This window comes from Larkinella soli, assembly GCF_003703975.1.
Classification (GTDB): Bacteria; Bacteroidota; Bacteroidia; order Cytophagales; family Spirosomataceae; genus Larkinella; species Larkinella soli.
In genome coordinates, this window is the sequence record NZ_QTJY01000014.1 from 57,013 (window position 1) to 113,950 (window position 56,938).

General features: G+C 58.4%; 51 protein-coding genes and 1 riboswitch (1 of these 52 cut by a window edge). Of the genes, 26 read left to right on the forward strand and 25 right to left on the reverse strand.

Going from position 1 to position 56,938, the window contains the following annotated elements:
- From DX909_RS21895 to DX909_RS21930, 8 genes are all read right to left on the reverse strand, one after another.
- Positions 1-194, reverse strand: partial view of a RagB/SusD family nutrient uptake outer membrane protein gene (locus tag DX909_RS21895; RefSeq protein ID WP_128547364.1) — the 5' portion only. It extends 1,378 nt beyond the left edge of the window; the window shows 194 of its 1,572 coding nt (coding positions 1-194); the start codon lies at positions 192-194; the stop codon falls past the left edge of the window.
- A gap of 19 nt (positions 195-213) precedes the next feature.
- A complete protein-coding gene (locus DX909_RS21900; RefSeq protein WP_229311148.1) occupies positions 214-3,411 on the reverse strand; it encodes a SusC/RagA family TonB-linked outer membrane protein in 3,198 nt (1,065 codons plus the stop codon).
- A 114-nt stretch (positions 3,412-3,525) separates the two neighbouring features.
- Complete coding sequence (locus tag DX909_RS21905) at positions 3,526-5,298, reverse strand: tetratricopeptide repeat-containing sensor histidine kinase (RefSeq protein ID WP_128547366.1); 1,773 nt, start codon at positions 5,296-5,298, stop codon at positions 3,526-3,528.
- A gap of 12 nt (positions 5,299-5,310) precedes the next feature.
- Entirely contained in the window at positions 5,311-5,958 is a 648-nt protein-coding gene (locus DX909_RS21910; RefSeq protein ID WP_128547367.1) for a response regulator transcription factor, read from the reverse strand.
- A gap of 276 nt (positions 5,959-6,234) precedes the next feature.
- A complete protein-coding gene (locus DX909_RS21915) occupies positions 6,235-6,918 on the reverse strand; it encodes an MCP four helix bundle domain-containing protein (RefSeq protein ID WP_128547368.1) in 684 nt (227 codons plus the stop codon).
- A 100-nt stretch (positions 6,919-7,018) separates the two neighbouring features.
- Positions 7,019-8,104, reverse strand: a complete 1,086-nt coding sequence (locus DX909_RS21920) for an alkaline phosphatase family protein (RefSeq protein ID WP_128547369.1) — start codon at positions 8,102-8,104, stop codon at positions 7,019-7,021.
- A 33-nt stretch (positions 8,105-8,137) separates the two neighbouring features.
- The gene (locus DX909_RS21925) at positions 8,138-9,286 is read right to left on the reverse strand and encodes a TIGR03364 family FAD-dependent oxidoreductase (protein WP_128547370.1); all 1,149 of its coding nucleotides are present in this window, start codon (positions 9,284-9,286) and stop codon (positions 8,138-8,140) included.
- 76 nt (positions 9,287-9,362) lie between these two features.
- The gene (locus tag DX909_RS21930; protein WP_128547371.1) at positions 9,363-9,950 is read right to left on the reverse strand and encodes a helix-turn-helix domain-containing protein; all 588 of its coding nucleotides are present in this window, start codon (positions 9,948-9,950) and stop codon (positions 9,363-9,365) included.
- Between the two features lie 340 nt (positions 9,951-10,290).
- On the opposite strand from DX909_RS21930, the gene DX909_RS21935 reads away from it, so the two are divergent.
- The 8 genes from DX909_RS21935 (at position 10,291) to DX909_RS21970 (ending at position 18,006) form a co-directional block, all read left to right on the forward strand.
- A complete protein-coding gene (locus tag DX909_RS21935) occupies positions 10,291-11,052 on the forward strand; it encodes an HAD family hydrolase (protein WP_128547372.1) in 762 nt (253 codons plus the stop codon).
- Between the two features lie 115 nt (positions 11,053-11,167).
- A complete protein-coding gene (locus DX909_RS21940; RefSeq protein WP_128547373.1) occupies positions 11,168-11,389 on the forward strand; it encodes a hypothetical protein in 222 nt (73 codons plus the stop codon).
- Positions 11,390-11,579: 190 nt separating this feature from the next.
- Positions 11,580-11,798: a hypothetical protein gene (locus tag DX909_RS21945; protein WP_128547374.1), complete on the forward strand. Its 219-nt coding sequence runs from the start codon at positions 11,580-11,582 to the stop codon at positions 11,796-11,798.
- 155 nt (positions 11,799-11,953) lie between these two features.
- Positions 11,954-12,056: riboswitch (SAM riboswitch) on the reverse strand.
- A gap of 171 nt (positions 12,057-12,227) precedes the next feature.
- Positions 12,228-13,382, forward strand: coding sequence for a methionine aminotransferase (locus DX909_RS21950; RefSeq protein WP_128547375.1), 1,155 nt, complete (start codon positions 12,228-12,230; stop codon positions 13,380-13,382).
- Positions 13,383-13,386: 4 nt separating this feature from the next.
- Positions 13,387-13,929 (forward strand): carboxymuconolactone decarboxylase family protein, encoded by a 543-nt coding sequence (locus DX909_RS21955; RefSeq protein WP_128547376.1) that lies wholly within the window; start codon positions 13,387-13,389, stop codon positions 13,927-13,929.
- Positions 13,930-13,981: 52 nt separating this feature from the next.
- Positions 13,982-14,788: a mycofactocin-coupled SDR family oxidoreductase gene (locus DX909_RS21960; protein WP_128547377.1), complete on the forward strand. Its 807-nt coding sequence runs from the start codon at positions 13,982-13,984 to the stop codon at positions 14,786-14,788.
- Positions 14,789-14,806: 18 nt separating this feature from the next.
- On the forward strand, positions 14,807-16,261 hold the full coding sequence (locus DX909_RS21965; protein ID WP_128547378.1) for an amino acid permease: 1,455 nt from the start codon (positions 14,807-14,809) through the stop codon (positions 16,259-16,261).
- A gap of 47 nt (positions 16,262-16,308) precedes the next feature.
- A complete protein-coding gene (locus DX909_RS21970) occupies positions 16,309-18,006 on the forward strand; it encodes a M28 family metallopeptidase (protein ID WP_128547379.1) in 1,698 nt (565 codons plus the stop codon).
- Between the two features lie 62 nt (positions 18,007-18,068).
- Here DX909_RS21970 and DX909_RS21975 read toward each other — a convergent pair whose 3' ends face one another.
- Genes DX909_RS21975 through DX909_RS21985 form a run of 3 tightly spaced genes read right to left on the reverse strand, consistent with a single transcriptional unit; the run spans position 18,069 to position 20,032 of the window.
- Positions 18,069-18,617: a YceI family protein gene (locus tag DX909_RS21975; protein ID WP_128547380.1), complete on the reverse strand. Its 549-nt coding sequence runs from the start codon at positions 18,615-18,617 to the stop codon at positions 18,069-18,071.
- The gene (locus DX909_RS21980) at positions 18,614-19,528 is read right to left on the reverse strand and encodes a DUF5777 family beta-barrel protein (RefSeq protein ID WP_128547381.1); all 915 of its coding nucleotides are present in this window, start codon (positions 19,526-19,528) and stop codon (positions 18,614-18,616) included. The genes DX909_RS21975 and DX909_RS21980 overlap by 4 nt, the downstream gene beginning before the upstream one ends.
- Positions 19,529-19,576: 48 nt before the next feature.
- A complete protein-coding gene (locus tag DX909_RS21985; RefSeq protein WP_206513033.1) occupies positions 19,577-20,032 on the reverse strand; it encodes a QcrA and Rieske domain-containing protein in 456 nt (151 codons plus the stop codon).
- 480 nt (positions 20,033-20,512) lie between these two features.
- On the opposite strand from DX909_RS21985, the gene DX909_RS21990 reads away from it, so the two are divergent.
- From DX909_RS21990 to DX909_RS22015, 6 genes are all read left to right on the forward strand, one after another.
- Positions 20,513-23,644, forward strand: a complete 3,132-nt coding sequence (locus DX909_RS21990) for a sensor histidine kinase (RefSeq protein WP_164851366.1) — start codon at positions 20,513-20,515, stop codon at positions 23,642-23,644.
- 26 nt (positions 23,645-23,670) lie between these two features.
- A complete protein-coding gene (locus DX909_RS21995) occupies positions 23,671-24,480 on the forward strand; it encodes a LytR/AlgR family response regulator transcription factor (RefSeq protein WP_164851367.1) in 810 nt (269 codons plus the stop codon).
- Between the two features lie 40 nt (positions 24,481-24,520).
- Entirely contained in the window at positions 24,521-24,931 is a 411-nt protein-coding gene (locus tag DX909_RS22000) for a nuclear transport factor 2 family protein (RefSeq protein WP_164851368.1), read from the forward strand.
- Positions 24,932-25,045: 114 nt separating this feature from the next.
- Positions 25,046-25,597, forward strand: a complete 552-nt coding sequence (locus DX909_RS22005; RefSeq protein WP_128547385.1) for a GNAT family N-acetyltransferase — start codon at positions 25,046-25,048, stop codon at positions 25,595-25,597.
- Positions 25,587-26,543: a hypothetical protein gene (locus tag DX909_RS22010; RefSeq protein WP_128547386.1), complete on the forward strand. Its 957-nt coding sequence runs from the start codon at positions 25,587-25,589 to the stop codon at positions 26,541-26,543. Before DX909_RS22005 ends, DX909_RS22010 begins: the two co-directional genes overlap by 11 nt.
- Entirely contained in the window at positions 26,540-27,346 is an 807-nt protein-coding gene (locus DX909_RS22015) for a helix-turn-helix domain-containing protein (RefSeq protein ID WP_128547387.1), read from the forward strand. Before DX909_RS22010 ends, DX909_RS22015 begins: the two co-directional genes overlap by 4 nt.
- A 6-nt stretch (positions 27,347-27,352) precedes the next feature.
- Here the strand turns inward: DX909_RS22015 and DX909_RS22020 are convergent, their stop codons facing one another.
- The gene (locus DX909_RS22020; protein WP_128547388.1) at positions 27,353-28,810 is read right to left on the reverse strand and encodes a TonB-dependent receptor; all 1,458 of its coding nucleotides are present in this window, start codon (positions 28,808-28,810) and stop codon (positions 27,353-27,355) included.
- A gap of 75 nt (positions 28,811-28,885) precedes the next feature.
- On the opposite strand from DX909_RS22020, the gene DX909_RS22025 reads away from it, so the two are divergent.
- Positions 28,886-29,269: a gamma-glutamylcyclotransferase family protein gene (locus DX909_RS22025; protein ID WP_128547389.1), complete on the forward strand. Its 384-nt coding sequence runs from the start codon at positions 28,886-28,888 to the stop codon at positions 29,267-29,269.
- 58 nt (positions 29,270-29,327) lie between these two features.
- Here the strand turns inward: DX909_RS22025 and DX909_RS22030 are convergent, their stop codons facing one another.
- Both DX909_RS22030 and DX909_RS22035 read right to left on the reverse strand, forming a co-directional pair.
- Complete coding sequence (locus DX909_RS22030) at positions 29,328-30,776, reverse strand: S41 family peptidase (protein ID WP_128547390.1); 1,449 nt, start codon at positions 30,774-30,776, stop codon at positions 29,328-29,330.
- Positions 30,777-31,065: 289 nt separating this feature from the next.
- Entirely contained in the window at positions 31,066-31,734 is a 669-nt protein-coding gene (locus DX909_RS22035) for a hypothetical protein (protein WP_128547391.1), read from the reverse strand.
- Positions 31,735-31,906: 172 nt separating this feature from the next.
- On the opposite strand from DX909_RS22035, the gene DX909_RS22040 reads away from it, so the two are divergent.
- The 3 genes from DX909_RS22040 (at position 31,907) to ybeY (ending at position 35,761) form a co-directional block, all read left to right on the forward strand.
- Complete coding sequence (locus tag DX909_RS22040) at positions 31,907-32,944, forward strand: beta propeller repeat protein (protein WP_128547392.1); 1,038 nt, start codon at positions 31,907-31,909, stop codon at positions 32,942-32,944.
- 98 nt (positions 32,945-33,042) lie between these two features.
- The gene (locus DX909_RS22045) at positions 33,043-35,301 is read left to right on the forward strand and encodes an ATP-dependent helicase (protein WP_128547393.1); all 2,259 of its coding nucleotides are present in this window, start codon (positions 33,043-33,045) and stop codon (positions 35,299-35,301) included.
- A gap of 40 nt (positions 35,302-35,341) precedes the next feature.
- Positions 35,342-35,761, forward strand: coding sequence for an rRNA maturation RNase YbeY (ybeY, locus tag DX909_RS22050; RefSeq protein WP_128547394.1), 420 nt, complete (start codon positions 35,342-35,344; stop codon positions 35,759-35,761).
- Here the strand turns inward: ybeY and DX909_RS22055 are convergent.
- Positions 35,758-36,042, reverse strand: coding sequence for a DUF2442 domain-containing protein (locus DX909_RS22055; RefSeq protein ID WP_128547395.1), 285 nt, complete (start codon positions 36,040-36,042; stop codon positions 35,758-35,760). The two genes, ybeY and DX909_RS22055, sit on opposite strands and share 4 nt — an antisense overlap.
- Before the next feature lie 176 nt (positions 36,043-36,218).
- On the opposite strand from DX909_RS22055, the gene DX909_RS22060 reads away from it, so the two are divergent.
- Positions 36,219-37,703: a DUF4301 family protein gene (locus tag DX909_RS22060; protein ID WP_128547396.1), complete on the forward strand. Its 1,485-nt coding sequence runs from the start codon at positions 36,219-36,221 to the stop codon at positions 37,701-37,703.
- A gap of 29 nt (positions 37,704-37,732) precedes the next feature.
- On the opposite strand, the gene DX909_RS22065 is transcribed toward DX909_RS22060, so the two are convergent.
- Complete coding sequence (locus DX909_RS22065; RefSeq protein ID WP_128547397.1) at positions 37,733-38,197, reverse strand: RrF2 family transcriptional regulator; 465 nt, start codon at positions 38,195-38,197, stop codon at positions 37,733-37,735.
- Positions 38,198-38,283: 86 nt separating this feature from the next.
- Between DX909_RS22065 and DX909_RS22070 the strand changes: the two genes are divergently transcribed.
- Positions 38,284-38,466 carry a hypothetical protein gene (locus DX909_RS22070; protein WP_128547398.1) on the forward strand — a complete coding sequence of 61 codons (183 nt, stop codon included), beginning with the start codon at positions 38,284-38,286 and terminating at the stop codon, positions 38,464-38,466.
- A 232-nt stretch (positions 38,467-38,698) separates the two neighbouring features.
- On the opposite strand, the gene DX909_RS22075 is transcribed toward DX909_RS22070, so the two are convergent.
- The 4 genes from DX909_RS22075 to crcB form a co-directional block, all read right to left on the reverse strand.
- Positions 38,699-40,375 carry an IPT/TIG domain-containing protein gene (locus tag DX909_RS22075; protein WP_128547399.1) on the reverse strand — a complete coding sequence of 559 codons (1,677 nt, stop codon included), beginning with the start codon at positions 40,373-40,375 and terminating at the stop codon, positions 38,699-38,701.
- Between the two features lie 39 nt (positions 40,376-40,414).
- On the reverse strand, positions 40,415-43,303 hold the full coding sequence (locus tag DX909_RS22080) for a TonB-dependent receptor (RefSeq protein ID WP_128547400.1): 2,889 nt from the start codon (positions 43,301-43,303) through the stop codon (positions 40,415-40,417).
- Between the two features lie 213 nt (positions 43,304-43,516).
- The gene (locus DX909_RS22085) at positions 43,517-45,001 is read right to left on the reverse strand and encodes a M14 family metallopeptidase (protein WP_310589871.1); all 1,485 of its coding nucleotides are present in this window, start codon (positions 44,999-45,001) and stop codon (positions 43,517-43,519) included.
- A gap of 37 nt (positions 45,002-45,038) precedes the next feature.
- Complete coding sequence (gene crcB / locus DX909_RS22090; RefSeq protein WP_229311149.1) at positions 45,039-45,416, reverse strand: fluoride efflux transporter CrcB; 378 nt, start codon at positions 45,414-45,416, stop codon at positions 45,039-45,041.
- Positions 45,417-45,476: 60 nt separating this feature from the next.
- Here crcB and DX909_RS22095 point away from each other — a divergent pair, with 60 nt between their 5' ends.
- Entirely contained in the window at positions 45,477-46,805 is a 1,329-nt protein-coding gene (locus DX909_RS22095; RefSeq protein ID WP_128547401.1) for an APC family permease, read from the forward strand.
- 11 nt (positions 46,806-46,816) lie between these two features.
- Here DX909_RS22095 and DX909_RS22100 read toward each other — a convergent pair whose 3' ends face one another.
- Both DX909_RS22100 and msrB read right to left on the reverse strand, forming a co-directional pair.
- The gene (locus DX909_RS22100) at positions 46,817-48,091 is read right to left on the reverse strand and encodes a D-alanyl-D-alanine carboxypeptidase/D-alanyl-D-alanine-endopeptidase (protein WP_128547402.1); all 1,275 of its coding nucleotides are present in this window, start codon (positions 48,089-48,091) and stop codon (positions 46,817-46,819) included.
- A gap of 41 nt (positions 48,092-48,132) precedes the next feature.
- Positions 48,133-48,528 carry a peptide-methionine (R)-S-oxide reductase MsrB gene (msrB, locus tag DX909_RS22105; protein WP_128547403.1) on the reverse strand — a complete coding sequence of 132 codons (396 nt, stop codon included), beginning with the start codon at positions 48,526-48,528 and terminating at the stop codon, positions 48,133-48,135.
- Between the two features lie 91 nt (positions 48,529-48,619).
- Between msrB and DX909_RS22110 the strand changes: the two genes are divergently transcribed.
- Both DX909_RS22110 and DX909_RS22115 read left to right on the forward strand, forming a co-directional pair.
- Positions 48,620-50,539, forward strand: coding sequence for a RecQ family ATP-dependent DNA helicase (locus tag DX909_RS22110; protein WP_128547404.1), 1,920 nt, complete (start codon positions 48,620-48,622; stop codon positions 50,537-50,539).
- An 8-nt stretch (positions 50,540-50,547) separates the two neighbouring features.
- Complete coding sequence (locus tag DX909_RS22115; protein WP_128547405.1) at positions 50,548-51,942, forward strand: DUF5723 family protein; 1,395 nt, start codon at positions 50,548-50,550, stop codon at positions 51,940-51,942.
- Positions 51,943-51,976: 34 nt separating this feature from the next.
- Here DX909_RS22115 and tpiA read toward each other — a convergent pair whose 3' ends face one another.
- Positions 51,977-52,741: a triose-phosphate isomerase gene (gene tpiA / locus DX909_RS22120; protein WP_128547406.1), complete on the reverse strand. Its 765-nt coding sequence runs from the start codon at positions 52,739-52,741 to the stop codon at positions 51,977-51,979.
- 173 nt (positions 52,742-52,914) lie between these two features.
- Here tpiA and DX909_RS22125 point away from each other — a divergent pair, with 173 nt between their 5' ends.
- Positions 52,915-54,168, forward strand: a complete 1,254-nt coding sequence (locus DX909_RS22125; protein WP_128547407.1) for an aspartyl protease family protein — start codon at positions 52,915-52,917, stop codon at positions 54,166-54,168.
- A 112-nt stretch (positions 54,169-54,280) separates the two neighbouring features.
- Here DX909_RS22125 and rpmB read toward each other — a convergent pair whose 3' ends face one another.
- On the reverse strand, positions 54,281-54,520 hold the full coding sequence (gene rpmB / locus DX909_RS22130; protein WP_128547408.1) for a 50S ribosomal protein L28: 240 nt from the start codon (positions 54,518-54,520) through the stop codon (positions 54,281-54,283).
- A 119-nt stretch (positions 54,521-54,639) separates the two neighbouring features.
- Positions 54,640-54,813, reverse strand: a complete 174-nt coding sequence (locus DX909_RS29620; RefSeq protein WP_164851369.1) for a C1orf53 family protein — start codon at positions 54,811-54,813, stop codon at positions 54,640-54,642.
- A gap of 128 nt (positions 54,814-54,941) precedes the next feature.
- Between DX909_RS29620 and rocD the strand changes: the two genes are divergently transcribed.
- Both rocD and DX909_RS22140 read left to right on the forward strand, forming a co-directional pair.
- Positions 54,942-56,189, forward strand: a complete 1,248-nt coding sequence (gene rocD / locus DX909_RS22135; RefSeq protein WP_128547409.1) for an ornithine--oxo-acid transaminase — start codon at positions 54,942-54,944, stop codon at positions 56,187-56,189.
- A 152-nt stretch (positions 56,190-56,341) separates the two neighbouring features.
- Positions 56,342-56,902, forward strand: coding sequence for an RNA polymerase sigma factor (locus DX909_RS22140; protein WP_128547410.1), 561 nt, complete (start codon positions 56,342-56,344; stop codon positions 56,900-56,902).
- Positions 56,903-56,938: the final 36 nt, after the last annotated feature.

Genomic DNA, 56,938 nt, shown 5'->3' on the forward strand with positions numbered 1-56,938 from the left:
GCCCGGCTTTCGTAGTTCCGCCAGGGAAGGCCGCTATAGAGCGTGCTGGTGGCCGCCCGGACCTCCTCCGCGTTGTTGTAATAGTTACCGGTTGTGGTACCCGACAAAGACGGCCGGTCGATGAATTCCTCCTTGCAGGAGGTCAGCGCCAGGGCCGGCAGCAGCAGGGCCGCATAAATGAATTTCTTATTCATGGTCTTTTCTTTCAGGAATTTAGAACTGAAGATTGGCACCGACGGTAAAGGTCCGCGGGTTCGGGTAGTGGCCCATATCGACGTTCATCAGCTTGATGCTGTTGTTGAAGGCGCCGATTTCGGGGTCATAGCCCGAGTACTTCGTGAAGGTTTTCAGGTTCTGAATCGACCCGTAGACCCGCAGGTTACCCGCTCTGATCTTGCCCAGGATGGCCTTCGGCAGGCGGTAGCCCAGCGTGATGTTCTGCACGCGCCAGTACGACGCATCCTCCACATACCGGTCCGACATGGCGGTGTTGTTTTTGTTGGTGGTCGTGAAGCGCGGCAGGCTGCCGTCCGGGTTCGTATCCGAGTACCGGTCGACGACCGTCTTCATCTGGTTCGACCAGGCGTTGTTCAGCCCTTCGAGCTGCCAGCGCAGGAAGTTGAACGCCTTGGCGCCCTGGCTTCCCTGAAAGAACAGCGAGAAGTCGAAATCCCGGTAGTTCAGCGTGTTGGTCAGACCCCAGGTGAATTTCGGGAGCGGGCTGCCGATGAAGGTCATATCCTGCGCGTCCACCTTCCCGTCGTTGTTGATGTCCCGGAACCGGATGTCGCCCAGCCAGGTTTCGTTCTGATTCACCTTGTAGCCGAACTGCGGCACGCCGGCGGCCAGTTCTTCCTGCGAGCGGTAAAGCCCGTCGGTCACCAGCCCCCAGAACGAACCGACCGGTTTGCCGGGGGTCGTGTGAGTGACCAGGTAGTTGTTGTAATACACCTTGCCGTCGAGAGCCGATGCCGCGCTGGCCGCCTTGTCGTAGGTGTTTTTGAAGTGCGTGAACACGAGGTTGGTCTTCCAGGTCAGGTCGCCCTTCCGGATGTTGGTCGACGTGATGCCGATGTCCACCCCGGTATTGGTCATCTGGCCGGCGTTGCCGAGGGGCGCTTTCAGGTCGTCCCACTGGTCGCCCACCCCGATCAGGTTCGGGCCGGTCAGGAAGATGATCATGTCGGACGTCACTTTCTTATACACGTCGATCGTCGCGTCGATGCGGCCGTTCAGGAAGCCGACGTCGATCCCGGCGTTGGTCGTCTTCACCGACTCCCACTTCAGGTTCGGGTTCGGAATCCCGTTGATCATGTTGGACGAGCCGAAACCGACCGGGCCGGAGAAGAACTGCACCGCCCCCACATAGGCCGGGTTGGGCGCTCCGCCCGGGAAGTTCTGGTTCCCGACGGCCCCGTAACCGACGCGCACTTTCAGGTAGTTCATCACGTTCGTGATGGCCTTGTCTTTCAGGAACTTCTCGTTGGTGGCCGTCCAGCCGAGCGACACGCCCGGGAAGTAGCCCCAGCGGTTGTTCGGGCCGAAGTTCGACGAACCGTCGGCGCGGAAGCTGGCCGATACCGAATACCGCTCGTCGTAGGTATAGTTGGCCCGCGCAAACCAGGATTCCATTGCCCAGTGGCCTTTGCCGCCACTCAGTCCCCAGGTCGTCTGGTCGGAGCTGCCGGTGTTCAGGTCGAAGATGTTGGCCTGAAGGTCCACTTTCGTTCCCGACATCGACTGGTAGTAGGACGACTGCGCCTGGTGACCCGCCGTCAGCTGAATCCCGTGCTTGTTGACCCACTTGTTGTAGTTCAGGTAGTTCGTAATCGAGTAGTAGTAACTGTCGGAACGCGAGTCGATCAGTTTGCTCCGGAACGACGTACCACCGACGTTCCCGGCTTTCTGAAAGGCCACGTTGTTGTCCTGGCCCAGCGAGTAGGACAGTTCGTTCCGCAGCGTCAGCCCCTTCAGGAATTCGAGTTCCAGGTAGGCGTTCCCGAAGACGTTGTTCGACGTCTTGGTGTTGCCCCGGTACTGGCTGTTCCCGACGAGGTTGGAGTTGCTGTACTGCACCCCGCCGACGGTTTGTCCACCGCCCCAGGAGCCGTCCAGGTTTTTCACCGGCACGAGCGGACTCGTCACGGCGCCCCACCAGATGGTTCCTTCGGCCGCATCGGCCAGCGAAACGTTCTGGATGCTGCGGGATACGTTGGCGCTCAGACCGACCTTGGCCCAGCTTTTCAGCTGGTTGTCGAGGCTGAAGCGGGTCGAATACCGTTTGAAGTCCGACCCCAGCAGGATCCCGGTGTTGTCGAAGTAGTTGAGCGAAAAATAATAGGTGGTTTTCTCCCGCCCGCCCGAGAAGCTCAGCTGGTGGTTCTGAATTTTACCGTGCCGGAACATGGCTTCCTGCCAGTCGGTACCGGTACCCAGAATCGACGGGTCTTTGAACTCCGGAGCCACCGGGTTGCCGATGAGCGGAAGCACCTCGTTCTGATACTGCGCAAATTCCCGCAGGTTCATCAGGTCGAGCCGTTTGGCCACTTCCGACACGCCGAAATACGTTTCGTAGTTGATTTTTCCTTCGCCCTGTTTGCCTTTCTTGGTCGTGATCAGGATGACCCCGTTGGCCGCCTGCGAGCCGTAGATGGCCTGCGCCGAAGCGTCTTTCAGCACGTCGATGCTCTCGATGTCGTTCGGGTTCAGCATTGCCATGACGCTGTTGCCGGTCTGCCCGTCGCCACCGCCCAGGCCCGCATAACCGGAGCTGGAGGAGGTGTTACCGCCAACAAACGGCACGCCGTCGATCACGAACAGCGGGTCGTTGCTGTTGATGGAGGTCACTCCGCGCACTTTCACCGAGACGCCACCGCCCGGCTGACCACCGTTGCTGGTGACCGTCACCCCGGCCGCCTTTCCCTGAAGCAGCTGGTCGACCCCGGCCACCGGAATATCTTTCAGTTCGGAGGCCTTCAGGGTCGTGATGGAAGAAGTTACGTCCGAGCGTTTCGCCGTCCCGTACCCGATCACGACGACTTCATCCAGCGACTGGTCGCCGGTCTGGAGCGTGATGTTCAGGGTGGTCCGGGTGCCGACTTCAACTTCCTGGGTTTTCATCCCGATGAACGATACCACGAGTACGCTGGTACCCGCCGGCATATTGATCGTAAACCGCCCTTCGGCGTCGGTGGTCGTGCCGGTCTGCGTGCCCTTCACCGACACCGTCGCACCGGGCAGGCCGCTTCCCTTTTCATCGGACACTACCCCTCTGACCACTCCTTTCGGAGCAGGCTGCGTTACTGCACCGACCGAAGGTTGTTTTATGGTTGCCAGCGCAGGCCCGGTGGTTTCCGGCCCTGATCTGCCAATCGTTTTGTCCTGAGCGAGGAGGGTTGTCCAGCAGCTCATGACAAAGAGCCCTGTTAGGACTTTCTTGATCATAATTAGAGGTTGAGTTAAATAATAGATCAGGTAGATTATGTTCTTTCTTTCCGGCTTTTCGGCTTTCCTCAAGCCGGGATTTTATGCAACAAACGATGTGGGTTTCATTAATTTCTGCGTGGGCAGGGAGATCATGACGGACGTGCCTTTTCCCGGTTCGCTCTGCCACATCACCTGCCCGCCGAGGTAGTCGATGCGGGTTTTGATGTTGGCGATGCCGTTGCCGTGGTCCGGGTGTTCGGAGAAGTCGCCCCCCCGGCCGTCGTCGTCGACGCTGATCAGGGTGGTTTCGTCGTTATTCATGATCTGGATGGTAATCGTGTCGGCCTGCGCGTGTTTGAGGGCGTTGTTCAGCAACTCCTGAATGACGCGGTACACCATTACCGAGGCTTCGTCCTGCAGCGCCGGCAGCTCGCCGTAATGCTCCAGCACCAGTTCGGTCTGGTTCACCAGGTTCAGCTTCTGCACCAGGTCTTCCAGGGCCGGAATCAGTCCGAAGTGCGACAGGGCATAAGGGCGCAGGTCGTTGGAAATCAGGCGCGTCTCCGTACAGGCTTCATCCAGAAACTGGTTCAGCGGCTCCTTCACCGACAGGGGCAGCTGCTCCTGATGCGCTTCAACGAACAGTTTGATGCGCGACAGCTGGATGCCCAGGCCGTCATGGAGGTCGCGGGCGATGCGGCTGCGTTCGCCCTCCTGCCCTTCGATCATCGCCTGCAGCGATTTCATTTCGAGCTGGCGGATCTGCTGCTGGGCAATTACCGACTGCTGGTGGGCGATCAGTTTCTGCTGCCGCCGGAGATAGACGAGCGTCACGACCCCCAGCACGCTGAGAATCAGCCCGCCGACCAGCGCCGAGTTCAGGATCTGCTGATGACGGCCCTGCTCCTCGGCCAGCTGCTTCTCCACGGCCAGGGTTTTGATCTGGCTGTCGAGTTCCTGAAGCCGGATGCTCTTCGTCTGCTCCGAATCGTAAAACCGGTTGGCGAAGTCGAGCGTCCTGAGGGAGGTCAGGTAGGCGTTTTTGTAATCGCCCATGCGGAAGTAGCTGTCGGCGGAGTGTTTGGACAACTCCCGCAGCATGGCGACGTTGTTTTCCGATTCGGCCAGCCGGTAGCTTTTCCGGTAGGCTTCGAGGGCTTCCTTCGAATGATTTTTGAACTGCTCGGCAATGCCGAGGTAAAAATGGTTGAGGCTGATGAGCCAGTTGACTTTCAGCCCTTCGGCCAGCGCCAGACTCCGCCGGGCGAAGTACTGGGCCGAATCCGGCTGTTTGCTGCGGGCGTAGGTGTTTGCCAGCAGGTTGAGGGCATAGGCCTGAAAATAGCTTTCCTTATACTGGACGCTCAGCCGTTCGATGGTCCGCAGCTCGGTAAAGAGACTTTTAGGCAGCGGTTCCTTTTTCTGGGCGATGTTGGCCAGCCCGAGCCGACATTCGATCACCTTCGGCATGTTGCGCGTCCGCTCGAAGTAAGCCAGAGCCTTATTCAGGTATTTTCCGGCATACGGCAGCATGAACGAATCGTGCGTGTAATAGTCACCGATGGCGATGTAGGCGGAAAAATACCCGAGCGAGTCACCCGCCAGGGTATACGATTTCAGGCCGTTGAAAAAAGAATCGAGCGTATACTTATTGTATCCGTAACGCTGATGATAGAGCCAGCCCAGCCGCTCGTAGGCCTGCGCCAGAGCCCCGTAGTTCTTCTCCTGCGTCAGGTGCTGGATACGGGTTTTCAGGCTGTCGATCGCCGGGTCGGCGGGTCGGGCCTGAACACCCGGGAAAAGAACGGCCAGCCCGAGGAGCAAAACCACTCCCAGGTTCCTGATTTCCGGAAAAGAAAGGCAAGGCTTCATGGATACGTTATATCAATCGATGACGCGCATTTCCATCGCGGTTTTGACGAGCAGGGCGGTATTCGGCACCCCAAATTTCATCAGCAGGCTGCTCCGGTGAAATTCGACCGCCTTCACACTGACGAACAGCTGCGTGGCCATCTGCTGCGTCGTCATTCCCTGAGCGATGAGGGCCAGCACTTCGGTTTCCCGGGGCGTCAGGTTGGGTTTCAGGCCCGCTCCATTCACCGGCTTCCGCGTACGCGGCTCGTCATGCAGCAGAATGTTGGTGATCACCTCGTTGAAATACGGCTTTTCGCCGTGTACGGTCCGGATGGCCTGCAACAGCTCCGTCTTGGTCGTATTTTTCAATAAAAATCCCCTGGCCCCTTTCTTCACCACCCGCTTGATCAGACTGGCGTCGTCGTGCATCGTCAGCGCCACTACCCTCGTTGCCGGATAATGGCGGGTGATGTATTCACAAAGACTCAGACCGTCCTGAATCTGAGGAAACGAAATGTCGAGCAGCACCACGTCGATCGGCATCCGGCCCAGACACTCGACCACCGACGTGACCGTATAACACCGCTCGGCCACTTCCATTTCTGACGATCCTGATATCAGCGACTCAATCCCCTCGACAAACACATTATGGTCGTCGGCTATCAATACCCGGATCATTTCGTTGGGTGCGTTCCTTAAATTGAATATTGTTTAGCAAAATTAGGACTAATCAGGTTGGAGATGAAATAGTGAAAACCCGACTCCGGAATAATTTAGGGTATACCCTAACCCGTCCGTCCACTGCCCAGGACCCCTCGAATCTTCCCGCTCCGTATTAAAATGTCAACATTAATCCATGAAAATCCATTCCCGGAAATTGTCCGGCAATAAAATATTTTCAGCCCATGAAAAAAGGGGCCGGCGGCCCCTTTTTTCATCTCAAGCACGTGAAGATCAGTTGAAGTGATACGGCCGATTGTCCTGGTTGATCATTTTGGAATTATGAATCAAGCCCATCACAATAGCCCCGATCACGACGGCCACGGAGATCTGCAACAGGGAAATCAGGTTGAAAACCGACGACTCGCTGCGGCTCTCCCGAACCAGTTCGCTGCCGACGACCGACTGAATGCGGGTCAGGTCGTTCAGCCGCCCGATGGCCAGCCGGAACACGTCGGCGCTCTCCGCATCGAACAGGCGGTTGCCCGCCCCGGGGTCGCCGGCATCGCTGAGACGGAGAATGTCCTGCTCAAGCGTCGCATAGGCCCGCGTCCAGACCTTGAACTCCCGCAGACTCCGGGACTCCTCGGCCACCAGAAACGTTTTCTCAAACGCCCGGACCAGCGAGTCGATGCGCTGGTCGTGCAGCCGAAGCTGCCTTCTGACGTCCGCCGACGAGCTTCCCTGACCGGCCAGCAGGTGCTTTTCGAGCAGGAGCCGCTTGTCGTAGAGGTTTTCGCTGAGGTAGACGATGCCGGTGGCCGGCACCAGCCGGTCGCTGTAGATGGAGGAAAAAGATTTATCGATATCGCGTATGTTGCTTCGGGAAATAATCGTGCTGAGAATGATCAGCAGCATGATCCCGGTTAACAGCAGGGACGCTATCAGCTTCTGCTGGATGATGAATGACCATTTCATGGGTGTCGCTATTTATGACGGCCCGAATCGCCGGACCCGTTATGTATTTAATATAACGAAAATATCATAAATAAACTACATTCCGTCCCTCAGAACCTTTCTACCGGCTGGTTTTTAATACCGCCGTCACGGCCGGCCCGACGGGGTGTTCGCATTTGAAGTCGAACCCGAGCAGCTTCGCCATCGTAGCCGCCACCTGGTTCTGATAAAGCACAGGGCCGCCCGACTGCTCTCCGGTGGGTGCCACCCCGGCTCCGAAAGCCGCCAGCCACATCTGGTACGAATCGGGGGTTTTGGTGCCGTGGTCCTTCCAGCGGGCCTTGGGCGTGTGACCCCGGCCGTGGTCGGTGGTGACGAGAATCGCCGTCTTCCCGGCATATTCGGGCATCGACTGGATCAGCTTCCAGAGATCGGCCATCCATGTATCGATCATCCGGAGCTGGCGCAGGTGATCGTGGTATCGGCCGGCGTGGGCCAGGTCGTCGGGTTCGTCGTAGGATAGAAACAGCACTTTCGGTTTTTGCCGCTTCAGGTAAGAACGCGCGGAGAAATAGGTCAGGTAGTCGCTCCGGACGCCGTTGCCGAACTCGTTGGGAACCAGAGAAGTCATGTCGCTCAGAAGCGAGTCGACGGCCGAAACCGGGTGCGTCGGTTCGTTGGCCGAGCTGGCCGGAATGCCGGTTTTCTCCTCGTTGACGGCCGCTTCGATCACATCCCAGGACGAAAACACCGCCACTTTGCCCCGGTAGGCCGGCTGGTTGTTCAGGAACTCCAGCACCGTGGTGTTCGGGTTGTCCTTCTTATCGTTGGAGTTGATGCGCTCGTCGGCATAGCCGGACAGGATTTCGTTGTAACCCGGGTAGCTGAACCAGAACGGGTTCGAGACGTTGACGCGGCTGCCGCGCTGCCGGTTGCCGTAGAGCTGGCCCTCTTTAGCCGTCATGTTCCACAGAAACGGCAGGAGCAGCTGCCGCCGGGCCTCGGGCGTGGGCGCCCAGAACTGTTTGCGGGCCGCGGCCGTGTCGCGCGAGAAGACCGGATCGAACAGCAGCGTCGAATCCGCCCCGTTGAATACCTCCTGCCAGCGAACCCCGTCGAGGGTGATCAGAATCAGGTTCTGCGCGGGCTGCTGCGCTAGGGTCGGGAGGGACAAAAGCATCCCCGACAGCCAGAAAATGAGTTTCATAGCGTAAAAAAAGTGAAGGATGAAAGGTGGTATTTATCCAAACAGGGTGGCGATGACCTCTTCCGCGTAACCGCAGCTTCCGGTCATTCCTTTCCCGCCGATGGCCGTACGGATGTGAATGCTGTTCCCGATGTCGTGTTCATAAACGTCGTGGTCGCCGTGCTGGGGATAGAAACCCGACCAGGTTTCGGACAACGCCCGGACGTCGAACGTCACGATGCGCTGGGCTTCCCGGAGCATCAGTTCGTTCAGGTGCGCATTGGTGTGATACCCCAGCGACTCGACCTCGTCCACCGACGCATATTCGTGCGAATCGCCGATGATGACCGAGCCGTCGACGGCTTTCTTGAACAGGATATGAATGCCCCAGCGCTTCAGTTCCTCCAGAGGTTCCGGCGTCCGGATCCGGCCGTAGGAGGGGCACTGAGTAAAAGACTCATACCGGCGGATGGTCAGACCCGTCAGGATGTTACCTTCCAGCGGCAGGTCGGGCAGGGCCACGGTCCGCATCATCTGGAGTTTGGACGTGATGATCCCGCTGGTGCGGAACACGTTCGGAAACAGCAGCCGGAACTCCCCGCCCCCGCAGACGATCACCTTCCCGGCCTGCCAGGTTTCGCCGGCGGTGCTTCGGACGGTCACATGGCTTTCCGAAGGATCACAACCCACCACGGCGGTCCGGAACTGAAGCGTCAGATTCGGAAACCGCCCGGCCATGTACTGATGCAGCCGGTGAATGAACTGATTCGGTTCGGCGCTCAGCTCCTGCGGAAAAAACAGAGCCTCCCGGGCGTACGACCGCCGGATCACCGGATAACGTTCGAGCAGCCGGTCGGCCGTCAGCAGTTCGGATGCGTACGATTCGGCGTCGAAACGGGCCTTGACCTCGTGCAGCAGCGTCTGTTCGTCCTCGTCCGAAGCGATGTAGACCGAGCCGTTCCGCCGGAGCGAGAGGTCGAATTCCTGCTGAATCTGTCCATAGATCTCCAGCCCCCGCCGACCGTAGGCAAACCAGCGGCCGCTCATCCCCGACGGAACGATCTGACCGAAATTGCGGACCGTCGCCTGGTGCGGCTGCGCATCTTTCTCCAGCAGCAGCACCTTCAGTCCCCGAACGGCGGCATGGTAAGCGTGGAACGTCCCGACGATACCGCCACCGACCACAATCAGATCGTACGTCATGTTCAAGTTGAAAATTAACCCAAAATTAGCCGCCGGATGTTTAATTAATAATAAACACCGTTAAGTATTTATTAACTTACCGATTGGCGGTTTCGCGAAAAAAATAAACGATCAGCATCAGGGCGGGTTCAGTGCCCGGATTACGGGGTTTATGCGGCAGTACGGCGTCGAAGAAAATGGAGTCGCCGGTTTCCAGCAGGAAGGTCTCCGTTCCGATGGTATATTCAACCCGGCCGGTGATGACGTATTTGAATTCGAAGGCGTCGGTCCGGATCAGCCGGGGCCGGTCGGCGCCCGGCTGCAGCTCCAGCAGCACGAAATCGACCGGATGGCCGGCAATGCCCTTTGCCAGCACGCGCTGGTAGCGGAACCCCTTCGTCGGCTCCTTTTCAAAATCCTTGTAGTCGGCCCGCCTGCGGACGATCACCTTCGGGTCGGCGGCCATGTCCCCGATGTCCCTGAAAAATTCGTTGATGTCCATATCCAGAGACTGGATGAGGCAGATCAGCACCAGCAGGGAAGGAATCGTGCGGTTGTTTTCGATCTGGGAAATCAGACTTTTGCTGACATCGGCCCGTCGGGCCAGTTCATCGAGGGTAACTTTTTTACTTTTCCGAATTTCACGCAATCGCTGACTGATCTGCATTGCGATTTCTTCCTGCATTATCATTCGATCGGTACTTTTTAAGGTCGGTTGGTCCAATTCGTTCAAGCGGATTTCCAAAGGTCATCAGTCCGGCGGCAAATATCAACATATCAGCCATCAAATCCCGACCCCGCTTCCGATGAGCGGATAGATCCCTTTCGGTTCGTTCAGCCGGTCCTTTTCCCTACCTTTCGCTTTTTATAACGTTCGGGGGCAGCCGGAACCGGATGTAAAGCCTGTGTTAGCGTGTGCCGGACGCTTTTCGCAAAAATTTTATTTCAGTATTAGTTAATAAAAGTTCAGCACAGTTTAATTTTGTAGTCAGTTTATGCAATCTGAATAAGCAGGACAGAGCATTATGTCGTTGATTCAACTGGTGATTTTCGATATGGCCGGCACCACCGTGCGTGACCGGAAGGAGGTAGAAGGCTGTTTTGCTGAAGCCGCCCGGCAAACCGGCCTGATCGTTTCCGGCGAACGCATTACCGCCGTCCAGGGCTGGGCCAAGCGGTTTGTTTTCGAAACACTCTGGACCGAGCAGCTCGGTGCCGGTGACCCGTCGATCCCGGAGCGGGTCGATCATTCCTACGCGGTATTCCGTGACATTCTGGAGAATCACTATCGGACCCAGTCCGTCGAACCCACCGAAGGCTGCCTCGACACCTTCCGCCTGCTCCGCGAGCAGGGCATCGCCATCGCCCTGACGACCGGCTTTTACCGCAAAGTCACGAACATCATCCTGGAACGCCTGGGCTGGAACGCCGGGCTGGACGACCAGTACCGGGGCACGCCCGAGAGCCTGATTCAGTTGTCGGTCGCCAGCGACGAGGTGGCGCAGGGCCGACCGGCCCCGGACCTGATTTTCAGAGTCATGGAAACGCTGGGCATTTCGGACCCGCAGGCCGTGGTCAACCTCGGCGATACGCCCTCCGATCTGGAATCGGGCCGCCGGGCAGGCGTCCGGCTGAGCCTCGGCATCACGAACGGCACCCATACCGCCGACCAGTTGCGGCCATACGACAGCGACGGCCTGATCGGCTCGCTGCGGGAATTGCCGGCTTTTCTGGCGGAACGGAATCTGATCCTGCCGGAAAATCGGACGCAGGCAATTTCGAACTAACTCTCATTCAGCCGCTTTCGCAGTTCACCGTTCATTTTTCGATAACTACCGGGTTTCCCTCTCCTGCTGCCGGTTCGCGCTGGCTTTCCGGCCGTGAAGCGTCTACCTTCCGGACATGAAAGCCATAACGGTACTCAACTGGTCGCTCATCGGGCTTTACGCCGTTCTGCTGACGTACGGGTGGCTGACGCTGGACCGGTCCGGGACGGATGCCGCCGGAAAGGGCATGGCGGTCGCTTACCTGCTGGCGGTTTTGACCGCCCCGCTCGGCATCGGTCTGTTTCAGGGGGTTTCGGGTATCTTCTCCCTCCGGCAAAGCCGAAGAAGGCCGGCTTGACGGTACGTTTTACTTCCCCGATGCACCCCGGCAGGAAGCCGCAGCCGCCATTCTGGCGGGCGATACGGCCCGGCTTGAAAAACGGCTGCTGCCCCTTCGGCCCCGGCTCAACGAAAGCGGCAACGAACCCATCACCCTGCTCGATTTTGCCGCCCTACAGGCCGTCCGGACCGGAAACAAGGCTCCGGCCATGGCGTGTCTGGCGCTTCTGGTGGAGGCCGGGGCCACCCTGAAAACGGCCGACACGCTTCACACGGATACGCACGCGCTCATCGCCCGGGAGTGTTCGGCCCCGCTGCCGGAACTCATCGACCGCCGGGCCGAACAGTTTGCCGCCGAAGGCGATACCCCCGCCGGATTTCCGTCCCTGAAAATTTTTTTGCGGAAACAGCCACCGCAAAACCCCTGAAAAACAGAAAACCAACCGGCTTCAGCACAGTTGGTTTTCCCTCCGGTGAACAGGATGATTAGCGAGCCGGCCGGCAGACCACAACGGGTACGAGATGCCAGTCCTGATCGGGATCGCAGCGCTGATAAGATGCTTTGTTGATCATGGTTGTTGTTAATTTATAGGTCCTAAAATAGTTTTAGGCCGGTTAGCACTAACACCTTGCGGTAAGTTGCTAAGGGTTCACAGAGCCGGTCTCTCCCCCTTTCGGTATAAATCACAACTACTCACAGAAGAGAAGTAATTGAGATAACGATGCAAAAATGAAGCACGAAATTCTTATTTCCAAATTTAATCTATATTATTTATAGAATAAATATTTTATTACCCCATTTGACCGACGTATCGGCTTAAGGAATAATTTAGTCGGCAGTTTTTAACCGGATCTGAATGCAACGATTGCCCACCATCGGCTCGAAACTACCGGCCGTCGGTACCACCATCTTCACGGTCATGTCGCGGCTGGCCGCCGAGCACGACGCGATCAACCTTTCACAGGGCTTTCCCGGCTTCGACTGTTCACCCCGGCTTCAGGAACAGGTAGTGAAATACCTGCGGGGCGGCTATAACCAGTATGCGCCGATGCCGGGCGTTCCGGCCCTGCGGGAAGTGCTGGGCCGGAAAACCGCCGACCTCTACGGCGTCGCCTACGACCCTGATACCGGGATCACGATCACCTCCGGCGCCACCGAGGCCCTGTTTGCGGCCATCACGGCGGTAGTCCGGCCGGGCGATGAGGTCATCCTGTTCGAACCGGCCTACGACAGCTATGCCCCGGCCGTCGAACTGAACGGCGGGGTGCCGGTCTACGTCACCCTGACCCCGCCGGAGTATGCCGTCGACTGGGCGCAGGTGGCCGGCCGGATCACCGACAAAACCCGGCTGATGGTCGTCAATACCCCGCATAACCCCACCGGGCGCGTCTGGACGCAGGACGACCTCGACCGGCTGGCCGCCCTCGTCCGCGACCGCGACATCATGCTGGTGGCCGACGAGGTCTACGAACACATTACCTTCGACGGTCGCCCGCACATCTCCCTGATGACGCACCCTACTCTGCGGGAGAGAACCTTCGTCTGCGGCTCCTTCGGCAAGACCTTTCACATTACGGGCTGGAAAGTGGGCTACTGCCTCGCTCCCCCGGAGCTGACGGTCGAGTTCCGCAAAGTTCACCAGTTCCTGACGTTCAGCACCATCACCCCGGTGCAGCACGCCCTGGCCGACTACCTCCGCGAACCGGAACATTACTTATCGCTGCCGGCCTTCTATGAACGGAAGCGGAATTTGTTTCTGGAAAGTATCGGGGCCTCGCGGTTTCGGTTCGCGCCGACGCAGGGGACGTTTTTTCAGAACGTTTCCTACGCCGATATCACCGACGGGTCCGACTACGAACTGGCGATCCGGCTGACGAAGGAAATCGGCGTGGCTTCCATCCCGGTTTCGGTATTTTACCACGGGCAGAACGACTACCGCATCCTGCGTTTCTGCTTCGCTAAAGACGACGACATCCTGAAACGGGCCGGTGAGCGGCTCAGCAAACTATAATTCTATGCCACGCATTCAGCCCCTCCGCCGGGACCAGGCTCCGCCCGAGGTTCAGGCCGCCTACGACCGGCACGTTGCCGACTATCCGGGCAGCCGCATCACCAACATGAAAGCCACGCTGGGCCGCTCGCTGCCGGCGTTCCTGATCTATATGCAGTGGTATCCGCTGTATGAGGAGGTGAAAACCATCGTCGGCCGACGCCCGGCCTATCTCTTCGCCCACGCCATCTCACTCGGGTCGAACTGCCCGCTCTGCACGACCTTCTTCCGGCGCATCATCATCGACAACGGCGAGAAGCCCGAAGACCTTCAGGTGACGGAACCCGAACAGCTCCTGCTCGATTTCGGAAGCCACATGGCCCTGAACCGGGGCGAGGTGCCCGACGGCCTGTTCGAACGCATCCGGAAGGATTACACCGACGAGCAGATCGTGGTGCTGGTGGCCTTCGCCGGCCAGATGATCGCCACCAATATCTTCAACAATGCCCTCGAAGTAGAAATCGACGAGTATCTGCAGCCGTATCTGGCGAAGGAGATGGAGAGTTAAAGGGTTGGGGTGTTTGGGAGTTGGAGAGTTGAGGAATTTAATCTGATTGGTTATGACGAACGATCTGAAAAACAAGGTGGCTTTCATTACGGGGGCAGCTCACGGACAGGGGCGGGCGGTGGCGCTGGCTCTGGCCGGGGAGGGAGTGCATATCGTCGCCTTCGATATTGCCAAACCGCTCTCCTACCCAGGCTATACCCTCGGCTCGGAAACGGAACTGGATTCGCTCCGCCGGGAATGCGAAGCGCGAAACGTCCGCTGCCTGACGGCCCAGGGCGACGTTCGCCGGGACGAGGACATCCGCCGGGCGGTCGAAGCGGCCACGGCGGAGTTCGGCACCATCGACATTTTGTTCAACAATGCCGGCATCTGCGCCTACGGCCTCGTCCATGAACTGCCGGAGGAGGAATGGGACGCCATGCTCGACATCAACCTGAAAGGGGCCTGGCTGGTGGCCCGGCGCATCATTCCGCTCATGATGGCGCAGCAATCGGGCGTCATCATCAACAATTCCTCCATTGCGGGGCTGCGCGGCATGAACCGGCTCAGCCACTATGCCGCGTCGAAATGGGGGCTGGTCGGCCTGACCAAGTCCTGGGCCATCGAACTGGCGCCTTATAACATCCGGGTCAATTCCATCCATCCCACCGGCGTCAACACCCCGATGAACGACGGACTGGCGGCCCTCGAAGGCGCTACCCCACAGGAAATTGCCGAACGCTCGGCCGGGAATCTGCTGCCGGTGCCCTGGGTGGAGCCGGAAGACGTCTCGGCCATGGTCCTGTTTCTGGCGTCCGACAAGGCCCGCTATGTGACAGGGTCGCAGTTCGTGCTGGATGCCGGCCTGCTGACCCGCTAAGTTTTATCATTCATCGACATGCTGAAAAAATCACTCGACCAGCTCCGGCAGGAAGCCGCCGAAAGCGGTACGAATACGCTTAAACGAAGCCTGACCGGCATCAACCTCATCGCCATCGGCATCGGCGTCATCATCGGCGCCGGGCTGTTCTCCCTCACCGGCATTGCGGCCGCCAACCACGCCGGACCGGCCGTGACGCTCTCGTTCGTGGTGGCCGCGGTCGGCTGTGCGTTCAGCGCCCTCTGCTACGCCGAATTTGCCTCGATGGTGCCGGTGGCGGGCAGCGCCTACACCTACGCCTATACTACCCTCGGCGAGTTGTTTGCCTGGATCATCGGCTGGGACCTCGTGCTGGAGTATTCGGTGGGGGCGGCTACGGTCGCCATCAGCTGGTCGCAGTACCTGATGCGGTTTCTGGACAACTACGGCATCCACCTGCCGGCGGCTTGGGTGCATTCTCCTTTTGAAACCGTTACGGCCGCCGACGGCACGGTGGTGTCGGGCATCATCAACCTGCCGGCGGTGCTGATCGTGGTGCTGATAACGGGCGTCATCATCCGGGGTACACAAGGCTCCGCCCTGTTCAACGGCATCGTGGTGGCGCTGAAAATTGCGGTGGTGCTGGTGTTCATCGCCCTCGGCTGGAACTACATCAATCCCGACAATTACCACCCGTACATCCCGCCCAATACCGGCGTTTTCGGGGAATTCGGCCTGAGCGGGATTCTGCGGGGGGCCGGGGTGGTGTTTTTCGTCTTCATCGGCTTCGACATCGTGGCGACGATGGCTCAGGAAGCCCGCGACCCGCAGCGCAATATGCCCATCGGCATCATTGGATCGCTGATCATCTGTACGGTTCTGTTCGTGCTGTTCGGCTACGTTCTGACCGGCCTTGCCAACTACACCGAATTTCGCAACAGCGCGGCCCCGGTCGCCATCGCCATCGAAAAAACGCCTTACCGCTGGCTGGGGCAGGCCATTCTGCTCGCCATCCTGATCGGCTATACCTCCGTCATTCTGGTCGATCTGCTGGGACAGTCGCGTGTGTTTTTCTCGATGAGCCGCGACGGGCTGCTGCCCCGGGTGTTCTCCGACGTTCACCCCCGCTTCCGGACGCCCTACAAATCCAACATTCTCCTCTGCGTGTTCATCAGCCTGTTTGCCGGGCTGGTGCCGATCCGGGTGGTCGGCGAAATGACGAGCATCGGGACGCTGCTGGCCTTCATCATGGTGTGCCTCGGCGTCATGATCCTCCGCAAACAGCAGCCCGACGCCCCGCGCGCTTTCCGGACGCCCTGGGTGCCGGTCGTGCCGATCCTGGGCATCCTGACCTGCCTCGTCATGATGGTGTCCCTGCCCGGCGACACCTGGCTTCGGCTGGTGATCTGGCTGGCCCTGGGCCTCGTCATCTACTTCACCTACGGAAAAAAACGGAGCAAATTGCGGAATCAGGCCCCAGTTACCGATCGTTAGGGTTATCTTTACTATTTGACTGAACCTATCCTAATTCAGACTGACCCATGAAGAGACTTCATTCGACGAACCCCATAAAACGATTAGGCCTCCTGCTGCTGGCCGGTTGTGCGGTTTCCATGGCCCAGGCCCAGCCCCCTTCGGTCATCCCGGCCGAAGCGCAGAAAGCGACCAAAGCGGTCCGGCCGGAAGCCATCCGCGAACACATGCGCATCCTGGCGGCCGACTCGATGGCCGGGCGCCGGCCCGGCACCAAAGGCTTCGATATGGCGGCCGCCTACGTGCAGAAGCAGTTTCAGGCCCTCGGTTTCAAGCCCGCCGGTGAGAAGAACACCTATCGTCAGGACGTGCCCCTGCGCCGGTGGACGGTCAACGAAGCCGGCAGCTCCATGACCATCTCCCTGAACGGCCGCGAGCAGAACCTGGTTTTCGGTAAGAACTACCTGCTGAACCCCAACTTCAACCAGGCCGTCAGCGAGGTATCGGCGCCGGTGGTGTTTGTCGGCTACGGCGTCACGGCCCCTGAACTCAACTACGACGATTACAAGGGCATCGACGTCAAAGGCAAGATCGTGGCCTATTTCAACGGCGCCCCGGCCACTTTTCCGTCCAACCAGCGGGCTTATTACACTTCGGCCAAACAGGAGAATGCGGCCGCGCACGGCGCCGTGGGCGTAATCTCCTTCAGCCTGCCCAACGACCTCCGGATGCGGCTCGAAGCCTCGGCTCCGCGCGTCCGCCAGGGCACCTACCGCTGGGTCGACAAACAGGGCAAACCGCAGCGCACCTACCCCGAACTGCGCGGCACCGCCCTGCTCGGCGACTCGACGGCCCGTGCCCTGTTCACCGGTGCCGCCCGTCCGTTCGACGAGGCCATAGCAAACGCCAACAAATCCATCCCGCAGGCCTTTCCGCTGGCGGCTTCGGTGCGGATGAGAACCCGGACCGACGCCGGTGGCAACGTTCCTGCCTACAACCTCGTGGGCCTGCTGCCCGGCAGCGACCCGGTCCTGAAAAACGAATACATCGTCTATGTGTCGCACCTCGACCACCTCGGCATCGGCCGGCCGGTCAAGGGCGATTCGATCTTCAACGGGGCGCACGACAATGCCTCGGGTGTCGCCATCAACCTGGAAGCCGCCCGGCTGTTTACGCTCCTGCCCAAAGCGCCCAAACGCTCGATCCTGTTCGTGGCGCTGACCGGCGAGGAAATGGGCCTGCTGGGTTCCGACTACTTCGCCAGCAACCCGACGGTGCCGAAGGAGAAGATCGTCGCCAACCTCTGCCTCGACATGCCGTTCTTCTTCCACCCGCTCCTCGACATCGTGCCTTACGGCGCCGAGCATTCGAGCCTCGGCACGCAGGTGAAACAGGCCGCCGATTTCCTGAACGTGCAGATCGCCAAAGACCCCATGCCCGAGCAGACGGTATTCATGCGCAGCGACCACTTCAGCTTCGTACGGCAGGGCATTCCGGCGCTGTTCATCAAGAGCGGCACCCAGACCGGCGACCCGAACGTGAACGGCCTGAAACTCAACCTCGACTGGCGGGCGTCCATCTACCACACCCCGCTGGACGGCATGGACCAGCCGTTCAACTTCGACGCGGCCGCCCGGCACGTACAGCTTCAGTTTCTGATCGGTTACCTCACCGCCCAGGACCCGGCCCGGCCGGTCTGGAACGAAGGTGACTTCTTCGGCGGTAAGTTCGGCCGGGTGACGACGCCGGGACAGCAGGGGCGGTAAAATGAAAAGAAGCAGGGATCCTGCCCCGCTTCTTTTACAAACCCTACCCTCTTAATCTGTACTCAACTTTTTCGGTTGAATTCCACCTTGTTGGTCACCTTGATCTGTTCGGCGATCTTGACGATCATCAGGGTCGGAATCTGAATATGGTGGGCCGCCGGCTGTACCGTGAAATCGGTGGTCAGCAGGATGCGGCTGGCTTCGATGGTGAGCGTTCCGGTCAGCGTCCGGGGCTGTTTGACGCCGTGGATGTCCAGCGTCCCTTTCGCCGTGACCGGATACGTCCCCGGTTTGCTCCAGTCGATCTTTTCGTTGATCGTTCCCTGAAAGCTGGCCGTCGGGAATTTCTCCGACTCGATGTAGTTCTCGTTGAAATGCTCCTGCATCAGTTTGTTGGGAAACTGGAACTCGGCCATTTCCATCCGGACGGCGACCTGGTTGTTGGCCGGATTCAGGACGGCTTTCACTTTCGTGTTGTTGGCGACTATGTTCTCCAGCGGGGTTTCCGAGAAGAAGCTCGTCTGGGCTGAAGTGGAGGAGAGCAGTTGCGCCGACGCGGAGGTCAGGCCGAGCAGGCCGATGGCCGCAAGGGTGAAAAGAATGGATTTCATGGCTGTGTGGATTGTTTTTTGAAACTGAATGTGCGCGTGACGCTGAACCCGAAGTGGATGTCGCCCTTCTCCCAGCGACCGCCCAGAATACCGCCGGTCTGCGTCAGAAACTGCTTTTCGATCATCCCGAACGAGTTCGTGAAAATGAGCTGGAACACGTGGCCGCCGGTTTCGATATCCAGCCCCAGCGAGAGCGGGTTGAACGTCTCCCGGTCGGCTCCGCCGTTTTTTTCGGGCGTGACGGCGTAGTACTCGGCATTGACGGAAAGCCGCTTGGTCAGCTTGAACCGCCCGCCGACTCCGAGGGCCCCGCGCGTTTCATTACTGACTTTCGATCCCGTGCCGGCTTCGGTGGATGAAACCGGCTGAAGCACCGTCGGCGCAACCTGAAGCGACAGCCGTTCGCTGAATTTGCGGGCAATCAGCAGTTGGCCGGTGTAGAACGTCCGGTCCTGAAAGTCCCGGAAGCGGGCGCCCTGGTTGGGTGTGCGGGTGTCGATGGCGACCGAGCCGAACGCCGTCAGCGTGAACGGAAACCGGCGGGCACCCTGCGTTTGCTGCAACACCTTGTATTTCAGGTACGCATCGACATTTTTTTCGATGGAACTCCGGCCGACGCCGATCATGAACCGGTCGCTGATGCCGTAATCCAGCCCGAGCCGGACCGTGGCATAATCCAGACCGAATAGTTCTTCGGCGCCCTTGTTGATGCGGTCGAAGCGGTGGGAGATGCGGAAATCGAGGTGGTGGGCCTTGACGGTTTCTACCGACTGCCCGTTGAGCAGCCGCGTGGACTTGAAGGTGGCCGACACCGGGCGCGTCGTGGCGGGGCCGTCCAGCTTCGACAGGAGGTCGTCCTGCGCAAACACCGGCCCGCCGATTAACAGGGTCAGAAAAAGTACGGATTTCATGGCGTGGAAGATGGGGCGACCGCTGCGGACGACCGCCGGGTGGTGGAATTACTCGGTCACTTTCAGCGTGTTGGTAGCCGCGTCGAAGCTGGTTTTAAACTTTTTCAGCGGAGAACCGGCGGGGCCGTTGATTACGCTGCCGTCGATCTTAAAGTTGGAACCGTGGTTCGGGCAGTGCAGGCGGTTACCGGCCGCATCGAACTGAACCGTGGTTCCCTGGTGCGTACAGGCCTGTGCTACGGCAATGAATTCACCGTCTTTCGTCCGGGCGATGATGACGCCGTCCTTGTAGAGAAAACCGCCGTTCTGCTTCAGGGCGCCGTTGGCCGCATCGTTCAGGTTCAGCGAGAGATTGGTTTTGCCGCCCGAACCGGTGCCCGGGGTACTGGGGGCGGGGGTGTCGTCACCGCCTGAGGAGCAGGCCGTCATGCAGTGGGTCAATACGATGGCGCCGACGCCGATGCCTACCCGGGAAAGAAACTCCTGTCGATTCATTGTCTTCATTGTCATTACTGGTTAAAAAGAGGAAGCGGAAACGTTGATGTGGATCGGATGAAAAAAGCTGGTGTCCGATTGACGATTCAAAACTAACCGGCGAAACTGCCCGCGGCCCGGTGGAAGAAGCGCGGACCTCCCAAACGCTGATCTCAGACCACCAAATCCTGAAATGATCGCTTGAATTTTTCGAGGCCCCGCCAAAGCACTGATTCCTCTAAACTGATGATTATCAACCCTCGCCCCAGCTTCTCTTATTTCCGGAATTGCATTTTACGTAAAGAGAGATTGAAATTATCGAAGGCCGGTGTCGGCCGGTTCGCAGGATAGGAAGATCATTATTCCGTGTGATTTCAGACGCTGAAAAGAGCATTTAAGACACTGGAACGGGGCTTTGGTGTCTTCGGCCGGCAACGGAAGGAGATCTGCGGCTTTTTTTGCTAACTTACACTTTATCAAGCCCCAACTATGCCGTTTCCGCCTTCTGTCATGATGAGCTTACGAATCTGGGTGACCGTGATCGGGTGCCTTCTGCTCTGCGGGATGGTCCGACCCGGCGCGGCCCAGCGGTTTGCGCATCAGCATTACGGCATCGGGGAGGGGCTCGACAACGTGCGCGTGTATTACCTCTTGTCCGACGCCAAAGGCCGGATCTGGGTCGGTACGGACTGGGGGCTGGATTATTTCGATCCGGAACGCCAGCTGATCAACCAGCGCCAGCGCCCCAGCCTGCCCCAGGGCTTCATTAACGACCTCGCCACCGGCCCCGACGGCTCGGTCTGGGTCGCCAGCAACGAACTCTACCAGGTCAGAATCGGCGCAGGAACGACGATGCGGGTCGATACGCATTTCGTGGGCTACAGCCCGCACTTCAACCGGGTCGGCACGTCGTTCCTGACCGTCGATCACCGAAATCAGGTCTGGACGACGGGCCTGCCCGGACACCCCTATACCGAAAAAGGCATCTGTTACCTGGAAAAGGGGCAGCTGCGGGACGCCACGCCCCGGCTTTTTCCGAAAGCATTTCCGGGTGTCGTCGATCTGAAAGCCGATCGGCGCAATCGCCGGGTGCTGGTCGTAACGAAAGACGGGCGCTTGTGGGAAATCCCGGCCGATGCGAAACCGGTTGGGCCGGCCCGGCCGGTTCCGCTGACCGGAAAGGTGAAACGTCTGCTCGAATCGCCGGACGGGCGGCTGTACGGCCTGACCGACGAAGCGCTCTACTGCCTGGCCGGCCGGACTGCCGAAAAGCGGTTTTCCCTGCCGGCTTCCGTTCTGAATGCCAAAGTCTTTGCGATCAGCGCGCGGGAGGAGGTTGCTTTTTGTGACCCGGCCGGTTACCTGTGCTGGTTCGACGGCCTGCGCCTGACCAACTCGCGGGTGCCGACGGCGCCCGTGCGTTCCCTGCTCTTCGACCGTTCGGGCAACCTCTGGGCCGGAACCACCGACGGCATCAATCAGGTGATCCGGACCGGCTGGCGGTATTTCGACCATATGGAAGGCTGGCAGCAGGAAACCATCTCGGCCACCGAGGACCGCAACGGCGTGTTATGGTTTGCCTCCCGGGGTCACGGCCTTTCCCGGCTGGTCGGCGACCGGCTGATTCCGGACAGCACCTACCTGAAAACCCTGCCGACCAGGGATTTTATAGCCGCCACCCACCGGGATGCCTCCGGTAATCTGATCTTTTCCTCCGTGGGCGGAGAGGGCCTGCTGTGGTACGACGGGAAAGAATACCGGGTCCTGCCGGAAAGCAAACAGGGGACCAACATCCGGGGCTTTTACGACGACGTTGCCGGTAACCGGTATCTGTTCGCGACGAGTAAAAAGCTGCTGATCTACGACCGCCGGACGCTGGCCCTGAAACAGATTACCCCTTTGCCGACGACCGGCTACTACGCTATCGAAAAAGACCGGCAGGGCCGTTTCTGGATGGGCGGCCAGGGCAGCACCGTTATCTGGGACGGCCACTCCGCCCGCTACGATACACTGCCGCATCACCAGGGTACCCTGCCGGTCTGGATGACCTTCCAGATGTTCCGGGACCCGCGCGGTAACCTCTGGCTGGCGACCGACCGGGGGCTCTGGTTATACGACTACAAACGGTTTCGGCGCGTCGCGCCCGACCACCTGCAGCGGATCGTGTATTTCTGCCGCCCCATCGGGCGGGATTACCTGCTGCTGGGCACCATCGAGGGGTTGTATGTGCTGGACCTCAACCGCTTCTACCGGACCGGTCAGGAATGGCTGGCCTGGTTCGACCAGAAGAACGGTTTCGGGGGTCAGTGCATTCCGAACGGAGCGTTCCGCGACAGCCGCAGCCGCTGGTGGCTGCCGACGCACGACCGGATCATGGTGATTCCGGAAAAGCAGCTCATCGGCCTGCTGAAACCGGTGGCGACCGGCATCGAATCCGTCGGCGACCTGCGCACGGGCCGGCGGTTTCAGGCCACCCCTTCCGAACTGCGCCTGAGCCCCGACCAGAACGACCTCGAAATCCGGCTGCGCGAACCCGACCCCCGTAGTCTGGTAGCCAATACCACCTACACCTACCGGCTTGAACGGCTCGACGCCCCCCAGTCTACCGCCGAATGGTCGGCCCCGGTCCGAACCAACACCATCGCCCTGCGCAACCTGTCGGACGGCAATTACCGGCTCACGGTGCGGCCCCTGCGGGCTACCGGGCTGTGGGATACCCGGCCGATGGTGCAGTTGTTCCGGATCACTGCGCCCTGGTGGGCGACCTGGTGGTTCCGGATGCTGGCCCTGCTGGCGGTGTCGGGCAGTATTTTTTACCTCCGGCTGCGGCAGGTACGCAACCAGGCCCGTCGGCGGCAGGAGGTGCTGGAAGCCCGGCAGCGCGTGACCGAACTGGAACTGGAAACCGCCAACCGCCGGAATCAGGAAGCGCAGATGCACCAGGCCCTGGCCGAAGCCAGCCGGGAGCGGGCGCTGCTGGAGGTGCGGGCCATCACGAACCAGATCGACCCGCATTTCGTCTCCAACTTCCTGACCGCCATGCAGGCCGTGCTGTATGATCAGGATGCGAAAACGGTGACCCAGTATCTGGCCAAATTCGGCACCATTTTCCGGCATAAGCTCCTGAGCCGCAGTAAAGTGTTCTGGACGCTCAGCGAAGAACTCGACTTTGTCCGGAACTACCTCGACCTGGAAAAGCTCCGGTTCCGGAGCCGCATCGAGTTTCTGGTGGAGGTGGATCCGACGGTTCCGACGGATACCAGCCTGCCCAAGATGCTCATTCAGGGGTACGTCTCCAATGCCATCAAACACGGTCTGGAGAATAAGCCGGGGGGCGGCACCGTGAAGGTGAAGGTCGGGCGGCAGACCGACTACCTCCACATTCAGGTGGAAGACGACGGGGTCGGGATGGAAAAAGCCAAACAATACCGCCGTCGCTCGACCGGCCGGGGCCTAACGATCAACCAGGCCCTGTTCGACCAGCTGAACCAGTACAATACGCTTAAAAGTTACCAGCATTTTACCGATCTGACCGAGACCGACAGCGGCAGAAGCGGGGTCCGGGCGGAAGCCTTTCTGCCCCTCTACCCGAAACTGCCGCCGGAAGAAATTCCCACCGAAAACGAAGTACCACAAGTGTAATGATGAGTTTACAAAACGAGAATCCGATGCATTCCATTATCGCCAGGGCCGTCATCATCGACGACGAATATTTAGTCCGGCATACCCTCCGCAAAATGCTCGCGGAGATTCCTGAGATCAAGGTCGTGGGGGAAGCCGAAAACGTGCCGGAGGGCCTCGATCTGCTGGCCGCCCAGCGCCCCGACCTGATTTTTCTGGACATCAAGATGCCCATTCTCAGCGGCTTCGACCTGCTTGACGAGCTAACCCGGCAGGAGCAGTTCTACGGGGTAATCTTCGTCTCGGGCTACCCGGACGAGGCCCTGGCGGCCGTGCAGCGGGCGGCTGCCCACCTGCATACCGACTTCATCGTCAAGCCCATCGACCCGGAGGTGCTGGAAGAAAAAGTGGGGCTGTTCTATCAGAAATGGAAAGCCGGTCAGGAGCAGGAAGCCGAATTTCAGGCCCAGCTGGAAGCCGCCATGAGCCAGAACGAAGCCGACCGGCTGAGCGGTCCGGCCAGCCTGATCTTCCAGAATTCGCTGGTGTTTTACCGCATCGAGATCGCAGACATCATGTACTGCGAGTCGGCCAACCGGCAGATCAATATTTACTGTTCGTACCAGGAATACCTCAACGTACCGAACATTTCGCTGGATGCGCTGGAACGCCTGCTCCCGGCAGGGCAGTTCGTGCGGGTCGGCAAAAGCCATATCCTGAACAAGTATACGATCAGCAGCATCGAGAAAGGCCCCCGGCCCAAATGCAAGCTGATCAAGAACGGCAAACTGCGGGAGTTTCAGCTCTATGCCAGCAACGTCGAAAAGGTCGAGCAGAGCTTCAGCCCGAGCCTCTGAACGGTCCGAAAATGAAGTACTTACCAAACCATATCCATTCATGATCGATCAGTTAAGCCCGCTGACGGCGAAAGCCCTGCGGTTTTACGAGTTGGTAGAGCAGTTCTCCGGCGATGCCGGCGCTTATGCCGAAATCTTTCACCCCGACATCGAGTTGACGGAATACCCCAATGCCATCTCGCCCGTCACCCGGGTCCGGACGGCCGAAGACCGCGCCAAAGGCATTCAGGCCGGGCGCGGAATGCTGGCCTGGCACCGCTTCGACATTCAGAAAGTGACCGAAACCGCCGACACCGTGGTGCTGGAATCCGTCTGGACCGGGGAAATGGCCATCGACGCCGGGCCGCTGAAGAAAGGCCAGCGGATGACAGCCCACGTCTGCTGCGTCATCGAGTTCAAAGACGGCCTGATCTTTCGCACCCGCAACTACGACTGCTACGACCCGTTCTGATCGGAGCATCCCATCCACCCCCGCGCCGGCGCGGGGGTGGATATTTTTCGGCGGACGAAAATTTTGTAAGATTTTTACACCCGCTTTCCGCTCATTTCCAGCCATTTTTGCAGCATGAAAGCGACCCCCGATTCCGTCACGACCGTCCTGCTGCGGGATCTCAGGCCGACCGACGCGCCCCGGCTGGCCTTCCTGGCGAACAACCACAGCCTCTGGCGGCAGCTCCGCGACGGCCTGCCCCACCCCTACACCGAAGCCGATGCGGAGTGGTTCATCGGCGAAGTCGGGCAGAACCGGATGGGGGTGGTTCGCGGTATTATCGCCGACGGTGAACTGGCCGGGGTGGTCGGATTGATCCCACAGGGGGATGTCCACCGGCTTTCGGCCGAAATCGGCTACTGGCTGGGTGAGCCGTACTGGGGCGGGGGCGTCATGACCCGGGCCGTCGGCGAGATGGTTCGGTACGGGTTCGAGACAATGAACCTGGTGCGGATCTATGCCGGCATCTTCTCTTCCAACCCGGCTTCGATGCGGGTGCTTGAAAAAAACGGATTTCTGCTCGAAGGAATCGGCCGGATGGCCGTCGTCAAGGAGGGTCGCCTGCTGGACGAATACCGCTATGCCCTTACCTGTCACACCGGCAACCATCCGCCCTATGAGCCCTGAGGTTATCGAAAAAATCCTGAAAAAAACCGGGCAGCCGGACCTGATCGGGCTGCTGACCGAGTCGCTGAGCGCGTCGGAGCTGAACTCCCTGCTGCTGGAGGTGTTCAACCGGTCGGTGAGCCGGTATTCGGCCCCGGAGTTGCTGCGCAATTACCAGTTGAACCGGTTCGTCAAACCGGTCGATCTGGATTTCATGCGATTCCGGGAGTTGGAGACGGCGGTGCTGAACGTGTTTGCGGCTTTCCGGTTTCAGCCTCAGGAGCTGTCGCCGGTGTCGGCGCTTGGGTCCTGTTCGGTGGTGGCTCCCGCCGATCAGAAAAAGATCCTGTCGGCCCTGCGCGGCACGGAAGTGCTGGCCGACGCCACCAACGCCCTGGCCCTGCATATTGCCGACCTGAAACAAACCGGCCGCTGGAAACCGGGGGACCCCTCGGAACAACTCCGGCTGAGCGCCGTTCACCGGCACGTCCGAACGCCGATGGTGGTCCATGCCGGCCATACGCCCCACTTCAAGATCGGCTGCCTCGTGTCGGCGGGCCGCGACACGGGCGATTTCCGGTTCGAGATGCAGAGCGTGGCCGAACACCTGTCGGTATTGACCGCCGTCTTCCGCGATACGCTGAAAGCCGAAAACCTGCGGTTTAAATTCATGACCCGGGGTGGTTATGACGATCCGGTGCGGCTGCTGGAACGGGTCCGCGATCACATTTGTTCCCAGCGCAGCGACGTACCGATCACGCTGGATACCGAACCCGCCACCAGCAATACCTATTACAAAGGACTGCAATACAAGGCGCTGATCACGGTGCGGGGGCAGGAAATCGAGATCGGGGACGGCGGCTTCGTCGACTGGACGCAGCAGTTCCTCCAGAACCGGAAGGAGCGTCTGATGACGTCCGGCATCGGCGTCGAGTGGTTCTACCGATTAATGAATCAAACGACATGAAAAGCCAGGTCATATACGAGGACGAAGCCACCCGGTATCTGAAAATCGCGTACCCGACCGCCCCGCTGCGGCCATACGTGGAGTATTTCTTTGAAGTACTTCAGCCGGCGACGCTCTCTAACCCGCTGTATCTGACCGGGCTTCCGAGCCTGAACGGCCTGCTCTGCGTCGTCCTGAACGACCGGCACTGGCTGTCGTTCCATTCGTCGGCGCCGACGGTCCAGTCGCTGAAGGGATCCCGGTTTCTGGGACCGATCTCCCATCTGTTTACTTCCATCTACCCGGAAGGAACCCACCAGTTTCTGGTCAAGTTCAAACCGGGAATGATGGGCCGGTTCTTCGGCTTTCCGGACCGGGAGCTGGAAAACGGCCAGGTAGACCTAAGCTACCTGGCCCCGGGCGAACCTATCGACGACCTCCTGCGCGAACTGCCGGATTTTCAAAGCCGTGTGAATCGGATAGAGTTCGTTCTGCTGGATAAACTCCCCAACCTGAAGTCGGATTACCGCTTCGAACTGGTGCAGCGGGCGCTGCACTATTTCCAAAGCGCTCCCGGTCATGCCGGCGTGTCGGACGTATCGCGGCAATTGCCGGTGACGTATCCGTCGCTCTACCGGTATTTCACAGAGGAACTGGGCTACTCGCCCAAATACTGCCAGCGGCTGATCCGGTTCAAGAAAGCCTACCGGCTCTATAAACTCCACGGCAGCATCTACCCCTTCGAGGAAGCGGGCTACACCGACTTCTCCCATTTTGTCAGGGAAACCCGGCTGCTGACGACCAAAGTGCCTTCCGAATTATAAGTTACCTCAGAGCCCGGCCTGCCGGACCTGCTCGGCCACGGGCGTGTACTGCACTTCGCAGGGATACCCAAAAAGGCAGTTGTCCTTGATGATCCGGGCGACGCCTTCGGGCACCATGGCTTCCCAGCCTTCCTGACCGGCTTTCACCAATTCGAGCACCCGGTCGGTCGAGATGTGGAGGTTAGCCTCGTTGTAGTCCGTGATGTCCTCGATCTTATCGTTCTGTTTCAGGTACTGGTACAGCGGCTCCAGGTTCGGGGCGAGCTGAAAACACTGGCAGTTGTAAATCGAGCCGTCGGGGCGCAGGGTCGGGTAGACGAACAGTTTCACCTTCCGGCTGAACAGCGTCGCGAACGATTCCAGAATTCCGCCGGTCAGCGTCTGGTAGTGGCTTTCCTCGAAAATGTATTCCAGGTTCGGAATGCCGAGGATCAGGCCCATTTTGAGTCTGGTCAGCCGGGAGAGATAGGCCACTAAGCGGTAATATTCGAGAAAGCTGGAGATCATCACCGTCTGTCCGAGCGAACAGAGAATGTCCACCCGGTCCAGAAAGTCCTTCTCGTCGATGCCGTGGTCACCGCTGGCGACCAGGTTGTGCAGCGTCAGTTCGGCGATGGTTACGACGCGGGCCGGGTCGATGTCGGGTTCCTCCAGAAACTGTTTCTGGCCGTTGCCGAGCATATCCATGTGGACGTTCGTGACGGGCCGCAGCCGCCCGCGCAGCAGCAGGATGTGCCGCTTATAGAGGGCCTCGGAGGGTTGCAGCACCCGACCGTCCGGACCGAACAGGGCGGCATTCGTAAAGCCGTTCTTGACCAGATGCAGGCTCATCAGCCGGTTGTCGATCCCGGAGAAGTCCGGCCCGTCGAAGCGAATCATGTCGATCTCGATGCGCTCCGGCGACAGGTCGTCCATCAGCGACAGCAGCAGCGTCTCGGGCGACTTGTAATAGTAGTAGCAGCCGTAGATCAGGTTGACGCCGATGACGCCCAGCGCCTGCTGCTGCAGCACGTTTTCGTTATCGAGCATCCGGACGTGGATAATGACGTCGTTGAACGGCGCCTGGGGCGTCAGCTGAAACCGCATCCCGATCCAGCCGTGGGCCTCGTTGGTTTTCTGGTAGTTGAGGGCCACCACGGTATTCGCAAAAGCAAAAAACGTGGTATTTTCCCCACGTTTTTCGGCCAGTCGCTTCTCCAGGAGACTATACTCCTTATTGAGCATCTTTATCAATCGCGATTCGACGACATACCGGCCGCTTTCTTCCGGCCCATAAATCGCATCGCTGAAGGTCATGTCATAGGCCGACATGGTTTTGGCGATCGTGCCCGATGCCCCTCCGGATTTGAAAAACATAGCCGCCGTTTCCTGCCCCGCCCCGATTTCGGCAAAAGAACCGTAAATCCGGCGGTCGAGGTTGATCCGCAGCGCCTTTTGCTTGGTTCCAATCGTTTTATCGTACATAGGTTGGTTGTATTCCCCCGTGCGGGTACTTTTTGATATAAATTTACAAATACTTCCCTGAAAGCCTATCACCGGATGATTACTTCTCCAACGCTCTCCAGCCTTCTTTTTGTGTACGGGACGCTCCTGAGCGCATCGAATCATCCCATGGCCGCCACCCTTCGTCAGCTTGGGGAGCGGGTCGGGCCGGGGCACTTTCCGGGCCGCCTGTTCCATCTCGGCGGGTATCCCGGTGCCGTCTACGAGCCGGAGGCCGCCACCCTCGTTCACGGTGAAATCCACCGGCTGACCGACCCGGAACGGTCGCTGCCGCTGCTCGACGACTACGAAGGCGACGAATATGCCCGGGCGCTGGTTCCGGTTCGGACCGAAGGCGGCCTGGTCGACTGCTGGACGTATCTTTTCATCCGGCCGACCGCACCCTTCCGACTCATCACTTCCGGGCGGTATTTCGACTGAAAACCAACAAAAAACCCATCGGTGATCGACGGGTTTTTTGTTGCGCTTCAGTTGCTAATCAGAAAAGCAATTTCGATTTGACCTCGAACATGTTGCTGCCTCCGGCCCGGCGCTGAACGGATGAACCGACTTCCTTGCGCTGCGGACCCGCCGGAGCGGCAATTCGGGCGGTCGTTCCGCTGATCTGAGCCAGAGCCGCATTTAGATACGTTTCCTGAACGTCGCCCAGGGCTTTCAGTTGCAGCGGCTCATCGATAGCGATGGTCGGCTTGAAGCCCGTCGAATAGTCGGACTGGTTCTGGGCGTTGAACGACTTGAACACGATGGGCTGCATACCCCACTTGATCTTGCCGGTTTCGTCTTCGATGGTGATCGAGCCGACGTTCTTGCCGTAAGTGGTTTCACCGATGGTGACGACCGGCATGAAAGGCCGCAGGCCGTTGATGATCAGCTCACTGGCCGAAGCCGTGTGGCCAGTAGTCAGCACGAACACCCGCGACAGATTGCTGCCGATGTTCTGCCCCTTGTTCTGGAACCGGGTGACCAGCTGGCCGGCCTGATTGGCTTTTTCGAATTCGGCCATCAGGTCCTTGTTGTATTCGGTCCGGTAAAAGGTTTTCGTATTGTCGATGCCCTTGCCGATCATGCTGGCCAGCTTCACCGATGACGAAACGTAGCCGCCGGGGTTGTAGCGCAGATCGAGCACGAGTTCATTGACGCCTTTGGCCTTGAACTCACTGAAGATCTGCTCCAGCTGCTGGTCGTAAGTGGCGGAATTGCTGCCGTTCGGACCCGGAATAAACTGGTTGTAGACCAGGTAGCCGATGGTTTTACCGCCCCGCACGTACACCGAATCCAGGAAGACCGGGTTCTGCTGGAACACCTGAGCCGTTACGGTCTTCACGGCATCCGTATCGACGATCTGGTTATTCTCCACTTTTGCCAGCCCGTAAGCAAAGGTCGTATTGTCGAAGATCAGCGAACTATAGTTGCCGGTGGTCAGCTTCTGGCCGTTGATGGCGGAAATGATGTCTCCCCGTTTCAGGCCGGCTTTGGCCGCCGGAGACCCGGGCAGCACGTAAAGCACCTGCATGATCACCTCACTCGACCCCTGCGACCGCAGATACAGGCCGAATTCCAGCCCGGTGGTTTTCTCCTCACCGCTCAGAGATGATTTCAGTTCTTCGGCGCTTTCCTGAATCCAGGAGAACCGGTCGCGTTCGGTGTTGGCGCTGTTGTTATAGTCGTACAACAGCGAATAAAAGAACTTGTCGGGAGCCAGGGTCGTATCCGGGTTGGCGGGAATTTTGTCGTTCCAGTAATACACCTCCCGCATGTTCTCCAGAATCCAGTTGTTGACCGACTGGTTCGGGTTCGAGGGAGCGGCCGTGACCGGCGTCTGCGGATCGGGAGCAATTTCCTGATCTTTGTTGCAGGAAGTCATCCATAAACCGGCCGCTACCGCCACCATCCAGGTACTCTGCCGGACATTGAAAGGAAAATTCATAAGTTGGGTTTGTTGATATTTAAGACACGTACTTTCTAACGCACTGATTCATTGTAATATTTTAACGTATTCCGTGTCTTTTATGTTCGCTGCAACCCGGCAGTTAATTGCATTTTAATCAGTTTTTTAGCCATCTTTCAGTCTTTTCATATCACATTCCGTATTCAAGCAGAAATACCTATCGTGTTAAAATTCAGGAAGTCATAAAAACGAAGTCGCCCTTAGCGTCTCTGCCGGAGGTAACTTTCTCAGGCAGAGACGCTAAGGGCGTCAGGGGGATCGGAAGGGCTTATTTGGTTTTCTGCGCAGTATTACCGCCCCAGTTCAGTTTGAACTTTCCGTCCGTAATGGTGATCTCGCCGTCGGTTTCCATCCGCTTGGTGTTGTCGTGATCGTGCGGGCCGGATTTGGTCAGCATCCCCCCGCCGGCGGCCGTAACCACTTTGTCTTCAATATTCTGACGCAGGCCGAAACCGGAGACGGTGGCCAGACCCCGTTTTTTGTAGTTCACTTCCTTCAGGGTAGCCTCGAACGTGCCCTCGATGCTGTGGTCGGTTACGCTGGTGATCGTAACGGTGCCTTTCCAGGATTCGCCGTCGCGGAAGGCGTGGCCCAGACCCTTGGTTTCCTCCGTATAATCGACCAGGGCCCAGATGACGCTGCCGTTGGATTCCTTATATTTTCTTTCCATCTCACGGTCGTTCTCCGCGATGATCGGGTACGTACCCGGTTTCAGCTGATCGACGTACACGAACCGAATCCAGGTCTGCACGTCGGGGCTGACGTTCATGCCGGCGATGGCGAGGTACTTTACACCCGTGAAGGGCAGATTCAGGCGCTGGGCTTTGCCCTGCCATTCCTTTCCGTTAATTTTGGCGGATACGGTGTTCTCGGCGGTCTGGCCGAACGCCGTCAGGCCAAGACCGAGGGCGAGGAAAAGAGCGAAGATTTTTTTCATGATGTTCAGTTCGTTATCGTGTTCGTAAGATATACAATTAAAAGTCGACCCTCAATCTCCCGCTTAACCGTTCACTAAAAGTCGTTTACAAATGTAACCGCTCCCCGCGACGGCTCCTTCGCCTATCGGTATGGAATGCGGTTTTCGTTGTTTCAACCCGCCTTTTCCCTACATGAAACTACTTTTGTTTTTGCTGCTGCCCTCGCTTGTTTTCGCTCAGTGGATGCCCCGGAGCAGCGGCACCGACGCCCATTTCAGAGCCGTCCACGCGGTCGGTAAAAACGTGGTCTGGGTGGGAGGCAGCAAAGGTACCTTCGTCCGGACCACCGACGGCGGCAAAACCTGGCAGGCCGGCACCGTCCCCGGCGCCGAAACCTGCGACTTCCGGGATGTACATGCCTTCAGCGCCACCACCGCCTACCTGATGGCCGCCGGCCCCGCCGAGCAGGGACAGGCCCGGCTCTACCGCACCACCAACGGCGGCAAAACCTGGCAGCTGCTCTACCAGAGCCGGCAGCCCGGCGTCTTCTTCGACTCGATGGACTTCTGGAACCGCTGGGAAGGGCTGGTTTTCAGCGATCCCGTCGACGGCAAATGGTTCGTGTTACATACGACCAACGGCGGGCGGTCGTGGCAGCGGATTCCGCCGGAAAACCTGCCGGCCCTCCAGACCGGCGAAGCCGCCTTTGCCGCCAGCGGAAGCAGCCTCATCACGCGGGGCTATAAATGGAAAACCTACAACTACCAGCGGGCCTGGATCGCTTCCGGCGGGGCCGGAAAGGGCCGCATCTTTTACGCCCAGAGCCCGACGACCGAATGGCGCACCGCCGAAACCCCGATTCCGGCCGGAAAGACATCGGGCATTTTCGGGCTGTGGTTCGACGATCAGGGCCAGCGGGGCATCGCCGTGGGCGGTGATTACAAGGACGAGAAAGCACCTTCGCAGAACGTCGCCGTCACCTCCGACGGCGGCCGCACCTGGACTCCGGCCACGCCCACCGATCCGCCCGGTCTAAAGGAAGCCATCGGGCAGCTTTCCGGATCGCGGCTGATCGCGGTCGGACCGTCGGGAACCTGCTACACCCTCGATTACGGCAAAACCTGGACCCGCATCGACGATTCCGCTTTCCACGCCCTCTCCTGCGCCGGCGGACGCTGCTGGGCCGTCGGGGCCAAAGGAGTGATTGCGGTGATCGGGACGGTGAAGTGATTCGCTATTCTTTTTCCCTCTCTCCTTCCGCAACTTTTTTCGTAATTTTGATTGTTATACTTAGATGAATTCTGACTACTGAAGCGGGAGAGCTGTTGATGACCGATTATATTTCAACCTTGAATGAACCCCAGCGGCAGGCCGTGCTGCATGGCGACGGGCCGCTGATGATCATTGCCGGCGCCGGGTCGGGGAAAACGCGCGTCCTAACGTTCCGGATCGCGCACCTCATCGAGTCGGGGATCGATCCGTTCCGGATTCTGGCTCTGACGTTTACCAATAAAGCCTCCGGCGAAATGCGCCACCGGATCGAGTCGGTGGTCGGTTCCGAAGCCCGCAACATCTGGATGGGGACCTTCCACTCGGTGTTCGCCAAAATCCTGCGGATCGAGGCCCGGGCCATCGGCTATACCAGCAACTTTTCCATCTACGATACCGATGATTCCAAATCGCTCCTGAAAAGCATTATCCGCGAATTCGGGATCGACGATAAGGTCTACCGCCCGAACGTCGTGTTTTCCCGCATTTCCGGAGCCAAGAACCGGCTCGTCGGCCCCGACGACTACCTGAACAACCCGCTGATCCAGGCCGACGACGCGGCCGCGCGGATGCCCGAGATCGGGCGCATCTACAAAGCCTATTCGCTCCGGTGTTTTCAGGCCAACGCCATGGACTTCGACGATCTGCTGTTCAACACGAACGTGCTGTTCCGGGATCACCTCGACATTCTGAATAAATACCAGCATAAATTCCGGCACGTGCTGGTCGACGAGTTTCAGGACACCAACGTGTCGCAGTACTTGATTACCCGGAAGCTGTCGGCGGTGCATCAGAACATCTGCGTCGTGGGCGACGATGCGCAGAGCATCTATGCCTTCCGCGGGGCCAACATCGAAAACATCCTCAATTTCGAGAAGGACTTTCCGGACGTCCAGACGATCAAGCTGGAGCAGAATTACCGCTCCACGAAAACCATCGTCCACGCGGCCAACTCCGTCATTGCGCGCAACCGCGCCCAGCTGCGCAAAAGCGTGTTCACGGATAACGAGGAAGGTCCGCTGATCGACGTCATCAAGGCGGCTTCCGACAACGAGGAAGGCCGGCTGGTGGCGACCTCCATCTTCGAGGCCAAGATGCAGGAGAGCCTGCATAACAACGACTTCGCCATCCTGTACCGCACCAACGCCCAGTCGCGGGCGTTTGAAGAGGCCCTGCGCAAGCTGAGCATCAAATACCGCATCGTGGGCGGCCTTTCGTTCTATCAGCGGAAGGAGATCAAGGACCTGCTGGCCTACCTCCGGTTTACGGTCAACCAGAGCGACGAGGAAGCCTTCAAGCGGATCATCAACCTGCCCAAGCGCGGCATCGGCGACACGACCGTCGCCAAAATCGCCGTCGTGGCGGCCGAAAACCAGGTGTCGGTCTGGGAGGTGGTGAGCAACATCAACCAGTATGTGGCCGGACGGGCGGGTATCGCCATCGAAGGTTTCGGCACCCTCATCAAGAGCTTTCAGCTGATGCTGGAGAAGAAAGACGCCTATGAGGTGGCCGCCCATATCGCCAAGGCATCCGGTATTCTGAAGGAACTGTACGAGGATAAAACCGTAGAAGGGCTGTCGCGCTATGAGAACGTTCAGGAGTTGCTGAACGCCATCAAGGAGTTTGTGGACAACCCGGAGAACGACGACAAGAGCCTGAGCGCCTTCCTACAGGCGGTTTCGCTGCTGACCAGCGCCGACGAGAAGGATGACGACGGCGACAACGACAAGGTCACGCTCATGACCATCCACGGCGCCAAGGGGCTGGAGTTCCGCAACGTCTATATCGTGGGCCTGGAAGAAGACCTGTTTCCCTCGCAGCTGATGCTCGAAAGCCGGGCCGATCTGGAAGAGGAACGGCGGCTGTTTTACGTCGCCATTACCCGCTCGGAAAAGCGGCTCACGCTGTCGTATGCCGAATCCCGCTACCACTACGGCCGGCTGAAGGTGTGCGAACCCAGCCGATTCCTGATGGAAATCGATCAGGCTTACCTGAAAATGGCCCGGCTGCGCCCGAGCGAGGTGGAGCGCGATACGCCCTCGGGCGGCTCGATGAGCTTCGTGCGGAGTCTGGCGCAGAAAACCGCCCGTACGCAGGCCCCCCAGCCGACGGTCGCTCACGTGCCCTCCGCCGATTTTGCGCCCAGCGATACCTCGACGCTGACCGAAGGAATGCGCGTCGAACACATGAAATTCGGCTTCGGGACCGTCAAGAAGGTCGATCAGAACGGAAACGACCGCAAAGCCGTCATCCAGTTCGAATCGGCCGGGGAAAAGACGCTGCTGCTGAGTTTTGCCAAACTGAAAATTGTCGGATAAACCGGGAAGGAACACGGCCGTGTTCCTTCCCTCTCTTTCAATGCTTCGATTTTTTACGGAAGACATCGCCTTCAAACTCCCTCAGAAACAGAAAACCCGCAAGTGGCTGAATGAACTGGCCGCCCGGGAAGGCTTCACGATCGGGCAGCTGAACTACATCTTCTGCTCGGACGAGTACCTGCTGAACGTCAACCGCGAGTACCTGGACCACGATTATTACACCGACATCATCACTTTCGACAACTCGGATGAGGAAGACCGGCTGGAGGGTGATATCTTCATCAGCATCGACCGGGTGCGCGACAACGCCCGGCAGTTGAGCATTTCCGAGGAGCAGGAACTCCGGCGGGTGCTGGCCCACGGCCTGCTGCACCTCTGCGGCTACGGCGACAAGTCGGAAGAAGAAGCCCGGCAGATGCGGGCCGGGGAAGAGGAAAGCCTGAAGTGGTGGGTGCTTTAAACCGTCTTTTTTTGCTGGTTTTTCGGGGGAAAAGGCAGTGAATGAGCGTACAGAACATCCGGGCAGAAATCTACACCATTGTCCCACGCCAGCGTACCATAGTCATCCAGAAATACTTCCCTGAAATAGTTTCCATCCCAAAGCCTTTGAATTACCGGCGTTTGGTCGAGCCGCCTTAATAAAGGTTTCAGGTCAACCAGCCGTTTCTCGTCTTCATCGAACCGGCAAACGATCCGGTGCCCTTCCTGAACTTCTTCTATTTTCCTGATCGTGTGAAGCATTCTCCAATTTCAAACCTACATCTCGTCATTGGTCTGCCTTTTAGACTTGGAACCGTTGAAAAGTAACCGGCAATCGTTTTTCTTTCTTTCTTGGCTAACCTTTCCTGTGCCTTGACTCAAGCCGACAAATTCCCGTATTTGCCGCCCGTAAAGCCACTGTTTTTCCGCTTCTTTTTATGCAATTCACTGAACAGGACCAGCACCAGATTTTATCACAGGGAGCCACGCTCGACCTTGTCGAGAAACAGATCAAGCATTTCGTCGACAACTTCCCGTATTTGCCGGTAATCAAAGCCGCCACCGTCGGCGATGGAATCATTCGGGTCAGTGAACAGGATCTGGACGGCATCGTCACCCGGTTCGACCGGCAGGCTGCGGCCCTCTCGCTGATGAAGTTCGTTCCGGCCTCCGGAGCCGCCACGCGGATGTTCAAATCGCTGTTTGCCGCACTGGAAGGGAAAAACGACAAATCGGTCGACGAATTTTTTGCCCGCCTGCCCGATTTTGCCTTCTATGACGCGCTGAAAGCCGTGCTGACCGCCGACGAATCGGACCGCCCTGCCGTGCTGAAGGCCCTGCTGACCGAGGACGGGCTAGATTACGGCAGCCTGCCGAAAGGGCTGCTGCAGTTTCATCAGTATCCCGAAGGTCCCCGCACGCCGGTCGAGGAGCATCTGGTCGAAGGAGCCGTCTACGCCAACTCGGGCGGGCGGGTCCGGATTCATTTCACGGTGTCGCCCGAACACCGCAGCCGCTTCGAGGAACTGATCGAGCGGGTCGTGCCGGATTATGAAGCCAAACTGGGCGTGACTTACGAAGTTACCTTCTCCGAGCAGAAAAAAGCGACCGATACCCTCTCGGTCAACCCCGACAATACGCCCTTCCGGAATTCCGACGGCACCCTGCTGTTCCGCCCGGCGGGCCACGGTGCCCTCATCGAGAACCTGAACGATATCGACGCCGACGTGGTGTTCATCAAAAACATCGACAACGTCGTCCCGGATGCGCTGAAAGACACGACTTATACTTACAAGAAAGTGCTGGGCACGCTGCTTCTGGACGTTCAGCAGCAGATCTTCCGCTTTCAGGAGTTGCTGGATGATGATCTCGTCAGCGAAGGGTATCTGGCGGAAATCGACGATTTTCTGCGGATCACGCTCTGTACGCTGCCTCCGGACGGTTTCGACCAGCTTTCCCAGGAGGAAAAAGTCGATTACTACCGTCGCAAGCTCGACCGGCCGGTGCGGGCCTGCGGGATGGTGAAGAACGTGGGAGAGCCGGGCGGAGGCCCGTTCTGGGCCCGCAACGCCGACGGTTCGGTATCGCTCCAGATCGTGGAATCGGCTCAGATCGATCTGAACAACCCGAAACAGAAACAGATTTTCGATGCGGCCACGCACTTCAACCCGGTGGATCTGGTGTGTTCGCTGAAAAACCGGACGGGCGTAAAATACAATCTGCCCGCCTACCGTGATCCCCAGACGGGTTTCATCACCTCGAAATCGAAAGATGGAAAGGAACTCAAAGCCCAGGAACTGCCCGGGCTCTGGAACGGCGCGATGGCCGACTGGAATACCGTATTCGTAGAGGTTCCTCTGATAACGTTCAATCCGGTTAAAACGGTTAACGATCTGTTACGCAAGGAGCATCAGCCGGCCTGACGGTCACGCCTTCTCCCCCTGAAATCCGGTCAGGCGACCGTTCCGACAGGAACCTCGTCGGCCGGATTTTCCGTGGGTGCTTCTTTCCGGAAGAAGGTCGTCAGTGACGTGTTTTCATAAACGGCCAGGTTGGCGTCCCGAACGCGCTCCATGATCGGGCGGATGGCGCAGGTTACCTCGTCGGAACAGTCGTCACAGCGAACGTAAAAATTCAGCGAAACACAGGGCGTCGGAGCGATCGGTCCGTCGATGACCCGCAGCACCTGGGCCAGATTGACCCGCTCCGGATCGACGCGCAGCAGATAGCCGCCCCCCTTGCCTTTCTGGCTCTGAAGAATGCCGTGGTTCCGCAATTCCAGCAAAATGGCTTCCAGAAATTTCTTCGGAATGTTTTCCTTCGCCGAGATGTAGGAAATCAATACCGGTCCCTTACCGAATTCCTCCGTAAGGACTTTTAATGCTTTAATTGCGTACTTGGCTTTCTTCGAGATCATTGTGTTACGGTAATTTATCAGTTAAATAGAGGTTCTAACGCAAAAGAACTGTATCTATTAGGATGTCTAACGGCTCCAAAAGTCACATGAATCGTTTTAAAACAGCGCTTTCCGTCTTCCGGCCGCAGCAGGTTTTGAAAAAAGGTGTACAAAGTAACCGAGTATGGAGTGATGAAGCAATCCGAAAGAATGCAATTGCAGTAAAGAAAATCGACGGGCGGGGTGGATATTCGGCTATTCTTCAATTTGCCAACAATCGGGCAAGATAATAACTTCATATAAACCGGTCAACTTTTCCGCCTGATTTTACTGCAAACGCAAACTCCAGGCCATTTTACTCATTTTCCGTCCTTAAGGTACAAATATTATAACCTATAAACAAAGTAGATTATTATTTGGTTTGCGTGCGGGCGGATTTGACACTCAGCCGCTTATAAAAAGAAAAAACCGGGGCAAAGCCCCGGCCATTTCGTGCGACACCAATATGAAAATTAAACTTGATTACTTATCGTAGTCGGTATTCTGCGGATCGAAGTTCGTCCAGCCCTGCAGCCAGTTGGTCGTTCCGAAGGCTCCTTTGTAGTCGACCTTCTCGAAGAAGGCATCGGCCACTTTGCCGTCCTTGACGGCTCCGGTCAGCAGCGGAGATGTTCCCTGGGGCAGGAAGTTCGGCGCCGTCAGGTTGAACGTAGCAGCATTGAGCAGTTGAGTGGCCAGATCGGCGGCAGCCACCGTCTGGTTCTTGCGGGCTGCGTCGTTGAAGTAAGTCTGAGCCAGGGCATCGGTAACGGCGCCCGCCCCCGCAACGGGCTTCAGCATATTGGCCAGGACGTTGCCGCGCAGGTCCAGTTTATCGCCCGTGGCGTTGGCCAGCGTACCGGTGGCCGTACCGTCCAGGCGCAGCCCTTCCGGATAACCGACGAACACCGAGTTGTAGATGCTGATGGCCGTATTCCGGCGCAGGTGCATGGCCCGGCCGTACGGACCGCTGCCTTTCGGCGACGGGTTGCCGTTCGGGGCCGCGCTGAAGTTAAAGATGCTGACGTTCGAGAAAACCGGGGCGGTCAGCGGCAGACCCACGTTCGCGCCGGTAGCCGGCTCACCCGGATCGAAGTTGTCCGATTCAAACCCGTTGGAAGTCGACTGGTCGGCTACTTCGGGGTCGCGCAGGGAAACCGCGAACTGGATTTTTCCGGTGAACCCGTGGTCGGTATCGAAATCGTCGTCGAAGCCCCGGTGAGCCACCAGATATTTGGCGTTGACCGTACCGCCGAACCACTCGTAAGAGTCGTCACCGCTGTAGGAGACCTGCACATGGTCGATGGTCGTGCCGGAACCGACGCCGTAGAGCGTCAGACCGTTGATTTCGCTGTTGGATGCGTTCGAGAGCGCAATCCCGCCGAACTCGATCCGAACGTACTGGAGCGTTCCGGAATTGTCGGCCGGTTCGTTGGACGTTCCGTAGGTTCCCTCGATACCGCCTTCGAACGAGCGGGTTCCGGCCTGGTTGTGCGGAGCTTTCCCGATCAGGACGATCCCGCCCCAGTCACCGTAACCACGCTGGCCCGGCGCCTTGCCCGACGTAAAAATGATCGGCTGCTGGGCCGTACCCTTCGCTTCGATTTTACCGCCGGGCTGTACGATCAGCGTACCGCCTTTCTGCTGGCCGGAGGGGTCCTGCGCCGGCGTTCCCCCCTTGATGATGGTACCGGGCTGAATGGTCAGCGTAGCCCCGCTGCGTACATAAACAAACCCTTTGATAAGGTAGACTTTCGAGCTGGACCAGGTGGCATTCGCGGTAATCTGACCCGAAACTTCTTCGACCGGTTTATTACCCAGTGTAAATGACTGCGTACTCGTTGCCGTTTGCGTACCGGTTTTTACGGTAATCGGGCCGTTCTGCGCCCCGGCCGGAACCGTCACCACCAGCTGGGTTTCCGTAGCTGAAGTAACCGTCGCCTGAACATTTCCCCCGAACGTGACGGTATTGCTGGCAGGCGTGGCGCTGAACTGCGTTCCCGCGATGGTCACCGTCCCTCCTACCGGAGCAGTCAGAGGCTCGATGGCCGTAATGCTGAGCACCGGATCCGGTTCATCATCGTTCTTACACGCCGTCACGGCCACAAACACGCCCAGAATCAGTAACAGAGAGTAAGGCCAGCTTTTGAAAAAATTCATAAAAATTCAGATTTGGTTTAACAGATGATTAGGTAGTTATTAAGGGATGATGATTCGGCGACCAAAAGTGTAAATGGCGGTTAACGTGAAATACTGACCCCGGCGGAACTTGCGCACATCCTGATCGGCGGTGGCCGACTGAGACGTCACGTCGCTGCCGATTTTCGCATCCCGGTTGAAATCCTGGGAAAACCGAACCGGGTTGTTCAGAATATCCTGGATACCCAGCCGGACTTCGAACTGCTTATTGAACGTCTTGCTGATGTTCAGGTCGACGACGTTGCGGGGCATTTCGTAGACGGTGGGGTTGTCGAGGTTCCCGACGGCGAAAATCCGCTGCCCGGCCACGTTGTACAGGATGTTGGCCTCCCAGGTGGTTTTCGGATCGGCATAGTACAGACCGGCGTTCACGAGATACGGCGACTGGTTGGCCAGCGGACGCTTGATGTCGGTCGTTCCGGCCAAAGGATAGTTCTGGATGGCTCCGCTGAGGTCCGGTGCCTGAATCACATCGCCGAGGTCGATCCGGCTGTTGATTAGGGACGCGTTCCCGACCACCTGCAGGTTTTGCAGGAACGTGCCGGCCGCATTCGGGAAACCCTTCCGGAATTCGACCTCAACCCCATAGTTGCGGGCCGATTTGGCGTTGGTGAACGTATAGGCCAGCCCGTTGGCAGAAGGCAGCAGGAAGGTTTCGATCGGGTTGACGAACGACTTGTAAAAGGCCGTCACCGAGATCAGTTCGTTCGGCGTCGGGTACAGTTCCCATTTGGCGTCGAAGTTCTGGATCGTGGCGGTTTTCAGAGCGGTATTTCCGCGCACGTCGGCCAGCAGGTTGAAGTCGAAGTAGTTGAACGGGGCCAGCTCGCGGAGTTCCGGACGGTTGAGGGTGGCACTGTAGGCCAGACGCACGTTCTGTTTGTCGTTCAGCTTGTAGGTAAAGTTCAGCGACGGCAGCGGGCTGAATACGCTCCGGTCGACAAGCGTCTTCTTCTGGTTGACCACGACCGACTCCAGCGTCTGGTTGTTGAATTCGCCCCGGAAACCGGCCGTCAGGCTGACGCGCGTTCCCAGGCTCAGGTCACCGCTCACGTAAGCCGCTCCATAGGTATTGAATCCTTCATACGAGTCGAGGTCACGCGTACCGTCGAGCAGCGAAAGACCGCCCGGCTGGCCGGTGACGTTCTGCGGGGAGAACAGCGAGCCGATGTCCTGACGCAGGATGGCGGAGGCATTCCCGAGCGACTGATAGCCGTAGAACCGTGCGGAATAATCCCGGGCCCGGCGTTCCGCGTAGATACCGGCCTTGATACGGCTCGGTTCACGGTCGGTCGGGTTGCCGAAGGTATGCTCGTAGTTGCTTACCAGCGAGAAGACGTTCTCGTTCAGTTTCGAGTAGAAACGACCGACGTCGACGGGGTTCGGCTGGGTCGGCACGGAAAGCTGATAGGGCTGCGGCTGACCGTCGGGACCGGTGGCACCGGTAATGCGAAGGAAACGGGCCCGCTTCCAGTCCGGCTCCCAGCGCCCGGAGTAACCGTAGCTGGCGATCCAGTTTACTTTGGTGAGTTCGCTGAGCGTATGTTCACCCGAGACCTGCGTATTGGCGATGGTCCGGTTTTCGAAGCGCTCGGAGTAGCTGCGCACGTCTACGCCGTCGATGACCAGCTGGCCCTGGCGATCCACGGTTTCGGTGGTACTCAGTTGGTTGAACATCGTTTTCCACTCCAGGATGAAATTCGGAGAGAACCGCAGCGTCCAGTTGTGCAGAACGCCCAGCCGGCTGCTGCGCTGGTAGTTGGCGTCGTTGTAACGCTCGAACAGGTCGTTGGCGGTCAGACCGTTCTCGTAGATATTCAGGCCGACGTCGGCAACCTGGTTGGTTTGCGAGTAGTTGATGCTGGTGATGTTACTGGCGGCAATCCCGCCGATGTCGAGCCGGCGGCCGAGGTTGATGGCCACCCGCACGTCCGGTGATAACGAGACGTTCTTTAGCCCCCAGGTATTGGGCAGCAGCCGGGCGTAGGCGGCCCGCTGAGCCGCGTTCAAGTTGTTGAAATCGCTCGAACGGGACGGGAAGCTGGACGGAATCTGCTGGTCGGCACCCCAGAGACCCAGAAAGTTAAGGCCGCTGCGGGAGTGCGTCTGCACGTTCCGGAAGGTGGTGTTCGGACGATAACCGACCGTCACCCCGACGTCCGTAAAATTCTGATCGGGCCGGCGTTTCGTGTAGATTTTGATAACCCCGCCCGCAAAATCGCCGGGAAGGTCGGCCGAGCCGGATTTGTAGACGATCATCCGGTCGAGGATGTTGCTCGGCACGATGTCGAAGGAGAAGGAGCGTGATTCGACTTCCGTGGAAGGCGTAATGACGTCGTTGATCAGGACCGAGTTGTAGCGGGAACCCAGCCCGCGGATCAGCACGAAGCGGTTGTCGACGATGCTGACGCCCGGAACCCGGCGGATGGCCGCAGCGGCATCGCGGTCCTGCGAGCGCTGAATCTGCTGCGCCGAAATCCCGACGGCGATCGGCTTGAGCTGTTTGATCTCGGTGATGACGGCCACCTCGGTGTTGGTGGCGCGGCTGGCCCGGACCACCACCTCCTGCAGGGAGGTACCTTCCTCGTCGAGTTCGGTGTCGATTACGGTAGAATTTCCGGATTCCACCCGGACCCCGGGAATTTCTTTGGCTTTGTAGGAAACGTAGGTGACCACCACCTTATGGTTACCTACCGGAACGTTGGAGAGAGAGAAAGCGCCTTCAACATCCGTAGTGGTTCCGAGTTGGGTTCCGTCGATCCGGACCGTAGCGCCGATGAGTACTTCTTTGGTTTTCGCGTCCTTGACGCTTCCCCGGAGGGTGCCCGTCTGGGCAAGAGCGGTTAAACTGGTAAATAAAAAAGTGATAAACGTTAACGTGGTCTTCATACATTGGTGTCGTTTCAAAACAACACAAAAGTAGCGGACCAATATTACCGCAATGTTAACCCAATGTTACGACTCAGTTATATTTGATAAGATGAAAATACCTGAAAATGAGCGTGTTGCGCAAAAAGATTAAATCACAGAACGTATACACGCTATTTGGCGATTAACACGAACTATTATTTGGTTACCCTACCGCTTACACACCAGAAACGTCTACTCGATCACTCCGTTGGATAAATTCCCCCTCCCGGTTTCGGCTTCGTACCAGAACCCGTTGACGAAGACATACCGGAGTTGATTCCCGCGTCGGAGCAGGAAGGTCGGAATCCGTCCGGTCTGGATGGAACGGGCCGCCGGGGTGCCGGGCTGGAGCAGGTGAACTGGGGAAACGTGAGTCGTGGCCCGGCTCGCAGCCGCCAGCCGGAACGTGGTCACGCCCTGCCTGACCAACGAGTCCGGATTGTACTTTTTCAAGTCAGCCACTGATTGAAGCGTATCCGGATGCACCAGCCCGGGCGAGAGCGTCAGGCCGGTCGCGTCGATCTCCTCGATGCCGAAAAAGGTCGACAGATCGCCGAAATCGTCGATGGAACTCCGGTAGGCAAAGGTCGTGGCATTGCCCAGATTGATCTCGTTGCGGTTGATGCCGACATCCACTGTCACCGGCTTTCCGTTTCGGATGATCTGCGCATTCCGAACCAGCACGTCGAACAGATAGCGGTCGTTTTCGGGGATGGTATTGTATTCCGAGCGCGACTCGTTCCGGTAGGCGTCCGTTGCGATGGTTTGCAGGGCCGTCAGGATGGCGACGTAGTTCAGTTTGCGGATAAACTGCTTCTCCGGGTCGTTGGGATAACCGCCGGATTCGATCAGGATCAGGGTGGTTCCCCACTTCTGGATGTTGTCGCCGAACGCCCGCGGCTCGAATTCGTCGGAATACCGCCCGACTCCGTCCGGGATGAACTGCTGCAGTACCCGGTTCATGCCCACGATGAGCTGCATCGACCGCTCGCGCACCGGGTTGATGTTGCGGGCGGGGTCGTAGGCCGTCGCCAGAAACGAAATCGTGGCCTGTTTGGCCGTCTGCCCCACGCTGTACCGGGTGTTCTGATCATGCAGGTTAAACCCGAAATCCGGCTTCAGGGTCTGCTGAAGGTTTTTCAGAATCCGCGATTCGGGCGACTGAAGCCGAAGGGCATCCCGGTTCATGTCGATGTCGAGGGCGTTCCGGCGCTGGTAGCGTTCGGCTCCATCGGGATTGAGCATCGGTACGAAATACAGTGTCGTTTCGGTCAGAAGCTGTTTTTTGAGGTCACCGAAGGCGTCGTCCGCACGCATGAAATTGAACAGGTCGAACAGCGCCATCGTAGCTGAAGGCTCGTCGCCGTGCATCTGTGACCACAGCAGCACCTTGCGGGGGCCGTTTCCCAGCTTAATGAGCTGAATCGGCCGTTTCTCCACCGATTCGCCCACCTGCCTGACTTCAAACCGGGCGTCGGTCTTCAGGCGGTCGATGAGGGGCAGAATGTCGGTCTGTTTGAACCGGCGGTGGGTCAGGGCGGGTTCGCGATAGGTGTCGTAGGTATCGAAAAGCTGCCGGGAAAGCGACAAATCCTGGCTGTAGGCGGTAGTCATCAGAAGAAAATTAAGCAAAACGACGGCAAAGCGACCGGCAATAACGACATTGGAGCGTGACATGAGTTTTATCCGTTTTTCCGGTAAATCCTGCAGAAAACTACGGCCGGCCCAGCCATAGGCCGGCAAACGACGCCAGCAGACACAGACACATATTCAACATCACATTCAGACCGGCGGTCCACCAGCGTCCTGTCTGGAGCAGGAGAAGCGTCTCGCTGCTGAAGGTGGAAAACGTACTGAACCCTCCGCAGAAGCCGACCCCGATCAGAAGCCGGATCGTTTCCCGGCCGCTCGCCCGGGCGGTCATCCATCCGACCAGAAAGCCCAGAATCAGACTGGCCAGGACGTTCGCGATCAGCGTAGCCGCCGGAAAAGTGGTTCGAAGCAGCGGCTGCACGTATCGGCTGAGGCTGTAGCGGGTGATGCTGCCCAGCCCTCCTCCCAGAAAAACCAGCCAGAACGGATTGGTCATCATTTATGCGGATTGAGTCGGTAAATTTAGCCTGTTTTTGGTGAAAAAGCCTATTATTGTGCAATGACGCCCCCTGAAACGAACCGTTCTTCGCAACTCCTGCGCCTTTTGGGCGTGGGCTTCGGCATTGCCGTGACCATCGGCGGCACCATCGGCACCGGCATCCTCCGCCGGCCCGGTACCATCGCGCAGGAACTGGGGCAACCCTCGCTGGCGCTGCTGATCTGGACCCTGGTCGGTATCTACGCCCTGGTCGGTTCGCTTCAGGTGATCGAACTGGGCACGATGCTGCCGAAGGCCGGCGCCTGGTATGTGTTCGCCCGGCGGGCGTTCGGGGATTACGCCGGATTTCTGATCGGGATCGGAAGCTGGCTCGGAAGTATTTCGGCAATGGCTTTCGGGGCGGCCGTCATGGGGGAGTATATCGCGCTGCTGGTCCCGGCTTCGTCGGGTTATATCAAACCGATGGCGATCGGGATTCTGGTCCTTTTCGTGGCTTTCCACTGGGTAGGTGTTCGGCTTGCCAGCCAGGCGCAGGAGGTCATGAGCTTTCTGAAAGCCGTCGGCCTGCTGGCGTTCGTCTTCGTCTGCTTCGCCTACACCCCCGACGAACCGATTCAGTTTTCCGGCGACAATACCCTTCCCATTCAGGGATCGCTGACGGTGGCGGTGCTGGCCGCGCTGCAATCGGTGTTCTATACCTACGACGGCTGGCATACGGCGGCCTATTTTACGGAAGAAGACGTCGATCCGAGTAAAAACCTGCCCCGCTCCATGCTGGCAGGCGTTCTGCTGATCATCGGCATTTACCTGCTGGTCAATCTGGCGCTGTTTCACGTGCTGCCGATCGAGCGGCTGGCGCAGTCCAAACTCCCGGCGGCCGACGCTATTCAAACGCTCTACGGGCCGGCCAGCGCCCGGGTCGTTACGGGCCTGCTGCTGATCTCGATCATGGGCATCATCAACGCCCAGATCATGTTCAACCCGCGGGTGCTGTTCGCCATCAGCCGCGACGGCCTGTTCTCAAGGTTCTTTGCCCGGGTCAACGCCGGCGGCACGCCCGGCCGGGCCATGATTCTGACGGCCGGGATGTCCATTCTCATGATCATCACCGGCACCTACGGCAAGCTCTCCGACATTGCCTCCTTCTTCTTCGTGCTGTGCTATGCGGCCGGTTTTGCGTCCCTGATCCGGCTTCGGCAGACCGCCCCGGAACTGCCCCGCCCCTTCCGGGCCTGGGGCTATCCCGTCTCGACCTGGGTGATGCTGGCGGCCTCGCTGGCCTTTCTGGTCGGCGTCATCGTCAGCGACCCCTACAGCAGCGCCTACGCCGTCGGGTTCATCATCATCAGTTACCCGGCCTACCGGCTGGTGAAGCAACTGAATCGGTAAGTCCTCCCTGCTCAATACCGCTCATGAATTTTGGTCAGGAAGGCGATGGTCTGCGCCCGGACCTCGGCGACCGGTCCCGGAAAGTTGTTATGCATCATACTGAACAGCAGCACCTTCCCCTTTCTGGTCACCAGATAACCGCTCAGGTTGAAGGCCCCGGTCAAAGCCCCGGATTTGGCGAAGATGAAGGGAGCGCTTCCGGCTGTCGAGCCCCGGGCCATCGAGCCCCGGGCCGCCAGCAGACTAAAAAGCCGCTTCTGCGGCACGGTGCGGTAAATTTTCTGCAACAGGCTGACGAAAGTCCGGGGCGTGATCAGATTGTAACGCGATAACCCCGAACCGTCCACCCACTTGATCGGGTCGGGCAGGTCCGTCAGGTGTTTCTGGAGGGCGGCCCGGATGGCAAGCGTGCCGTCGAGCGTATCCTGCCCCGACGCGCAGAGCAGCAGGAGATGTTCGGCCAGCATATTGTCGCTGAGCTGAAGCATTCGTTTATACAGCGAATCGGCCGGGAGGCCGTAAACGGTTTTCGCCCGGCGATCCGGCGGAATGGCGGCCACCGTCACGGGCCGGTGCAGCGTATCGGCCAGCAGCCGGGCGGCCACTTCCGGTGACCAGTGAAACGGAACGTCCTGCCGGAACGGCCGCACGGCCTGGGGCCGGTCGAAACGGTTGCCGAACTCGTCCCGGCGGACATCCCGGGAGCCTTTCCAGGAAGAGACCGCCGTCACGCTGTCGCGGAAGATGCGGGGCTCCACGTCCAGACGCGCCACCCGGTCGGGTGAGGTGAACCGGACAAAATTCCCGTACAAGGGCAGCGGGGTGATTTCCGGGGAGTAATAGCTGTTGTAGTCGTCCCAGGCCCAGCCCGGCCCGAAGCGCCGGGCGTTGAAGTTACCCGGGGAGAACACCAGCCGTTCGGGGCGGTTTCGGAGAAAATGCAGGGCCGTCGTATCGGGCAGGTTGGGGTTGAGCAGCGAGGGGTCGCCGGTGCCCCAGAAGATCAGCGAGTCGTTGCGCGAAACGTAGCGAAGAGCCGGCAGGGAATCGCCCAGCGTCATCAGCCCGGCGTAAAAACTAAAAAGTTTGGTATTAGAGGCCGGAACGAAATGCCGGTCGGCGTTCTGCGCCACGACCATCTCTTGTTTTTCCGGGTCGTAGAGGGCGAAACCGGTGAAATGATCGGTCAGGCGGGGGTTTTGCTCCAGTTCCCGCCGAATGGGCCGGTAGGCGGAGCAGCCGGTCAGAAGAAAGAAAAGAAAAACCGGGAGAAGCGAACGTGTCATTCCCAAAGATACGACTTGCCGGCTTCTCCCGGCCGGGCCGGTCAGTTGCTTTTCAGCTTCAGAGCCGCCGAATTGAGGCAATACCGCATGCCGGTCGGGGGCGGGCCGTCATTGAAGACGTGCCCCAGATGGGCGTCGCATACCGCACACTGCACCTCCACCCGGACCATGCCGTAGCTGTAATCCTGCTCAAAATGGATCAGCTCCGTGTCGATCGGGTCGGTGAAACTGGGCCAGCCGGTGCCCGACTCGAATTTACGGCCCGCTTCGAACAGGGGCGTTCCGCAGCAAACGCATTCGTACACGCCGGGGTCATGGGTTTCACAATATTCGCCGGTAAAAGGACGTTCAGTGCCTTTCTGGCGGGTGACGCGGTATTGTTCGGGCGTCAGCAGACGACGCCATTCCTCGTCGGACTTCACAACTTTCTGGATCATATCCTGTGATTTTTGATGGGTAACCGGACTTTCAATCCTGTTCACCAATTCTCTAAACTATTTTCCGATTCGTTTATCTTTACGGTCGGCTATGACCATCCACCAAATTCTCAAACAGTTCTGGGGTTACGAGTCGTTCCGGCCGTTGCAGGAGGACATCATCCGTGCCGTCATCGACCGGCGCGACACGCTCGTGCTGATGCCGACCGGCGGTGGCAAATCCGTCTGTTTCCAGCTTCCGGCGCTGGCGATGGGGGGCGTCTGTATCGTCGTGACACCCCTGATCGCCCTAATGAAAGACCAGGTCGAGCAGCTGCGTCGGCGGGGGATTCCGGCCGTCGCCATCTACTCCGGGATGCACTGGCGCGAGATCGACACCGCCCTCGACAACTGCATCTACGGGAACATCCGGTTTCTGTACGTCTCGCCCGAACGGCTCCGGACCGCTATTCTTATCGAACGGGTCAAGCAGATGAACGTCTGCCTGCTGGCCGTCGATGAAGCCCACTGTATCTCGGCCTGGGGGTATGATTTTCGCCCTCCCTATCTTCAGATTGCGGAATTTCGGCAGTTGCTGCCCGAGGTTCCGGTGGTGGCCCTGACGGCTTCGGCTACCCCCGACGTGCAGAAAGATATCGTCGACAAGCTCGAAATGCGGGAAGCCCAGGTCTTCCGCCAGACGTTCGCCCGCAAGAATCTGTCGTATTCGGCGTTTTACGAAGAGAATAAGGAAGCCCGTCTGCTGAAGGTGCTGCAGGGCGTTCCGGGTTCGGCCATCGTCTACGTCCGAAGCCGCCGGCAGACGCAGGAAATCGCCGAATGGCTCCATCACCACGCCATCCGCGCCGACTATTACCACGCGGGCCTGTCGACGAAACAGCGCTCCGAAAAGCAGGATGCCTGGATTCATAACCGGGTGCGGGTGATGGTGGCGACGAATGCCTTCGGCATGGGCATCGACAAGCCGGACGTCCGGGTGGTGGTGCACATGGACGTTCCGGACAACCTGGAAGCGTATTACCAGGAAGCCGGACGGGCGGGCCGGGATGAGAAGAAGGCTTTTGCGGTATTGCTTTATAACCGGAAGGATCTGACGGACATCGAACAGCGTGTCATCCAGCAGTATCCACCGGTGGAGACGCTGAAGCGGGTGTATCAGGCGCTGGCCAATTTCGCCAACCTGGCGATCGGCGGGGGCGAACTGTCGAGCATCGATTTCGACCTGGCGGCTTTCTGTCAGACGTTCCAGCTGCCGGTGACCGACACGCATTTTGCGCTCCGCCAGTTGCAGCTGGAGGGTTTTATCGAACTGAGCGAAGCCTATTTCATCCCGTCGAAGGTGATGGTGACCGTGGACAACCGGGGGTTGTACGAGTTTCAGGTGATGAACCCGCATTACGATGCCTTCATCAAGCTGCTGCTGCGGATGTACGGCGGAGAACTGTTTACCAACTTCGTCAGTATCTCGGAGACAACGATTGCCAAAACCGCCAATATGCCGGAAAGGGACGTGGTTGCCCTGCTGGAGCAGCTGGCGCAGCGGTCGATCATCAATTACGAAAAACAGAAGGATAAGCCGCAGCTGACCTTCCTGACCCCCCGTTTCGATGCCCGGCAGCTCCCGGTCAACGTGCTGGGCATGGAGGAGAGCAAACAGCGAAACCTCGGTAAGGTGCGGGCGGTGGTGCAGTACGTCGAAAACCCGGTCCAATGCCGGACCCGCATGCTTCAGGCGTATTTCGGGGAAGAACCCGGGGACGCCTGCGGCATCTGCGACCGCTGCCTGAGCCGGCGGCCGGCCGATCCGACGGATGCCGACGAACTCCGGAAGCGCATCCTGAAACAGATCGAAGCCGCCAACGGCGACGGGATTTCACCCCGACAGCTGGCCGACCGGCTCCACCTGACGTCCGACCGGATCGGAGAAACCCTCCGGATGATGGTAGCCAACCACGAACTGCGCATCGACCGGGTCGGTAATTTACATGCAATGCACACAATGAATCCATAAAACGCGAGATGAAGAGATTTACAATCGGCCTGCTCCTGGCCCTGCTGACCGGCTCTCTGTCCCCGGTTTCGGCACAATACCTTCCGGGGCTGGTGAGCAGCAACTACGGCGGTATTTACCGAATGCTGCAAAACCCCTCGTCCATTGCCGGCACCCGGTACAGCTATCAGTTCGTTGCCTTCAATGGTACGTCCACCGTCAATTCGCTCTACACCAAATACATTTCCAAGGGCTTTTTCCAGACGCTTCGCCTGCCCTACGGCCAGAACCTGAGCCTGCCGCTGCGAACCGTCGGCTCCCTCACGAACGCGCCCCGAACCACTTCCTACTCTGAAATTCTGGGGCCTTCCGTGCTGGTCAACATCGGCGGTACGCAATCGCTGGCCCTGCATACCCGTATGCGCAGTTACCTCTACGGCAGCTCGCTGCCCGAACCGCTGACCGGCGCCTACCGCGACCGCCTGACTAATCGTAAGCTGCAACCGGCCTCAGGGGATTTCGACTTCGACCTGGCCCATAACAGCTACGGAGAAATCGGCCTGACCTATGGCCTTCAGGTGTTCGACGGGCAATGGCACCGGCTGAAGCTGGGAGCAACCGTTCGGCGGATCGTCGGGGCACAGTTAAGTTACCTCAATGCCCGGGGCGACTACGCCATCCTGCAAACCAACGGCGACGGCGAGAAAACGCTGGAACTGACCAATCTGGAATATGGTCTGGGTCATACGACGGCCCGGCAGGGGTTCAGCCTGTCTTCCCTGTTCTCATCGGCGTACGGCAGCGGCTGGGGGTATGATTTCGGGGTGACCTACGAAATCGGTCGTCGGACCACCGGCCGGGGTTACAATTCGGAAACCCCCACAAAAGACCCCCGGCCGGCCTATTTCCTCCGGCTTTCGGCGGCCCTGATGAACGGGGGCAGCATTACCTATCCGACAGGGCAGGCTTATACGGGCAGCGGTCCGTTTACGTTCGGGCAGGATGAATTCGAACGGTTCGGCAATGCCCCGGCCGATTACCTGACCGCCAATGCCGACGGTTCTGCCGATCGCTACGCTCCGGGGAAGATAGCCTTGCCCCGGATGCTGCACCTGGAAGGCGACCTGCGGCTGGCGCGGTCGTTTTTCGTGAATGGACTGCTGATGGAGAACCTGATGTCGGGCTCGACCGTCCGGATGCCCAACATGCTGATTGTCAGCCCCCGGTTTGAGGATGAGGACACAGAGTTCGCCCTGCCGATTTCCATCATCGGCCCCGACAGCCGGGTGGCGGTCGGAATGTCGACGCGGGTCGGCCCGCTGACATTGGGTTTCAGCGACGTCGGGCGAATCTTCAGCAAAAAAGGGGATAACCGCAGTTCGATGGCCTGGATCGGCCTTTCGGTCTGGGGCTGGCGGAAGTGATTTACCCCCGACCGCCGGTGCGGTCGGGGGTGGATTACTGCCGTGCTTTCACGACGTTGGTAAATTCGCGGGATTTCAGGGAAGCTCCGCCGATCAGACCGCCGTCGACGTCCGGACAGGCGAAGAGTTCGGCGGCATTTTTTTCATTGGCGCTTCCGCCGTAGAGGAGAGAGGTATTGTCGGCCACTTCGGCTCCATATTTTCCGGCAATGTGCTCGCGGAGCAGGGCGTGCATTTCCTGCGCCTGTTCGGAACTGGCCGTCAGACCCGTGCCGATGGCCCAGATCGGTTCATAGGCGATCACGATGTCGGCAAACTGCTCGGGGGAAAGGTGGAACAGGCTCTCGGTCAGCTGAGTACGTACGAAATCGAAATGAATTTCCGCCTGCCGCTGTTCGAGAGACTCTCCACAGCAAAAGATGGGCGTCAGACCATGGGCCAGGGCTATATTGACTTTTTCGGCCAACTGGGCGTTGGTTTCTCCGGCATACTGCCGGCGTTCGCTGTGGCCGAGAATGACGTACTGCACCCCGATCGACTGCAGCATCGGAGCCGCAATGTCGCCCGTATAGGCGCCGGAAGCTTTCTCATGGCAGTTCTGTGCGCCCAGCGCGACCCGCGACTGGCCCTGCAGGTATTGCCGGATCGTGGTCAGATACACGAAAGGCGGACACAGCACCACCTGAACATCGCCCGTCACCTCGTCTTTCACCATATTGACTACCTCCGACACCAGCGCGACGGCTTCGTCGAGCGTCTTGTTCATCTTCCAGTTTCCGGCGACAATTTTTCTCCGCATAAATCAATGAGTTAGAAAACAATTTGTTGCAATTTCGGGGCGAAATTAGTGGTTTTTTACTACTGTTTTCCATCCACATAAAAAGTAAACCTTCCGTCACGCAACGATTCGCATAAAATTGTGTTTTTAGACAAAAGATTTGTATCTTTCCTTATGATTTGATTTTTACAGCCATGAAACAATTCGGCCTCCTTATTGGGTTATTGCTATCCTGTCTGGGCGCCATTGCAGGGAATGACGATCAGCATAACCAGGAACGGTATGGTTATTTCATAGACAAAAACCGCAAACAGGCCCGCATCCCTTTTCAACTCCATTCCAATCTCATTATCGTCCCGATCCGGGTCAATAATTCAGATACACTGCACTTCATTCTGGATACCGGCGTCAGCTCGGTCATTATTACCGATCCGGAAGCCCTCCGGAAGCAGCCCTTGCGGTATACGCGGAAAGTGAAGCTGTCGGGGGCGGGCGAAGGCGGACAACTGATGGCTTCCGTCGCCATCGACAATCTGCTGAGCATGGGGCCGATGCAGGCCACGCACCAGAATATCGTGGTGCTGGACGACGACATCCTCCACCTTTCCGAGTACGTCGGAGTACCGATCCACGGCATTTTCGGATACGAGGTCTTCAACAATTTCGTCGTTACCATCGACTTCCAGCGCAAGGAGCTGATCCTGACCAACCCCAAGTCGTACCGGTACAAGCGGTCGCAGGGGTTCCGGTATCCCATTACCATTCAGGATACCAAGCCGTACACGGATGTTCTGGCCCTGCTCGAGGGTAACAAAACTCTCCCGATCCGGGTCGTGATCGACACGGGAGCCGGCCATGCGCTGCTGATCAACCGCAGTGAGGATGTCCGTTTGCCCGACAAGGTCATCCGGGCGCAGCTCGGCCGGGGCCTCAGCGGGGTCATCAACGGCAATCTGGGGCGGATTGAGAAGATCCGGCTGGGCAATTTTGAAATGGACAACGTGGTGGCTTCCTTCCCCGACAGCTCGTCGTTCGGGCTGAAGATCGCCCAGCAGGCCAGTGAACGGAACGGAAACATCGGCTGCGAAATCCTGCGAAGGTTCCGGGTGACGTTCAACTATCAGGATAAGTACCTGGTTCTGAAACCGGTCAAACGCATCCTGAAGCAGACGTTCGAACACGACATGAGCGGGATCGAGCTGAAGGCCCGGGGCAATAATTACCGCAGCTTCTACATCGCCAAAGTCATCGACGACTCCCCCGCCGGGATGGCCGGCCTCCGCGACGGCGACGAAATCCTGTTCATCAACAATACGCCGGCCGGTGAGATGAGCATCAGCGAAATCTATAAGGTTCTTCAGAAGGGCGAAGGCAAGGAAATCAGCATGCTGGTCCGAAGGAACGGCAATGTGGTGTTCGCCAGCTTCGCGCTGAAACGAATGATCTGACAACAATGAAAAAGGCCGGGCTTCAGTCCGGCCTTTTTCATTTCGTACAAAAATTAAAACGGTCTCTTCAGGGGTGAAAAGACCGCTCAAAACGCTTCGACACCGTATCGAATCAGACGGAAAGCGTACCTTTCTGGTGTGCTTCCTTCAATACAGCCTCCAGGCCTTTCTTGTTGATGGTCCGCATCGCTGAGGTCGCCACTTTCAGGGTAATCCATTCACCCTGCGACTCCAGGAAGAACCGCTTCTTCTGTAAGTTGGGATAAAACTTACGCTTGGTTTTATTGTTAGCGTGCGATACGTTATTACCAACCCGCGTCCGTTTTCCCGTAATTTGACAAACTCGTGCCATGACAATTACCAGTTTCTGAATGAGCCTGCAAAATTGGCAAATATTTGACAGTAATCCAACTAAACGCCGGAAAAGTTCTGCCGACGAGGTTAAAAATTTAGCCGGCCGGCCGGTCTCCGTCAGATTTTTTCTCGTTTGAAACCATAAGGGCAGTGCCGGCAGCCGTTCCGGCAGCAATAGCCGCGCTTCAGATGGTATTTCTCGGTAAAAACCAGGAAACCTTCTTCCGTATAGTAATAGTCTTCCTCTTCAAGGCCAGGCGTTCTGGGCTTTTCAGGGCGAGGTCTTCGCATGTTTTGTCCGGCAGTACAAGTATTCGTATTTTTGAACCGGTGTTTAAGTAAAAAGTTTCGGACGGCGGCCCAGTCGAATCGGCCGGGCGTCGGTTCAGTTCCTGCGTGCCAACCTATCAATCCTGATTATGGAAACGATTTCCTCTCTCTCCGCGACGCAACAGGCCATTGACCTCGAGTTAAAATATGGCGCCCACAACTATAAGCCTCTGCCGGTCGTCCTGAGCCGGGGAGAAGGAATCTTCGTCTGGGACGTGGAGGGCCGCAGATATTTCGATTTTCTGTCGGCTTACAGCGCCGTCAGCCAGGGCCACTGCCACCCGCGCATCATTGGCGCGCTCGTCGGGCAGGCCCAGCGCCTGACCCTGACCTCCCGTGCCTTTCATACCGACCGGCTCGGGGTGTGCGAAAAATTTCTCTGCGAGTATTTCGGCTACGACAAGGTGCTGATGATGAACTCCGGCGCGGAAGGTGGAGAAACCGCCCTCAAACTAACCCGCAAATGGGCCTATAAGGTCAAGGGAATCCCGCAGAACCAGGCCCGAACCGTGTTTGCCACCGGAAACTTCTGGGGCCGTACGATGGCCGCCATCTCCTCCTCGACCGATCCCGAAAGCACCAACGACTACGGCCCCCTCCTGCCGGGCTATGTGCTGGTCCCCTACAACAACCTCCATGCTCTGGAGGATACGTTCCGGAAAGACCCGAACATCGCCGGCTTCATGGTGGAACCGATTCAGGGCGAAGCGGGCGTGGTCGTGCCGGACGAAGGTTACCTGAAAGGCGTCCGCGACCTATGTACCCGCTATAACGTCCTGTTCATCGCCGACGAGGTACAGACCGGCATCGGCCGCACCGGCCGCCGGCTGGCCTGCGACCATGAAGCCGTCAAACCGGACCTGCTCGTGCTGGGAAAAGCGCTCTCCGGCGGCATTATGCCGGTTTCGGCCGTCCTGGCCGATGACGAGGTCATGCTGACCATCCGGCCGGGTGAACACGGTTCCACCTACGGCGGCAACCCGCTCGCCTGCGCCGTCACGATGGAAGCCCTGCGGGTGGTGGAAGACGAAAAACTGGCCGAAAACGCGGCCGCCATGGGCGACATCTTTCGGAGCCGGATGAACGGTCTGAAGGAAAAAAGCGGGCTGGTGAGCCTGGTTCGCGGGAAAGGCCTGCTGAACGCCCTGGTGATCGGAGCGCACCCGGCTTACGGCGAAAAGACCGCCTGGGAAATCTGCCTGCGTCTGAAGGATGCGGGCCTGCTCTGTAAGCCTACCCATGGCGATAAGATCCGCTTTGCCCCCCCGCTGGTCATCACCGAAGAACAGATGCACGAAGCCTGCGATCTGATCGAACAGGTGGTCGTCGGCCTGTAAGACGGCTTCCTCAGAATCAAGCGGTTGCCAACGCTGACGGAGGCCGCTTTATTTTTGGCATTTGTTAAAAATTTTAAATGCTTCGTGCAACGTTGTTTAACGACACCGTGTCATTGGTTTGAATTTCAGCCGTACCCGATTCCTCAGTCCGCTTGGAAACGAAGTTGTATATCGATCGACATGTCGAATTAGTAGAAAGGTGTAAACAGGGCGACCGACGTGCTCAGTACGAGTTGTACAAGCATTACTCGAAGGCAATGTTCAACGTCTGTATGCGAATCCTCAACCACATTGGTGAGGCCGAGGACGTATTGCAGGAGGCCTTTCTGGACGCTTTCAACAATCTGCAGACTTTCCGGAATCAATCGACGTTCGGTGCCTGGCTGAAGCAGATCGTCGTCCACCGGGCCATCAATCACCTCCGCGGACGCAGGGTGCAATGGGTCGATATCGATTCGTATCGACCGGGCGAAGACGACGGCCTGGACATGGCCGACGCCGAACCGTACGACGAGGAAGGAGTTCAACTGGAAGTGGATCGGGTCCGGCGGGCCATGCAAAACCTGCCGGAAGGGTACCGGGTAGTTCTGTCGCTGTACCTGTTCGAAGGCTACGATCATGAGGAAATCGGCGCCGTTCTCGGAATCAGCGAAACCACCTCCCGGACGCAGTACATGCGGGCCAAGAAACGGTTGCTGGAAATGTTGAAATAAGTTTAATACGCGTGTGCCGAAAGGCGAAATAATTGA

Excerpts from the sequence above, each read along its gene's own strand:
- DX909_RS22030 (WP_128547390.1), bottom strand. The coding sequence starts at position 30,776 with ATGAATTTTCCTTTCAATGTCCGGCAGAGTACCTGGATGGTGGCGGTA.
- DX909_RS22085 (WP_310589871.1), bottom strand. The coding sequence starts at position 45,001 with ATGTCACGCTCCAATGTCGTTATTGCCGGTCGCTTTGCCGTCGTTTTG.
- DX909_RS21950 (WP_128547375.1), top strand. The coding sequence starts at position 12,228 with ATGCAACGATTGCCCACCATCGGCTCGAAACTACCGGCCGTCGGTACC.
- DX909_RS22065 (WP_128547397.1), bottom strand. The coding sequence starts at position 38,197 with ATGATCTCGAAGAAAGCCAAGTACGCAATTAAAGCATTAAAAGTCCTT.
- DX909_RS21930 (WP_128547371.1), bottom strand. The coding sequence starts at position 9,950 with ATGCAGGAAGAAATCGCAATGCAGATCAGTCAGCGATTGCGTGAAATT.
- DX909_RS21905 (WP_128547366.1), bottom strand. The coding sequence starts at position 5,298 with ATGAAGCCTTGCCTTTCTTTTCCGGAAATCAGGAACCTGGGAGTGGTT.
- DX909_RS22045 (WP_128547393.1), top strand. The coding sequence starts at position 33,043 with ATGACCGATTATATTTCAACCTTGAATGAACCCCAGCGGCAGGCCGTG.
- DX909_RS22125 (WP_128547407.1), top strand. The coding sequence starts at position 52,915 with ATGAAACAATTCGGCCTCCTTATTGGGTTATTGCTATCCTGTCTGGGC.
- DX909_RS22040 (WP_128547392.1), top strand. The coding sequence starts at position 31,907 with ATGAAACTACTTTTGTTTTTGCTGCTGCCCTCGCTTGTTTTCGCTCAG.
- DX909_RS22035 (WP_128547391.1), bottom strand. The coding sequence starts at position 31,734 with ATGAAAAAAATCTTCGCTCTTTTCCTCGCCCTCGGTCTTGGCCTGACG.
- DX909_RS22055 (WP_128547395.1), bottom strand. The coding sequence starts at position 36,042 with ATGCTTCACACGATCAGGAAAATAGAAGAAGTTCAGGAAGGGCACCGG.
- DX909_RS21955 (WP_128547376.1), top strand. The coding sequence starts at position 13,387 with ATGCCACGCATTCAGCCCCTCCGCCGGGACCAGGCTCCGCCCGAGGTT.
- DX909_RS22060 (WP_128547396.1), top strand. The coding sequence starts at position 36,219 with ATGCAATTCACTGAACAGGACCAGCACCAGATTTTATCACAGGGAGCC.
- rpmB (WP_128547408.1), bottom strand. The coding sequence starts at position 54,520 with ATGGCACGAGTTTGTCAAATTACGGGAAAACGGACGCGGGTTGGTAAT.
- DX909_RS21995 (WP_164851367.1), top strand. The coding sequence starts at position 23,671 with ATGCATTCCATTATCGCCAGGGCCGTCATCATCGACGACGAATATTTA.
- DX909_RS21915 (WP_128547368.1), bottom strand. The coding sequence starts at position 6,918 with ATGAAATGGTCATTCATCATCCAGCAGAAGCTGATAGCGTCCCTGCTG.
- DX909_RS21970 (WP_128547379.1), top strand. The coding sequence starts at position 16,309 with ATGAAGAGACTTCATTCGACGAACCCCATAAAACGATTAGGCCTCCTG.
- DX909_RS22115 (WP_128547405.1), top strand. The coding sequence starts at position 50,548 with ATGAAGAGATTTACAATCGGCCTGCTCCTGGCCCTGCTGACCGGCTCT.
- DX909_RS21975 (WP_128547380.1), bottom strand. The coding sequence starts at position 18,617 with ATGAAATCCATTCTTTTCACCCTTGCGGCCATCGGCCTGCTCGGCCTG.
- tpiA (WP_128547406.1), bottom strand. The coding sequence starts at position 52,741 with ATGCGGAGAAAAATTGTCGCCGGAAACTGGAAGATGAACAAGACGCTC.
- DX909_RS21960 (WP_128547377.1), top strand. The coding sequence starts at position 13,982 with ATGACGAACGATCTGAAAAACAAGGTGGCTTTCATTACGGGGGCAGCT.
- DX909_RS21965 (WP_128547378.1), top strand. The coding sequence starts at position 14,807 with ATGCTGAAAAAATCACTCGACCAGCTCCGGCAGGAAGCCGCCGAAAGC.
- DX909_RS22015 (WP_128547387.1), top strand. The coding sequence starts at position 26,540 with ATGAAAAGCCAGGTCATATACGAGGACGAAGCCACCCGGTATCTGAAA.
- DX909_RS22110 (WP_128547404.1), top strand. The coding sequence starts at position 48,620 with ATGACCATCCACCAAATTCTCAAACAGTTCTGGGGTTACGAGTCGTTC.
- DX909_RS22020 (WP_128547388.1), bottom strand. The coding sequence starts at position 28,810 with ATGTACGATAAAACGATTGGAACCAAGCAAAAGGCGCTGCGGATCAAC.
- DX909_RS22000 (WP_164851368.1), top strand. The coding sequence starts at position 24,521 with ATGATCGATCAGTTAAGCCCGCTGACGGCGAAAGCCCTGCGGTTTTAC.
- DX909_RS21935 (WP_128547372.1), top strand. The coding sequence starts at position 10,291 with ATGTCGTTGATTCAACTGGTGATTTTCGATATGGCCGGCACCACCGTG.
- DX909_RS21985 (WP_206513033.1), bottom strand. The coding sequence starts at position 20,032 with ATGAAGACAATGAATCGACAGGAGTTTCTTTCCCGGGTAGGCATCGGC.
- rocD (WP_128547409.1), top strand. The coding sequence starts at position 54,942 with ATGGAAACGATTTCCTCTCTCTCCGCGACGCAACAGGCCATTGACCTC.
- DX909_RS21980 (WP_128547381.1), bottom strand. The coding sequence starts at position 19,528 with ATGAAATCCGTACTTTTTCTGACCCTGTTAATCGGCGGGCCGGTGTTT.
- DX909_RS22100 (WP_128547402.1), bottom strand. The coding sequence starts at position 48,091 with ATGACACGTTCGCTTCTCCCGGTTTTTCTTTTCTTTCTTCTGACCGGC.
- ybeY (WP_128547394.1), top strand. The coding sequence starts at position 35,342 with ATGCTTCGATTTTTTACGGAAGACATCGCCTTCAAACTCCCTCAGAAA.
- DX909_RS21990 (WP_164851366.1), top strand. The coding sequence starts at position 20,513 with ATGATGAGCTTACGAATCTGGGTGACCGTGATCGGGTGCCTTCTGCTC.
- DX909_RS22005 (WP_128547385.1), top strand. The coding sequence starts at position 25,046 with ATGAAAGCGACCCCCGATTCCGTCACGACCGTCCTGCTGCGGGATCTC.
- DX909_RS22075 (WP_128547399.1), bottom strand. The coding sequence starts at position 40,375 with ATGAATTTTTTCAAAAGCTGGCCTTACTCTCTGTTACTGATTCTGGGC.
- DX909_RS21945 (WP_128547374.1), top strand. The coding sequence starts at position 11,580 with ATGGCGTGTCTGGCGCTTCTGGTGGAGGCCGGGGCCACCCTGAAAACG.
- DX909_RS21920 (WP_128547369.1), bottom strand. The coding sequence starts at position 8,104 with ATGAAACTCATTTTCTGGCTGTCGGGGATGCTTTTGTCCCTCCCGACC.
- DX909_RS22080 (WP_128547400.1), bottom strand. The coding sequence starts at position 43,303 with ATGAAGACCACGTTAACGTTTATCACTTTTTTATTTACCAGTTTAACC.
- DX909_RS29620 (WP_164851369.1), bottom strand. The coding sequence starts at position 54,813 with ATGCGAAGACCTCGCCCTGAAAAGCCCAGAACGCCTGGCCTTGAAGAG.
- DX909_RS22010 (WP_128547386.1), top strand. The coding sequence starts at position 25,587 with ATGAGCCCTGAGGTTATCGAAAAAATCCTGAAAAAAACCGGGCAGCCG.
- DX909_RS21940 (WP_128547373.1), top strand. The coding sequence starts at position 11,168 with ATGAAAGCCATAACGGTACTCAACTGGTCGCTCATCGGGCTTTACGCC.
- DX909_RS21910 (WP_128547367.1), bottom strand. The coding sequence starts at position 5,958 with ATGATCCGGGTATTGATAGCCGACGACCATAATGTGTTTGTCGAGGGG.
- msrB (WP_128547403.1), bottom strand. The coding sequence starts at position 48,528 with ATGATCCAGAAAGTTGTGAAGTCCGACGAGGAATGGCGTCGTCTGCTG.
- DX909_RS22070 (WP_128547398.1), top strand. The coding sequence starts at position 38,284 with ATGAATCGTTTTAAAACAGCGCTTTCCGTCTTCCGGCCGCAGCAGGTT.
- DX909_RS22095 (WP_128547401.1), top strand. The coding sequence starts at position 45,477 with ATGACGCCCCCTGAAACGAACCGTTCTTCGCAACTCCTGCGCCTTTTG.
- crcB (WP_229311149.1), bottom strand. The coding sequence starts at position 45,416 with ATGATGACCAATCCGTTCTGGCTGGTTTTTCTGGGAGGAGGGCTGGGC.
- DX909_RS22025 (WP_128547389.1), top strand. The coding sequence starts at position 28,886 with ATGATTACTTCTCCAACGCTCTCCAGCCTTCTTTTTGTGTACGGGACG.
- DX909_RS21900 (WP_229311148.1), bottom strand. The coding sequence starts at position 3,411 with ATGAGCTGCTGGACAACCCTCCTCGCTCAGGACAAAACGATTGGCAGA.
- DX909_RS21925 (WP_128547370.1), bottom strand. The coding sequence starts at position 9,286 with ATGACGTACGATCTGATTGTGGTCGGTGGCGGTATCGTCGGGACGTTC.